Here is a 57,671-nt window from a genome sequence, read left to right as displayed (position 1 = left end):
TTGAATGCTTTTTAGATTGTTTTTTAACTTTTTTGACGTGCTTTTTATGATTAGTAGATTTGTGCTTAGAAGCCTGAACTGTATAATCATAATTTATGATGTTTCCTAAACTGGTTTGTGATAACGGCACTACCAATGCTGCTGATATGGCACTAGTTAAAATGATTTTTTTAATATTCAAATTATGTACAACTCCTCATCTTTTATACTGATAATCTATAATAAATAAAATGATATGTCAAGTTTGAATTATTTTGTAATAACTCAGATTGACATATCATTTTGATTATAGTAAGAAAGATAAGATTAAGAATGTACTTTTAGCTTATTTTTTCAATTAGACAAATTTAATCATCATCTAAACTAAAAAGCTTAGTGGTATAAGTGTATGATTGATTATTTGGTAATCCATTGATTGTAATGGTGTAGCTATGACCAGCTTTAATATAGTTGTTATCAGGTTTATAGGTAAAAACAGCATCACTGTTTCCAGAACCGCCATTTAAGGTAACTCCTGATACGGGAACATCCTTATTATCTGTATTATCATGAACCTTAACAGTGTTTGAATCCATATTTTGATCATAAGAATCAGATTCATTTGATGCATCTTTGTATAAAACATGGTAATGAGAAGCATAACTTGGAAAATCACTTAACTTTTCTGGAATGGAATAACTCCAGTAAGTATCTCTAACCAAATCAATTGGGCATAGATTGACACTTGGATATGCAATTGGATTAGGGCTAAAGTTCCAAATTGGAGAATTATTTTTTTCAGAATCATCAAAAACCTTGATTGCATTGTAGTCACCAGCTTGACCAATCCCAATTCTTGTTAGGTTTCCAAGCAACCATTGGCGGTGACCTGGATTAGCCAGCCCACTGTCATTTAAATATAGTGTAATGATGTCAGAAGGACGACTAACGCCTTCTGCTAGGTTACTAGAGTTAGTTGCATTTGCTCCACGTTGCCAATCATCTTGGCTAACAAAGCTAGGCTTATTGAACCCAACGAGTCCATGACTCAATCCCTGATTAGCAGCGGCAAGGGCAGTTGCTCCGTATTGAGCCTCCGTGTCCCAAGAACTATCATCATTAATAGTGTCTAATCCAAATAATTGGCGGTAGAAGTTTAACCAGTCAACAACATTTTTAGTGAACGCGGGGTTTAATTGACCAATGTTAAAGGCTTTTTCGTATGATGGATTGGTAGAATATGGATTGGAAACGTTGCCGATTGCCTTAGCTTGATCTTGATAGTTCTTTATTTTACTTAGTTCATCTGCAGTGAAATTATTACTATTATTACTTGATTTATCATCACTGGAATCATCATCATTAGATTGTGAACTGTTATTTTGACCTTTTAATATATCGCTTTGTTTATCGTAAACAGTATCTAGACTAACATATTTAGCAGTTGCGTTAGCTTTATTACCTAGGTTTCCAGAGTAAACCCACAGTTTTTCCTTGTCATTTTTACCAGTAACTTCGTCAATTTGGGTAAAAGAATAGCCCGCCACATTTGCTGTTTTAATAGTATGAACGAGGAATCCATTAAATCCACTAGTACTACCAAAGCTAACGTTGTCCTTTTGTTCAATTAACTGGTCAAACTGATCTTCTCCCATTAACTCAGCAGGGTGATTATTTGTGCCAATAATGTACTTGTGATTTGCATCTGCCCGCTCAGACTTTGGACTAACACCGTTTAATAAACCGCTGGGGTTACCATAGTCAATTACGTATCCCTTCAACTTCTTTATGTAATAGTATTTATTATTGCGGTAAGTGATTTTGCTGCTCTTTTTTAAATTACCAACGTATTTTTTCTTTGCGCTGCTAACTAACTTGTAACCCTTGGCAGTCTTTTTAAAACGGTAGACTTTAATTGATTTAGGTTTGGAACTAGCATTAGCAGTCTGAAATTGATTATTAACTTGGTACAAACCAATTGTTGATAGGAGTGCTGAAGCTAAGATTAATTTGGTTCTTTTCATAAATATCCATCTCAATTCTTTGTTTTTTAATTTAAATTATAAAGTCCCCCTTACTTGGAATGGTTTATCCAGTACATGGAGGACTTCTTTTAATTATTGTAAATCAGTTAATGCCTTTTGGGCCCTAGTTAACTGTTGAGTAACTTTTTGAATCTGTTTATTGCTAGCCCTATTCTTCTTTAACTGCTTTAATTGCTTACGATATTTTCTAACTAGGGATGCTTCTTTTTCAATTTTTTTATAGTTAGGATTGGACTTCAAGTCATCAACTGGTTGATTCTTACTAAGATCTAACTGGTTAACTGCGTATAGGGTTTGGCTTTTAGTTTCATTAGAATCATAGTTTTTGTACCAGTAGTTACCAGTTGAATCAACATTAAAACCAGTATTTTGACTAGGATTAGATTCATTTCGTGGTGCAGCATCATTCACTTGTTTAATAACTTGTGCAGGGGTGCCTAATTTAGTTTCGTTAAAATATATGTATCCGTATCCCTTTTCAGATGGATATGATGGCGTGGTCATTTGTGGGAAACCAGTCGTACCTGCTTGGGCAGTTGGTTTAACAGCAAATGTAGCACCAAAAATGACCAGTGTGATTAACATTGTTAAATATAAAGATATTTTTTTCATCATTAACAACTCCAATAAATAATTTATTATAATTTTAATTATTTACTGATGATATGTCAACGAGCTTAAATTGACGTTAGAATATAATAATGACTTTAAGGTTGGTGAAAGCATTTGGATAAGGTTATCAAGCATGTACTGATGAAACTAATGCTGATTGTGAATAATCAGTTTCCGTTAAGTTAAAAGAGAGAGGCTATTTACATATATACTAATTATGATTTTATTGAAAAACTTGTATGGCTCTTACTTTTTAATTCATTAAATTACTTAAATGTATGAAATAAATTAACGTTACTATTTAACCTGAAGATTTTTATATAAAATGTAGCAATGTTAAATATGAAGTTAACTTTTAATTATTACGAAAAGATAGTTTTTAAAAATTAATATCAGATTATTTTAGAATGTAGTAGTAATTATTTATTTTTGGTAATTTAGTATAAATTGATCTTATGATTAGCGTAATAAATTAATTTTAAATATATGTTTATAATGTTTCACAAGGCGTCTGTAATATAATGTATAATGATTTAAGGATATCTATGAGATATTATTTTATAATTTTAAAGAATGGATTGAAATAAATATGGAACCTAATAAGCAATATATTGGTAAGCTTTCTAAGAGTAAATATGATGAATATGGTACTAGTGGTACTATTGTTGACAATAGAAATGAAATGGTCGGATTTTTAGAAGTGATGAGTGCTAACGAGAATGATAATGTTTATAATAGTAACGTTTCCATTTTTCCTAATGTCTTACGAAAAGTTGGTTTTATAGATAATTATTCTCCGATAGATTCAGAAAGACAGATAAATCTTCACAACTTTTTAGACAATAAAATTTTTATTTTTAATGTTCGCGAAAAAATACTTGATGGCACGAATAAAATGAAATTTTCTGTATCAATAGATGATGTTTTATCTATTGATGTAGATGAATCAGTAATTGATAATTATAATAATTATGAAATGATTCCAATAATTCATGGCAAAAATAATAAAGAATTTGATAAAAAATTATTAGATGGTGATGCATTCAATAGTAATTCATTTGATCATATTAATATGGATGATAACATATCATTCGTGATTTACCATAATGATGATTATGATTTAGATGAAGATTTAGGTTATTTATACTCATATGTAGATATAAAAAATAAAAATTTGGAATTTCCTGATGCAATTCTTTTTCACGTTCCAACAGAAGATGATCCCATAACTGTAAGAAGTATAAGTGGCAATATGAACGATGGAATTTTTTTTAATAAGGATAAGACCATTGCTTTTATTCCTAATGAATTTTTAATGGAAAGAAATCAAAATAGTAGATATTCTATTGATGATTTTTCTACTTTTGAATATAATTTGGGATCTGATATTAATAAAGCTCATGATAAATCGAATAATAATTTAAATTCATCGAATAATGTTGATAAAAATAATACTTTAATCGAACAATTTAAAAAAGTAATAAAAACTAACGAATATAAATTAGCAATAGATGATAATGATTTAGTGAATATTCATACATCAATAAAAAGTAATTTACTGACTGTTCTTTCTGGTATGAGTGGGACTGGTAAGTCTAGGATTATAAGTGCCTATGCCGATGCTTTAGGTATAAATAATAGTGAACAATTTAAGTTTATTTCCGTTAGACCTTTTTGGCAGGATGACTCTGATTTACTTGGGTTTGTTGATAATACAACAAATAACTATTACCCAGGTGATACTGGATTGATAGAGATTATCCAAAAAGCTAATATGAATAAAGATAAATTGTATCTAATAACATTGGATGAAATGAACTTAGCAAGAGTAGAACACTATTTTTCTCAATTTTTATCAGTACTAGAACGGGATGAGAAGAGTAGATATATTAAACTGTATAATGGATATCTTGAAAAGCGGCTTTATAATAGTGAAAAGTATCCTAGTGAAATTTTAATTCCTGAAAATGTTAGGTTTGTTGGAACTATGAACGTGGATGATTCTACTTTTGAATTTTCAAATAAGCTTCTTGATCGTGCTAATATAATTAATTTAAAAATGCAAAAGTTTATTGATAGAAAAAGTTTTATAAGTAATGAAACGATGGTTAACTTAATTAATTCACCATCTTATACAGTTTTTGATTCAAAACTATATAGTTACCGAAATGAATTTGAATTTTCAGATGAATATTTACAAATGTTATGGGATTTAAACGTGGCTATTAATAATGCAAATCCTAACCAGGGGGTTAGTTGGAGGACTATAAATTCTATAGAATCATTTATAGGTAATTTACCTTCTGATTATCTCGATATTCCTTATATGTTTGACTTACAGCTATCTAGCAGAATATTTACGAAACTAAGAGGAACTAGCAGCATGCTTTCATCATTATTATCTAAAGATGAAAATGGATCTTTAAAGGGAGACATCGTTAAGATACTAGATGACTATTCTGATTTATCTGATTTTAGCATTAGTAGAAATAATCTTATTAATAAGACAAAGGAATTAGAAATAAATGGATTTGCAAGATAAAATTTATATTAATAGTAAAAAATATGGGAAAATGGATTTTGTTTTTTCCAATAAAGAATTAGATTCTGTACCTCTAGAACTTCCAGAAAATACTATTTCTGAACTTGTTTTTAAAAATTTAGAAAATTATAGAATATACTTAGATGGTTTAGATTTAATAAGTAATAACAGAAAAAATTCTTCTAGAATAAAAAAAGATGATAATAATAATTTGTATATAAATCCTAGTGATGTTCCATATGAACTATATGACAATAATAATAATGATTTTAAGTATTTACCTGGAATGTATTTGTTAAAGCTGGTTAATGAAGACACAATGGATGTATTTTATTCTGTGCTCAAAATTACTCCTAAACATTTAACTAGTGATGGTTTAGATAAGCTTAAGATAGATTTAGAGAAAACTGTTAGAGGCTTATCTAGATCATTTATATCTAATAATAATGGTATGAAGTCCAATTACTCATCAGAGTTGACGTATAATGACATTAAGGCAATTGAACTATTATGTGATCAACAAAATAACTTTTCAAATTTTTGCTTTGATTTGATTAATAGTCCTAGATTTGCAATATCTAATTATTATCAATGGACTAATAAATTGAACGGATTTATAGATAGAAAGTCAAAAAAGGAAATGTCTACCAGACAAAATAATAGATATAAATATTATGGAAAAGGTAGAAAAATAAACTATAATACTGTTGATAATATAAGTTTAAAAAGGGAGTTTAAGTATATATATACGGTTGTTGAAAGACTATTACAAATATCTGACTATAGCACAATTAATAATGACCAGATAAACGTAAAAAATGTGCTTAGCTCTTATATATCTATAATAAATTCCATTTATAATAAGGACTGGTTCAAAGATGTAGCTGATAAAAACACAAATATGTTTTCCTCAACTAGTAATAGTAATTTAGATAGTAGATATTCCTTTATCCATTCTATTTATTGGAAATTAGAACATTTATCATATTTTTCCGATAAATTCGAAAGACAATACAATTATTATTGGAAAAGAACTGATTTATTATATGAAATTTGGGGATACGTAAAGGTAATTGAAGCACTTGTTGATCTTGGGTTTAAACCTAAAAGTGGATGGATATTTGATGATGTTTCTGCTGATTATAAGGGATTGAATGAAGATACGGAAGTGATTATGGATGGTAAGACTAAAGACAATCATAATTTTTATTTGAAAGTCATATATGATCACAAAATATCTGCTAAACAATCTAAAGATGCTAATCCAATGTTTCATCGCGGTACTCATAATAGACCTGATGTTACTATTGAAATATATGATTCTGATAATGTCTTTTTTAATGCAATAATATTAGATACTAAATATAGGGATATAAAGTATGTTTGGAATGGAAAACATTCATCTGGGCCACAAATAATTGCATATAAGGATTCGATCTTTAGTCCATTTCCTTATTGTGATGAAAAATATAAAAAAATGTCAAAACTATTTCGTGATTTGAATGTAGATAAAAAGTCGGCAGTATTGGGTGTTGCCATTATTCATCCTGGAAAAATTGATGATTTAAAAGACAATGTTGAATTAAATGAGAAGTATACAGATGTATACAATATTAAAGCTAATCCAAGTAATAATGGATTTAATTCATTAAAATCATTTTTAAACAAATATATTGATTCAGCCGAAAGTACGATAAATCAATTTTATGGATATATATAATTGTTTAATTTTCCTATTAAGTAATCTTTTAATTACGTTAATTGCTCCTATGATTAAATTTATACTTTATTAAAAAGTTTTTCTGAAGTTTAATCGTATGAGCAGTTATTAATAATTAATTTAGAGGTGTTTAAAATAATAGTAAATGCTTGGTTTGAAAATTATGTAAATTCTAATATAAAAATTTCACAAGATACAATTATTGCGGCTAAAAATAGTTGTGATTGGCTAACTTCTGAAATAAAATCGTTTTCTAATAATTTAAATTCCTTTCCAGATTTATGGGGAAGTAATGATTTTTATTTGAAAATGGGTTCCTACGCTAGAAAAACACAGTTTAAACCATTAAACGATGTAGATATAATGATTATATTTTCAGCTCAAGGAAGTCTTTCTAATTTTAACAATAGTATTTGGAATGATATAGACATATTTCCTAATGAAAAATCAACACAGTTAACATCATTAATTGGTGAAAGTGGAACTTTGAGCTCTATAAGAATGATAAATTTAATAAGGAGCGAATTAAAAAAGATTAATCAATATAAAAAATCAGAAATAAAAAGGAACATGCAAGCACTAAGATTAGAATTATCAAGTTATGATTGGGGTTTTGATATAGTACCTTCTTTTAAAACTGTTGAGAATGAATTAGGACAATCATTTTATTTAATCCCAAATGGATATGGAAAATGGGAAAGAACTAATCCTATGCTAGATCGTAATGATATTGATGAACATCAAAAAGTTATTAATATTGATTTAAAAAGAGTAATAAGAATTTTAAAGTACTGGAACTACAGAAGTGGTATTTATAATTACATACCATCTTATGTTCTCGAAACTATGATACTAGATTTTATTGATAGTCCAATGTTTAATGTATCAGAGGAAAATAATTATAGAATTTTTATAAATAAATTTATGGATTATATGTTAACCTATTGTAGATATGAAGTTTACGATAGAAAAAGAATCCAAGGAGTAATAAATTATATAAATAATGATGATATTAATTATTTGCTTAAATCACTTAATAACTTTAAGAATATTTCAAATAAAGCTATTTGGCTTGAGTCAATTGATTCTAATGAGATGGCTATTAATCTTTGGAAGGACTTCTTCAATTAATGAGTTTAAATTTAAATATAGAAAAACAGAATTCAAAAGAAATGCTAGAATTACTGTCTGCTCAAAGAAATGTATATTCAAGGGCCAAAAAGTATTTTTACCTCTCTTTTTTTTCATCAATAATTCCAATAATAGTTAAAATGTTAGGATTTAAAGACTTAGAAAAATCAATGATGATAGGAATATTTTTTACTTTTTTAACAAATTTTTTACTGATTATTAACAATAAATTAGTTAATAAAGGAGCAAATATACAAGAGCAGTTCGATACCAAAATTTTTTCTATTAATTGGAACTGTGTATTGATAGATAAGATAGTATCAATAGAATTCATCAAAAAACATGTAGATAAATCAAATTTTAATGATCTTATGAATTGGTATAGCATTCCTAATACTGGTGATATAAAAAAAGATACGCTAGTTTGTCAATATAACAACGCTAACTGGACTTTAAAACAATCAAAGATATGCAAAAATTATTGTATTTTTATATACGCTATTTTAATTGTGCTTTGCTTTTTTATTTTTCCTATGTATTATGTAGCTATAATTTTGCCTATACTATCATTTTTAAGAAAAAATTTTGTGATGTTCAATAACACTATTAAATCAGAAAAGTCAATAGTTAAAAGTGTTAAGGAATCTATAGAAAACCCAAAAATTATATCAGATCAATATATTAGGCAAATTCAAGACAGCATTTATATTACTAGATGTAATACCGTGACAGTTCCGGATTTTGTATACTATTTATTTAGAAATAAAAATGAAAAGGCAATGAAGGAATCTACTGAAATAATTAAACGATTATATAAATAAGGAAGTAACATAAAACGAGGCTGCGACATAAGTCACAACAAACAAACAGGCAACGATAAGAAACTTTTTCTTATCGTTGCCTGTTTTTATGTATAATATATAGAAAAGAAAGCTGGTTCACACTCCAACTTTCTTCAAATCATTCTCCTAAAGGAACAACACAACATGAATAATTATAAAATAAATCAAATGAATTTGAGTATATCTACCGACTGTAAACCACAAAAAAAGTCCATCTATCTCAATCTATGCACGAAGAAAAATAGATGTCGAATCGTTTTTTGGACACTTGAAAGGTTATTTGAAGTTCACTCGATTTTCAGTTCGAGGAATTAATAAAGTCAAAAGAGAAACTGGAATCGTATTAACGGCAATGAACATCATAAAGATAGCTTCATTAGTAACTAATTTTCTTTTATTAAATGTAAAAATGGTTCTTGTCGGAAGAAATTATTATTTCTTCCGACAAGAACCATTTATTTTAAGGAGTTATGTCACAGCCCCGTTTTGTATGGATAAATATATTTTAGAGGAAAAATTAACAATGATAACTCAATACCTTTACGGTATTGGGGCAAGTACAATTGCTAAGGGATTTGGTTTAAAGGAAAGTGATACAATTCTATAAATGTATTTTCAAAATATATCTTTACTTATTAGCTTCTTCATCGACTTCAAACTTAGGTAATTGATTGATTAAATCAACAGTTTTAACAGATACATTAATAATGCTTAGTAACAAATTAAAAATATACTTAGGATCATCACTGTATTCATTTGGATTATCAGTAATTTGTGTTTTCTTATCAGTTTTAACTTGATATTGATCCATAATCCATTCAATTGCAGAACGTCCGTTAACAACGTAATCATATGCTTTTTCAGGGATATTAGAAACAGTAATGTCATCGTTGAAGATAATAGTAGATTTATCATTGATTAACTTCTTTGTTTCAGGATTCCGGTATTTTGCAAATCTCATCTTCTTAACAGTATAGTCACTATCGTCAGATCCTATAACTTTTACATCGCTATATGGGCTAACTTTTTCATAATTAAGATGTAAGCCCATTAAATTCTTTCCAATTTCAACGTATTTTTCTTTATTTTTTGCAATTGGAATGCGTGGTGTATCCTTAACAAGATCACTAGAATACTTATTTTGATAACTATTAGAATTCAGTAATCCATATATATAAGCTAACGCATCTTTATGTGTCATATTAAGTTGCTTAATAAATGCGTCTGATAAATTATATTGTTTATCTTCCCATTCATCATAAAAGGGAAATACTTGAGTTCCCGATATTACAACATGGTAATCAGATATACAATCTGTTACAAAAACATCGAAAGATTTGTGAGAACCCTTTCCACTTATTAATAAACTGATATTATTTTTACCCCAAATTTTTTCAAAAGCTCGTGGTCTGTCTATAACATTACTATTGTAGTACAAGTTCCGTTTTGTGAAAGGTCTATACATTATTGGGATAACTTTATGATTATCAGAAATGTATTGGTTAGATAAGTATCTATTTTTTAACGTGGCACTCCATTTTATTTTACTATCGTCTTTAGTAGCCTTTTCATAGTTAACTGAATTTTTTAATTCATAATCATAATTTTTTATTAGTTTATTACCAATATGTTCCGTGTATTCTTTATTAAAATTAATAAGCCATGAATCTCTATTAGTTGTTATACCTGAAGTTTTAACATTAAATACATGATTATTCTTACCAAACAATGGAAGATATTTTGTATAGTTAACATCTCTTTTATCTAGCCAATCATTATAATTATCAGGATTAATATTTTTCCAATCAACATGTGAAATATCAACTTTATCATTAATTATCTTTAGTTTTTCACTTTTAGATAAATAATCTCCTATATCATGATAATAGATTTCATGGTTATCAGAACCATCTTTAACTAAAATACTTATTGCAATTGGAGCACGACTTCCAGAACCAAAAATCTTTCCACCCTCTTTACGTGATTGCTCTCCAATAGTTCTTTGATTACCACGTAGGTTAAATACATAAAGATGATTAAAATCATTAAAAATTGAATATCTGAATCCATCTAAACTACCACTACTTAAGAAACTACCATTAGTTATAAAACCAATAACACCATTATAACCAATTCTATCAGAAGCCCACCTAAAGGCCTTTATATAGCTATCATAATTGCTTTTTACAACTGTAGAAGAACTATGTTCAACGTATGTTCTTTTTATTTGATTATCTAAATATGGATAATGTACATTTTCATTATCATCATTAGCACTTCTTTGACCGATTGAATAAGGTGGATTACTAATAATAGCTGTAATTGGCTGCTCTTGCTCACGTTTTAAACGTTCATTGTTTTCACCAAATAATTCATCATCTAAAGCGTTCTTATTTTCGGTACTAGCAAACGTATCAGTAAGCACAATTCCATCAAATGGCTTGTAATCTTTATCTGGATTAATATCCTCAAATGTTGCTTCAATATTGATAGCAGCAATGTAGTAACTTAGAAGCACAATTTCATTTGCATACATTTCATGCATGTACTTACGCAATATATCATCATAAGTAATCTCTTTATTATCTAATTGTTTCTTGAAATGTGTTAATGTACGTGTCATGAATGTTCCTGTTCCAGTGAATGGATCAAGAATATTGACATTCTTATCAACTAATCGCTTCCCAAAGTATTTTTGTAATGCATGATCAACTGAATTAACAATGAAGTCAACTACTTCAACAGGTGTAAATACAATTCCCAACTGTTCAGTCGTTTCTTTAAACCCTTTACTAAAGAACTTATCGTAAAGCGTTAAGATAAGCTTTTGCTTACCTTCAGCATTATCAATTCCACTAGCTCTTAATGTAATTGAATCATAGAATGGTTTTAAATCTTCTTGTTCCTTATTAAATCCAAAGACTTTAAATGCACTAAGCACATCATTCATAGTTTTAGACACAACATTATTGTTAACAAAACTATATTCACCAAACAAAGCGTTAAAAATAGGCTCGGTAATTAAATGTTGAGCTAACATTTCAATAGCTTGTTGGCCACTAATAGACTCATTGATGTTATACCGTAAACTCTTTACAAACTTATTAAAGGCTTCTTTAGCCCCCGAATTACTATCAATTAAGTCTTTAATTCTTTGAATATGGCGTTTGGCAATGTTAGCCACATCTTTAGACCAGTCTTCAAGATATCTTCGGTTACCAACTTTTTGAACAACTTTTCCATAGAAAGCGTTCTGCATTTCTTGCCAATCTAGAGGAAGTTCAATTTGTTGAGGTTTATTAACATCGCTCTTCCATGTACTTTCATCAATAGGGTCTTTAGGACTATTGCCCACAATATTAGTATCAACACGACCTGATTTCTTCTTGTTTAAATCAAGTTTATTAACTTCTGCTTCAAAGCTTTCATCAGTTGATCTAAGTGCATTCAATACCTGCCAAACAGCACGGTATCTTTCGTTGTTATCCAATGCCTCGCTTGGATCCACTCCTTCAGGAATGACAACTGGAATAATGATATACCCATATTCCTTATTAGGAGCTAATCGCATGATTCTTCCAACTGCTTGGACAATATCAACCTGCGACTTTTTAGGGTTAAAGAAGACGATTCCATCTAAGTTGGGAACATCAATTCCTTCAGTAAGGAATCTAACATTTGAAAGCATTCTAGCCTGATTTTCGTTTGAGTTATCACTAGCTAGCCAGTCAATCTCCTCATTTTTACGTAAGGCGTTCAAACCACCATCAACATGATGAACATCAACATTAAAACTTTCACGTGACTTTGCACCTAAATAGTCGTTAACAACACGGTTAAATTCATTTGAAAGTGTTTGGGAATGCTTAATGGTATCAGTAAAACCAATTACCCGTTTCATTGGAGCACCAGTGATTTCACCAGTAATTCCGTTTCGCTTCACCATTGCATTCCAAACCCCAATTATTTTTCCAATATCATCAACTTTTAAACCGTTATCGCTAGACATAATCTTTTGCATATCTTTATTGATGTACGATTCACTAACCGCTAACACTGATACCTTATAATCAGTTAACCATCCACCAGCAACAGCTGCTCCAAAACCGAGCCTGAAGAATTCCTTACCATAGATAACTTCATCATCCATTGATGAAACAACAATACTATTTTCAACGGCTTTCTTTTTAGCACTTTCATCATATATTTTAGGAGTAGCGGTTTGATAAAGGCGTAGCTTTCCCTTTACATTCGTGTTTGAATGCACTTTAGTAAACATACTATCTTCACCCAACTTTTTAGCGCCAGTCGTTCGATGAGCTTCATCAGCAATGATTAGATCAAATTCAGGATAACCTGATTCTTGGGCCTGATGAATAACATCAATTGATTGATACGTCGAAAATACAACGTTAATTGTTAATCGATTTTCATCATCAGTAAGCTTTAATTGTTTATAATCGCGCATTAATTCATCAACATCAGTAGTGGCAGGGAAGCCCATATCAGTTGAATTTAATTCATCGTTTCCATCGACTGCTTTTTTAGTTGCCTTTTGATCAGATACGACTGATAGGGATGTCATATGGATTCGATCATCAATATCATCATTCCAATTGAATAGCGTCTGAGAAAGTAATTGGATACTTGGCACTAAATAAAGCACATTAAAAGTGTGCTTAGCTTGATCCTTCATTAAGGCTTCGGTAATTTTCAAACTAGTAAAGGTTTTACCAGTTCCTGGTGCCATGATTAACTTTCCACGGTCATGATGTTCATAATTACTATGGTTAAAATACTGAACCGCTTTTTCAATAGCTTCTTTTTGATAACTTCTAAGCTGCTTATCCTTATGTGATGAAAGATCATTATCACTTGTAAATGAAAATTTTTGCCATTCGAAATTGGCACGGCGTAATTGTGATAATCCAATAATGGTAAATGGTTTTGAATTTCCCTTTAATGCATTTAGAGCATTTGCATTCCAGTCGTCAGTAGTGGATGCAATGATTCCATCAGCATAGTATTCTTTACCGGCCTCAGCTATAAACGAATTAATGGTATCCTTACCGACTTTACCTTTGTAAAACTTAGCTTGAACAGCCGTTAAGTTGTCATTCATATCACATGCAACAATGTCTACTCCCGTATCCTTTTTAGGAATGCCATATTTTTCTGGTACTTCATTTAGTGGCCAGACATGTTTAAATTTTTGCTTATAAATTGGTTCATTCTTTAAATATGAAACTACCATGTGCTCAAAAGCAGTTCCTCTATCACGTTGATTATTAATGTTACTATTATCAATTTGGTTAATTAGTTCATCAAAAGTAGCCATCTTGTTCTCCTTAAATATTAATATATTAATATTAACTACAATTATACATTCTGCATTAACTAATATGAAGGTTCCTATTAGTGGAGGAACCTTCATATTTTATTGCCTTCACTTCAATAATTACAGGTCATTTTTATTCCCGTGAGCTTCTATCTTGCCTTACACCTACCTCAACCCTTTATAGTGGACCCAACACTTAAATAAAGGAGTTTTTTACATGACTAATGTACCTAACGTTAAATTGAACAACGGTGTCGAAATGCCAGCAGAAGGCTTCGGAGTTTATCGGATTGAAGGCTTTGACAACTGTAAGCAAGCCGTTAAGGATGCCTTATCAGTTGGCTATCGGGCGATTGATACTGCCCAACAATACAATAATGAAGACGCGGTTGGCGCTGCCATCGAGGAAAGCGACGTTGACCGGAAGGATGTCTTCATCACCACTAAGGTCTGGATCACTGAATTTGGCTATGACAAGACCCGCGCTTCATTGGAAGCATCGATGAAGAACTTGCGGACCGACTACATTGATTTAGTGCTCTTGCACCAACCATTTGGGGATTCATACGATTCCTACCGGGCACTAGAATCACTGTACGACGAGGGCAAAATTCGGGCGATTGGGATTTCGAACTACAACAGTGACCGTTACATTGATATTCAACACTTTGCGCGCATCAAACCCGCAGTGGATCAAATGGAAACCCACGTTTTCTTCCAACAAAATGAGATGCAAGAGTATACTAAGAAGTACGGGACTAAGCTAGAATCATGGGGTCCATTTGCGAACGGGAAGCATGATATTTTCAATAATCCAGTTTTAAATGAAATTGGTGAAAAGCATGGTAAAACTGCTTCTCAAGTGGCCTTGCGCTTCCTGGTCCAAAAGGACATTATCATTATTCCGAAGTCGACTAGTATTGAACGGATGAGGGAAAACATTGATATTTGGGACTTCGAGCTTACTGCCGATGATATGAGGTCAATTGAAGCATTAGATACCAACGAAAGTTCATTCATGGACCTCCATGATCCGAAAATTGTTGAATGGATTGTGAACTCAGTCCCTGAAAAATAGTTCAAATTAAGTGGGGGGTTAACATTGTTAACGGTTAAAAAGGTTGCGCAACAACTACAGATTTCAGAGTATACGGTGCGTTATTATACTAATTTGGGGTTAGTCCCCAATGTGAAACGGAACGCGCAAAATGAACGCATCTTTGATGAGAGTTCTTTGGAGTGGCTGCGGGGCTGCAAAATGCTCCGGAGTACCGGAATGTCGATTAAGCAAATCAAGCGCTATGTTGATTTATGCAAGGTGGGCATTGAAAGCGTCGATGAGAGATATGCAATCATGAAAAATGAACAGCAACGAGCTATCCAAAGGCTCAAGGATGCTGAACAAAATCTGCAGTTCGTGAATGCCAAGGTCAACGTTTACGAACAGGCAATTCATAACCACGAGAATGTTGATCCATTGAATCCACAAAATAATGATTAACCATGAAGAGGAAGCTTCCCACAAGTAGGGGACTTCCTCTTTTATTCCCCTGACAATTGAAGCTGCGATTCTGAGGGAATATAATAAAGTTAAAACTGTATAGAGGAGCTATCATATGTTAAATATTAAAAAATCATTGTTGGTTTGGACTAGTGCAGCGTTGCTATTCACTAGCTTTTCAATTACTGTCAATGCAGCAACTTGGCAAAAGGGGATTCCCGAGGTAATTACGCATCAGGTTGATAGCCACCGGACCCCATTCATTAAATTACATAATTCTAAGTATGCGTACTATCGCAATGTGCTTACTGTTGAAGGGAGCACTGGTTCCAAGGGCGACCATGGTAACATTGTTTATAATCGGGTGCTTTATAATAAAAATAAGAAATATGTTAAACAAGATGCTGGTAAAAAATTAGAATCGCAGCGGACGGCCTATCCTGAGTATAAGCGCTTGGGTGGTGGTAAATACATTATTAAGCCATATAAGCCCGGCAATAGTAAGTTAAGATTCGAGGTCAAGAACTTAAGCGGCAGTGCCAATTCATTCGGAAAACTAGAACTCTGGTTTAATGGTCAGTACATGGGGAAAATGGATGATGTTCACTCGATTGATTACCTGGACTGATTGATACTATGGCATTTACAATTATGGTAAGATTACTTAATAAATGGCTATTAAATTAAGGGTAGGTGATTTATATTGTTAACAATCGAACAAGTTGAACAAGAGCTTCAAATGTCAGAACATGAGATCCGTTATTACACTAATTTAGGGTTTATTCCAAACGTAAAACGCAATGATCAGAATGAACGGGTATTTGACGAACAGTCTTTAGATTGGCTTCGGGTCTGTGATATGTTGCGCAATTCTGGAATGTCAATTAAGCAAATTAAGCAATACGTTGATTTATGTAAGGTCGGAATTGATAGCATGGATGAAAGACTCTCCATCATTAAGGGGGAACAAACCCGTGCGGTTCAACGACTAAAAGCGGCTGAAAAAAACCTGAAACTCTTAAATGAGAAAATTGAAGATTATGAACAGGCAATTGCAGAGCATAAAAACGTTGACCCGTTGAGTTCGCAGGATATTAATTAATGCCGAATTTACCAAACTGGATAACCATTAAAATAAGCCGTCTTCAATTTAACTGAGGACGACTTTTTTCGTATTTTATAAATCATTTGGTAAATCGGACTTCTTAATAAATCCAATCTTCTTTTCAAACGTTTCGAAGTAGTAATAGTAATGCTTTTGATGACTGGCGAGCGTCTTTGCCAAATCCTTTAGATCCATCAGCACCTCTTCGTTATAGGTTGGCATGTAAGCGCCAATCCCCGTGGTTCTTTCGGCCATAACGATTTTTTGGAACGTCTTGATGGCATGCTCTAATCTTTCCAGTAAATCATTGGAAATCTTTTGGAAGGTGTAGTTACTGTAATTATGTGGTTTTACATGGACCTTGTCCTCAATTGCCATTAAGATGTCGTCCTGGGCATGGGTTAGCTGTTGGACGTCAACGATGCTCGCGCGATTAGCAAATTGGATGCCAATATCAACCTTGGAAATGGTCATTTCATCATCCAGTTTTATGATGCGGTGATTCAGAACCGCTAAGTATTTTAAATCGAGATCAGCTACAAACTTTTTACCATCCTCTGAATTTAAATATTGTAGTGCGTCCGTGGCTTCCTTTAATATTTTGAGCATGTCCTTCATGCAAAATCCCCCCAGTGCCTAATTATGCTTTTATTATATATTAATTGAATCAAAGTTTTCAATAAGGTGGTGAATTACTTAGTAAACATTCTGAATCCAACTATTTTTAAGCGGCCCCTTTTTAATTCAAGTTTAGAAAGCGTATAATCAGCTAACAATAGGAAGTGGTTAATTTTGAATGCACAGTTAAGTGGAATCTGGAGTCTGATTAGTGATCAAATTAGTAGTAACCCCATTACTCGCAAAAAAATACTAGCCAATCATGAATCCATGCACTTTGATCGAACCCCTGGAGCTGCAATTTTAAATGGAAAGCGGATTGCATTTTTGGGTTCATCGGTAACCAAGGGATTTAAGTCACATCACGTTTCGTTTGTCGATATTTTAGCTAGCAACGATGGCATTTCACCAGTTAAAGAAGCCATTTCTGGCACAACACTAGCCGGTTCATCAAGAACTACATATTTAAATCGGTTGATTAATAATATTGACACCCAAATACCGTTAGATGCATTTGTTTTACAGTTATCAACGAATGACGGGAGTCAACATAAACCGTTAGGGCAGATTGCAGCGACTTATGATACTGTCGCATTTAACACTGCAACCACGCTAGGGGCAATGGAAGCCATTTTCCGGTATGTCCACGATCATTGGGATTGTCCAGTACTGGTCTATACCTGTGTTAATCCGCGTCATCCGGAGTACGCAAAGTTAGTCCAATCGGGATACGAACTACAAAAGAAGTGGAAATTTAGGATTTTGGATCTATATAACGATGAATCATTAAATAGTAAGATGACTGACTTACAGAATGGCTATTTAAATTCCGACTTACTCCACCCAACGATTAAGGGAAACCACCTGCTGGCGCCGTTGTTTGAAAAGCAATTAATTCAGATGCTCAAGTAGATTAGTTGAACGCTGCTTTCCGCTTATTCAACAAATTTTATGCTCGCTCCAAGTGGAATGATTTGTTCATTAATGAATGCTGTTAGATCACCATCCAGCAATCCCCGTTCGTCCATATAGTGATAGAACAACTGCTCATCTTTATCACCATCAATGAAGTCTTCAACATCGCTTTGAAAGTAGATTTCACAATCTTCAATCGTTTCGTCCATACTCACGTTTAACATGGTATAGAAATCATGACATTCATAGGTTGGACTCAACCAAATTAAATCTGGAATGATTTCACACGCAATGTAGTTAGCGTCGTCCACGTTATCGGCAGTGATGCTAACGATTTCACGATGCTGATTTTGCGGGGCGCTTTGAATATCAGCGAGGGGCGCGTCTAGTTTAGGGATTAATGTTTTAGGGATGTTTAACTGTAATTTCATTCTAGTCAGCTCCATTTTGATTTTGATACTTTAATCTAACCAATAAATTTGATGATCGTCAATTAAGGGCTTTGAAAATTTTGTATGCGGCATTAAGCGCGTTATAATAGCCATCAAGAGCGTTGCTTCCGAATACGGCTCTAAAAAAACAACAGGAGATGTTTAAAATGTTAAGAGCGATTGCAAGATCACGCGCCTTTGACTTAGTTGGGGTGCTTATTGTCGTTGCCAGTGCTTTTCTTTCTGGTTACTTATTTGAAACCCTAGACGAGGTGACCCACTGGGGTGGCATCAGTGCGTTAGTCCCGTTTGGCTTAATTAGTGCTGGATCATCGGTGCTATCCCTTTATTCAGACCGGCTTACTGCGCGGATGAATAATCTAGGGAACTGGATTGGGTTAGCCGGGGTCATTTTGAGCGGGACTATCGATTACCTTTTGGGAAATAAGGGTGCGATTTTTACATACCCAGTAACGTTTGTGATTCAGGCTTGGGCAATTAAAGTCTGGATGAGTTCTGATCGGTATAAGGCTCGGAAGCCACCACGGGGAATCAAGGGGCTACTTATAATATTCTGCTTGGTGATTGCAGAGTTTCTCTTTAGCTACTACACGAATGCAATTGCCTTTACACAGCATGATTGGTTATTCTATACAACCGTGTTGGTATTTGCACTTTCCTTAATTGCGAATGCTTTTAACGCCTTAAAATTAAGGGTTCAATGGCAATTTTGGAGTCTGTATAATGTTGTTCAACTGATGAAAGCCTTAATTCAAGGCAACTTTGCCAACGTTGGAAAGTATATTTACTACATTGTTAATTCAATTTCTGGATTGGCATTTTGGAAGGAATAATTTAAAAGGGGAGCCAGCCGACTTAGCGTTCGGTTGGCTTTTTGAGTTGTAGTTGTAAATAATGGAATGCTTTTATGAATCTTGCTATACTTTAGTAAGTAAATGAAAGGACTGATTTAAATGAGCTTACTTTTATCACCAGTAAAAATTGCGAACCTAGAACTTAATAATCGGGTCGTAATGTCACCAATGTGCATGTATGAAGTTCAAAAGAAGGACGGGGTTTTAGAACCGTTTCACTTTGCCCACTATGGGGCTAGAGCCCTTGCTAAGGTTGGGATGGTAGTAACTGAAGCCACTGCGGTACTACCCGATGGCCGGATTTCAGATTGGGACCTCGGTCTTTGGAACGATGAGCAGGCGGATAAGCTGACTGAATTAACTACGATGCTCCACTCCTTTGGCACTAAGGTCGGCGTTCAGTTGAACCATGCAGGGAGAAAGGCTGAGAATGCACAAATTGTTTCAGCCCCCAGTGCAATTCCATTTAGCAGTGATTACGCAACGCCCCATGAACTAAATGAATCTGAAATTCAAGCGGTTAAGGATGCCTTCGTAAGTGCTGCTAAACGGGCTAAGCGCGCTGGCGTGGACATGATTGAGATCCACGGGGCCCATGGGTACTTGCTAGACCAGTTTCTATCGGCGCTTACTAACCAACGGACTGATCAATATGGTGGTTCACTTGAAAACCGTTATCGCTTAGTTCATGAAGTGGTTACAAGTGTTCGGGCGGTTTTCGACGGTTCGCTCTGGATTCGGTTATCGCTAACCGACTATGATGATTCCGGGGTGCAGAATTCGCTGGACGATTGGAAACAAGTTGCAAAGTGGTTGGAGGCTGACGGAGTTGATTTAATTGACGTCTCAACCGGTGGATTAATTAACGCTGCTCCCAATTTCCCAGTTCACGATGGTTACCAAACCCCATTTGCTACTGAATTGAAGCAAGCCGTTTCAGTCCCAGTTTCTACGGTGGGCCTGTTGGACAATCCGGGGTTATGTGAGTACATTTTGCAAAACCATCAGGCTGATTTAATCTTGGAAGGCCGGGCGTTGCTTAGAAATACCAATTGGCTAAGTGATGCTGCTAAGCAACTGCATGATCATGATTTCAAGCCTTATAATGCTTCGTATGAACGCGGACAAAAATAAAAATATTACTGCATGCTGGTTAACCGGTATACATTGGCGGAGAACGGCCTCGATTAGGGAGCCGTTCTTTTTAGTGGTTAGATATAAGATATTAGATATAAGATATTAGATATAAGATATTAGATATAAGATATTAGATATAAGATATTAGATATAAGATATTAGATATAAGATATTAGATATTAGATATAATAAATAACAAATTATAACTAATTTGTTATTTATTATTTTAAAGCGTTTTAATTGCCATCGGCCTTGATACCATTAGAATAGTAACTAGACTATTTGAGCGAGGAGAAATGAAAATGAAAATTGCTGTATTAGGTGCAACAACGCTAACTGGAAATGCAATTATGCGCCAGGGGGTAATGACTGGCAACCAAATGACTGCCGTTGATGAAGATGCAGACAAAGCAATTTCGTTATTTGGTCAAACGACTCCGTTAATTGCGGGGAATCCGATGGAGCTAATTAAGGAACAACTCGATCAGTTCGACGTCATTGTTGATGCCTACCTCCCCAAGCCAGAGCAAGCTTACTTGCAGGTAGACTTGGCCACCAAGTTAGTTGCAATGTTTCGGGAAACGCATGCTCCCAAGTTAGTGTTTATGCTAGGGGCCAGTAGTTTATTAACTGGTTACGGGTTTGAACACTTAGTAATGCAAGACCTGCGGAAGGTGCCAATGGTGAAGCCATACCTTCCAATCTTTGAGGAACAGCTAAATGAATACCTCTTCTTACGTGACATTAAAAATGTAAATTGGTTAGGAATCTCGTCACCAATGGACGTTTACGAGGGCCCGGTCACTAAATATCAATTAGGGGATAACCATCTCCTTCGGAACCAAGCCGGAAAGTCGCAAATTTCCTATTCAACCTTGGCAAAGGTAGTCATTGATGAAATTGAAAAGCCAGCTCATCATACCACTAGGTTTACGACTGCGGAAGAATAGGGGGAACAGGAAATGTCAGAAATTTTAACGAATGATCATGATACTTTGAACTTAGGAGCTAGTAACGCGCCCCACCAATTAACGGTTGTGATGAACCTCAGTTGTCGTTATTGCAAAAAGTGGTGGAGTCGGAATTCAAAAATCATTGAAAACGCGCTTGCTGATGGACAACTAGGGTTGCACATTAAATTTTGGACTGTTGATAAAGCCGCCCTTCTAATCGGTGACATTGCACATCAATATGTTGATTTTAGCCAGCCCGAAGCAGCATTTAACTTTGTAAAAGAACTAGTTAGGAATCAGAATCAATTTAAACGCTGTTCTGAAGACCAAGTTCCTGATTATTTGACGAAAAATTATAACGTTACTCAGCATAATTCAAAGGCGGATATCGAACAGACCACCGCAGAGTTGCGGAAGGCCGGAGTACGTGGCATTCCAACATTGGTTTTAGATGGTGAATGGCATGATAGTTATGAATATCACCTACCAGAATTATAAATTAAAAATGAAGTTACTAATCGCAATCTAGTAACTTCATTTTTTTATTAATTTTAGATTTACTTTTTAATATGCTAAAATTAAAAAAGATTATCAAAAAGGGGTTTAAAATTAATGTCAATCTGGAGGAATGCATTTGCCTGGTTAAATGATGCCATTCATGTGAATCGGTTTAAGCAGGAAATTGCGAGTCTGAATAATAATATTGATGGTTTAAATGGCAAAATTGCTGATTTAACGAATCAAAAAGAAAAACTGGTGAGACAACTAGATGTTAAATTATCAATTCAACAAATGAGCGTTGCGGAATTAGCAAGTGAGGCAGAGAAGCTGAAAGAACAAATTGCTGATTTAGATTCTGATATTAATAAACGAAAATCAAATTTAAAATATTTAATTCGGAAAATTAAGGAAGAAAATCAACGGTTTGAAGACCTCCGGGCTGAAGTTGGGGACTTAAGTTCCCAGGTTGAAATCAGTGACTACGGACTATTTAATCCTAACTATGAATTTGAACACGCTTGGCAATATAAGGATCGCTTAGATGAAATCAGGGCGGACCAAAAGGCTTTGATTAAAAGTAAGGATGCCGTTAATTATAATCCTAACTGGACGGTTAATAATAAAAAATCGCTTGGTCGGAAGATGAATAATAATCAAATTAAAGCGATTTTACGGAGCTTTAACAATGAGTGTACTGAAGCAATTAAGAAGGCTAATTATTCTAATTACGATCGAATTAAAGCTAGAATTGGAAAATCTTTTGAGCAATTAAATAAAATGTATGCGGTTAACGAAATCAGCATTAAGGATAATTATTTAAACTTGAAGTACCAAGAATTAGAGATTGCTTTTAAATACGAATGTAAAAAGCAAGATGAAAAAGAAGAGCTTCAGGAACAACGGAGAATCGAACGTGAAAATGCAGCTGTCAAGCGTGAGGCTGAGAAGCAACAAAAACAGATTCAAAAAGATGTTGACCACTATAATAAGGCAATCCAAGAACTTCAACTGCGTCTTCAAAAAGAACAGGAAAATGAAGGGTTGAAGAATGAAATTGAAAGCTTAAAGCAACAAATTCAAGATAAGGATGTTGAAACTAAGAGCCTAAATGACCGGGTATATAATGCACGGGCAGGGTATGTCTACATTATTTCTAATATTGGTTCGTTCGGTGAAAACATTGTTAAGATTGGGGTTACCAGGAGACTGAAGCCGGAGGAACGGGTTAAGGAGCTTAGTAGCGCTTCCGTTCCATTCAAGTTTGATGTTCACGCGTTTATCTATAGTTCTGATGCTTTTGAATTAGAAAATAAATTACACCAACGCTTTAATGATCAACGGGTAAATCTAATTAATAACCATAAGGAGTTCTTCAAGATTACGCTGGCTGAAATTGAACAGGAATTGAAGCAATATGACAATGTTACCGTCGATTTTAATGAATATCCAGAAGCTGATGAGTATCGGGAGACGGTTAAAATTGAAAAGTCAAAGCAAGAACAAGCAGAAATGAAGGAACTGCTAAACGTTTAATATTTTAAAAGCGAATGTCTATTTAACTAGGCCTTCGCCTTTAATTTGTATCGATAATTCTAATTGCTAATAAATGTTCTAAAAGCATGTCTTTAATGTGGTTAATTTCAACTGGGTTTAATTCAAATAGATATCCCTGGTTGATCGTACCATTTTTATTAAAGGCATCGTTTTTATCCTTTCGGTTGTTAGGATCACCAAAAAAGGATCGTTCTGGTTCAAGCGGAATGTTAAGGGGTTTAATTTTTAAGTCAACTTGCCAACCACTGACGTCCCAAACTGCATCTTGAAATTCTGCCGGCTTGGGTTTGGTGTAAGCATCCCTACGGGCAACACTAATTCCCATAATGTGTTGATGGTGAACGTTTATAATTATGTCGCCAGCTTTAATGTTTTTCATGCATTCGTATGAGTAGGATTTACTACCGTTTTTATTCCGTTTGGGAGACCATAAAATGCGGTTATCAAACTCAAATTTATAACTTTGATTCTGTGAAGCTAAGTACCATCTAATCATTTGACCATTCCTATATTCATTAATCTTTTATTCATGTATATTTTAGTTGATCTAATGAATAAAAGATAGATCTACTGCATAAAAAGATCGGTTGAAACCTATTTTTAATCTAGTCAAATGGGTATACAATAATAAAAAACACCATAAAGGATTGAATGATGATCACTAATTTAAAAGTTATAGCCAAGTACTTATTCAATGGAATCATTTGTTTTTTCGGAAGCTTTTTAATTGTAAAAATTGCACGACTAGGGCTGCCAAGTAGTTTAACCCACGGAAACATTCCGGAAATTCCGCCGACTACGTTGTCTGATATAATTATATTGTTGGTGCTATCCGGTTTTATTTTTGGATTTAGCACTCTATTAGACAGCGTCTGGACCAATCCGCTATCTAATCACGGCATTAAATCTAAACTTTGGCGAATCTTGAACTGGGTCAGTGCTGCCTTCATTGTTTTTTCAGCCATTGGCATGAGCCTAGTCGTTAATGATGGCTCGTTTAGCGACTTAATGGGACTTTGCTTTACGGTTAGCCAGATTCTTGCAGTCCTCCTCATGTTAATTAACTTGGGTGGCGCACTTAAGCAGCAAAGGATTGGTTGGTATCGCTACGCCATGGGGTTTCAACTCCTAGCAATCGTTATTTTTTGGCTAGGGCTTTGGATATCACCAGCTTAACGAGATAATCGTAAAATTAATTGCCGATGGAGGATGATAATAATGGCAGCGATTTACGTTAGAAGGGGTATGATCCATGATATTCCGGAGATTATGAAGATTATTAACGCTGCGAAAAAAAGATTGAGGGCGGAGGGCAATCCCCAGTGGCAGGCGGGCTACCCTTCGAATCAATCCTTTGAAACTGATATTAACAACCGGGTGAATTACGTTTTGATTGTGGATGGCAAGGTTGCTGGAACGGCTTCACTGCTAACTGCGCCGGATGTTTACTACCAACACATTGATGGAAGTTGGCACGATGATCGACATCCGTATGCGACGCTGCATCGAATGGCAATTGATGGCCATTATGCAGGGATGCACCTGGGTTCGTACTTGATTTCGAATTTGATTACCATCGCTACGATGCAGGGAATTCACAACCTGCGTTTTGATACGCATCGAACCAATCAGCGAATGCAGTTGATTGGCAAGCGTTCCGGCTTTACTGAGCGGGGAATTATTAAGAACCATGATCCAAACGATGCTTATCGGGTCGCGTTTGAACTGAATTTGTGAAAAATAAAAAACAAGCGGTTGATGGGGAAATGCCCAGCTTACCGCTTGTTTTTGTATAAAATGAACTTACTGATAAAGGATTTTTTTGGAGGATAGTTTTTTAATTTCATTACCATGTGAAAGGTTACCATATTAAGTTAGTTGAGTTCACCATTGACATTCTGAAAGAGAATCTCACCATAATTGAAATATGATAATATGATAATATGATAATATGATAATATGATAATATGATAATATGATAATATGATAAATCTGTTTTTGAACTTATTCAAATTGAGCATTATACAATTGAGCGTAAGTTCCGTTAGCCGCCATTAATGAATCATGGTTGCCGCGCTCGACGACCTGCCCGTTCTCCATTACAATGATTTGATCGGCGTTGTGGATTGTGGATAACCGGTGAGCAATCACAATCGAAGTTTTAGATTTCAATAGATTGTCTAGTGCATGTTGGATGGCCTTTTCCGATTCGTTATCCAGACTTGCGGTGGCCTCATCTAAAATGATGATTGGCGCATCTTTCAATAGGGCGCGCGCAATTGAAATCCGTTGCTTTTGACCCCCGGAGAGTTTGACGCCTCGTTCCCCAACTTGGGTTGCTAGTTTATCAGGGAGTTGCTGGACAAACTGTGCCAGGTCAGCCAGTTGAAGGACTTGCCAAATTTCATTATCGGTTGCATCTTCACGGCCATACAAGATATTATCCCTAATGCTGCCGTCAATGATAAAGACATCTTGTGAAACAATCGCGATATTTTGGCGGAGTGACTTTAAGTCGATTTTCTTAATGGCAACGTTATCAAAGTAAATATTGCCACCGTCAAGGTCGTAAAAGCGGTCGATTAACCTAGTAATCGTTGTCTTACCAGATCCAGATGCCCCGACAATAGCAGTGGTTTTGCCATATGGGACGAAGATTGAAACGTTGTTGATGGTGGGCTTCAAATGTTTTTGAGTGCCATCCACCCGGTATGCAAATACAATATGGTCGATGGTAATGCCCTTAGTGAGGGTCGGAAACGACTGGGGATGATTCGTGTTTACCACTGCTGGTGATTCTTCCAAAATCGTTTTGATGCGTCCATACGAAACCAGCGCCTGTTGTAGTTGGTTCAACAACCTGGTAAACGATTGAATCGGACTTTGGACCATTGCAACGTAGCTGATGTATGCCACCAATGCCCCAATCGTCAATTCACCATTAATGATGAAGTACGAACCCAGTAGTAGGATGATGGCGACCCCCGCATAGTTGATTCCATCAATTAACGGGTTGAAAATGGCCTGGTTATGCCCCGCATCGATCAAGTCGCGCCTGTTATCCTGGGCTAGTTGATCGAAACGATGGGATTCAAGCCCCTCGTTAGTAAAACTCTTGATTAAGTCAATTTCAGTCAACGTCTGTTGCATTTGATTGGACATTGATGCTTGTGAATAGCGGGCGCGATGAAAAGCGTTGCGAATCCGTTTTCTAAAGACCCGGTAGACGATAAACATTAACGGGAACGTGAGGCTCACCGCCAATGCCATTTGCCAGTTAATGTAAAAAATCAACCCTAATACGCCCACTAACGTGAACAGGTTACCGACAATGCTTAGCATGTTAGCTGAAATTAAGCTCTGCAGGTTGTTAATGTCGCTAGTCAGCCTGGTCATGAGGTCCCCGGTTTTACTAGATTCAAAAAAGCGGGTGTCCATTTTTAACAGGTGCTGGTACAATTGGTTCCTTAAATCGGTAATTGCATTTTGGCTCATGATACTCATAAAGTAGGTGGAAACGTAGTTAAAGATTCCTAGGACAATTGCGGTTAAAATCAGCAGCCCGATTGCGGCTAGGAGTGATTGAAAGTTCTTATCCGGAATGACCTTGTCAATGATGAACTGTTCAATTTGGGGCATTACGAATTGTAACAGAGTGATGACGGTTAATGCTAAGACGTTCAGCACTAGTAGCCACGGTTTGTTTAGGACTTTGCCGAAAACAAATTTAAACATGGCGACTAGTGATGCATCTGGTTGCTCTTGATTCATTATTGGATTCGCCTCTAATATTGTAGAATTAATTAACATTACTATCATATGCTGTTGGAATTAAAAATGCTATTAGGAGGAATCTAGATTTGAATCCGTTTTAATTTAATAAATCTGGTCTGGTTACCATTAATTGGCCCTTTCAAGTATTAAATTGATATAGATTCATTAAATTAAATTTAGATTAGATTTTAATGTTGAAATGATGTGATGGTGTGCTATACTGAGTTCATTGTTAAAATTTAACCTAAGGAGTGGATACATATGACAAGAAAAGTGGGCGTTATTGGAATGGGTCACGTTGGAGCAGCCGTTGCTCATCACATGGTAGTAGATGGGGTTACCGATGAATTAGTGTTAATTGATACTAACGATGCCAAGGTAACTGCGGATGCTACTGATTTTCAAGATGCGATGTCTAATCTACCGGAACATACTAACATTACGGTGAATGATTATTCAGCATTAAAGGATGCTGATGTTGTAATTTCTGCGGTTGGAAAAATCTCACTTCAAAAGGATAATAAGGAACACGACCGGTTTATTGAATTACCGTTTACTAAAAATGCGGTCCGCGACGTCAGTGAAAAATTAAGGGATTCCGGTTTTCACGGGGTCTTAATTGACATTACCAACCCGTGCGATGTCATTACGATGATGTATCAAAAATACACTGGGTTTCCGAAGCACCGTGTGATTGGAACCGGAACGTTATTAGACTCTTCTCGAATGCGCCGGGCAGTTTCTAGCAAACTGAAGATTGATCCCCGTTCAGTGGGGGGCTATAATCTGGGAGAACATGGGAACTCACAGTTCACCGCTTGGTCGACCGTTAAGGTCTTAGGGCGCCCGGTTGCTGAAGTGGCTAAGGAACGTAACGTTGATTTAGCTGATTTGGATGAAGTGGCAAGAGCCGGTGGTTACACGGTTTATCACGGGAAACACTACACAAACTATGGGATTGCATCCGCAGCGGTAAGGTTAACCAAGGTTATTTTAAGCGATGCACGCGCAGAATTACCGGTCTCCAATTGGAATGAAGAATATCAAACCTACCTATCTTATCCAGCAATTGTTGGTCGCGACGGGGTGGTGGAACAAGATCACTTGAACTTAACTGATGATGAAAAGGAAAAGTTAAAGGCGTCTGCCAATTACATTAAGACCCGGTTTGATGATACCGTGGCTAGCATGGAATAATTTCATCCAGAATTCAAAAAAGCTTGGCAAATTAATGCCAAGCTTTTTTTGATGATTAATGATTATTCGGTAATGGTTTTGGTTTCCTTAGGGTTGTGGATGTATTTGATCTTAAATCCAGTCACAGCACTAATGATTGAGAACACTGGTGAGAAGAGGCTAAGGAACACAAATGGCAGGTATGCAATCGTTGGGACGCCTAAAGTGGCGGTTACGAAGCTTCCGGCAACCCCCCATGGAATTAGGTACGTAAGGGCGGTTCCACCATCTTCCAATGCCCGACTCAATGCGATTGGGGCCAGGTTGTTGTCCTTAAAGGCCTTGCTGAATGATTCACCAGGCAGGATCAAGGAGAGGAATTGTTCTCCAATGAAGAAGTTAACCCCAAAGCAGGTGATAATAACTGAGATGATGAGGGATGCAGTGGAGTGGAGGTGACTAGTTAGTGGCACCATGATGGCTTTAATGATGCCGAGGTTGATTAACAATCCCCCAATTGAGAGGGCTACGAAGATTAGTGCCACCGTGCCCATCATTCCGGCAATTCCCCCTCTGGTAAGGAGCATGTCCACGTGCTTATCGCCAGTGTGGGAGACAAAGCCATTTTGAATTACGTTGTTAATTTGAACTAGATTTAACCCGGGCATCCGAAGTAATCCCATGATGCCTGATACTAATAGGTTGATAAATAAAGTTGGAATGGTGGGAATTTTAACCCAAGCACAGATAAATAGTAAAAATACTGGGATTAGTGAAATTGGTGAGATTAAAAAGTGGTGCTGTAAAACGCTAATGGTCTGATCAACGTTTGCGAAGTTAGCATGGCCAGTGTGTTGGCCAAGAAAGGCGTACAGAATGAAGGCGACGATACTAGCTGGAATCGTGGACCACATTAAGTTTTTAATGTGATCGATTAAGTTTGCGTGAACGACGGATGCAGCAACGTTGGTGGAAACCGAAAGTGGGGAGGCCTTGTCACCAAAGACCGCACCGGATAGGATGGCTCCAGCAGTCATTGCGGGGTCAACGCCAAGCGTTAGGCCGATTCCCATAAATGCAATTCCGAGGGTGGAACAAACCGTAAAGGCACTTCCGATGACTGCCCCCATTGTTCCACAAATGATGAATACGGATGGTAAGAACCATTGGACGTTAATCAATTTAAATCCGTAGACCATTAATGTAGGAATAATGCCGGTTGCAATCCATAGTCCAATTAGTGAACCGATTAGCAAGAAGATAAATAGTGGGAGGATTCCGGATTTAATTCCGACGATAAAACTTTCATTGATGTGGTCCCAACTAAACCCACGCCACTTAGCCCAAAAAATGAGGACCATGATGCCGAATAGGATGGGAACTTCTGGTGAAATATGTAAGCCGATGATTCCAACTGCCATTAGGGCAAGAATTCCAATTAAAATAATGATACTTTCAGATAGTTTAAGTTCTGGTTTTTTGTTTTTCATGATTGAAGATCCTCTCTATTAGTTAACGTTTAATTTTGAAATAAACAGCTAACTTCTGATATCGAGCAACTCCACCACAGTTATTGATTATTAACATTCTCCATTTCTCCCTTCAAAATAAAAAGTCCCAATTACAAATAAATGTAATTGGGACGATGTGGACGACCGCGGTACCACCCAGCTTGGCATATTAATAATGCCATCTCACTAGATTATAATGGGTCTAGTTATTATCCATTTAGATCATTACTTAATGTATTTCGAATCACAACCCCTGATCGGTTCGCAGCAACCACCGACTTCCTGACTCTAAGAGCAGGATCTACTGAATTAAAATCTAACTTTTATTAAATTAATTATAATCATAGCACCAATTTATTGAAAAGCAAGCGAAAAATTAAATTTATATTAATTTTATTGTTGTAAATCAAGCTACTAAACAAGCACTTTTGATTCATTTAGAGCGTTGATTATAACCGTTTGAGAAAATGAAACGTTGATTTAAGGGGGATTGTATCATAATGATTAAAAATATTTCAATTGTTAGAAACCTTTATTAAGCTTTAATTGCGAAGGTTCAAATTAAAATTAGTATCCTGTAAAATGACAATTAGTATTATTTGTTTATGCAATTTGAACAGGAGGGTTCAATTTGAAAGCTAAGTGGGCAGTAATTGCTGTTGCTGGGTTGATGGGCTTGTTATCGCTGCCCTCACTTTCAGCTTCAGCTAAAATTCATGTTACTAAAACGGTTCCTAAATCTTATCATGGAACTTGGTACGGTTCGAACGTTAAGGATAGTCGGGATTTAATTTATATCTCTAATCGTTACGTAATCACCGGCACTTATTCTAAGTACAATTCTAAGACCAAATCGATTAAGTACAATTACAATATGGGCTACTTGCCAAAGGGGACTGGTTCCGCTAAGTTAGTGTTTAAGAAGGTATCTAAGGGTGATGGACAGTATGGCACAACTTATACATTTAACCAGGGTGATGATATGGATGATCAGTTACCTACCTTTTGGACTAGTAAGATGACCATTAACGGTAAGAAGCAGGTCGTCCTTAAGGCGTATGAAAATTTTGGCTCGGTGAAGGTTTATACTAGAAAACCAGTTAATAAGGATTATTCATATACGATCAAGAGTAAAAACATTGGATCTGAAATTGGAAAATAAAAAGCTAGCCAATCGGCTAGCTTTTTATTTTATTGATATGCGTTTTTTAGGACTTTACCGTCTTGAACTGAGTATAAAATCTTACTATGATCACTATAATCAGTCATGTTGAGCTTGAAGTCTTTATCCTTAGTTTGCTTTGATACATTAGCAGAGGTTTTCTTCAATCCAGCCACAAAACTAGTCCAAGCCTTAATTCCTTCAGAATTATTTTGATTACTTAGCTTAATAATTTCCTTAAGGTCCTTACTAATTGGAACTAGGGTAACTGTATCGCTTCCTTGATCGTATGAAACCTTAAATAGCTTCTTATAGTTATTTTTTAACGATCCAACAAAGTTGTTAATTGCAATTTGTTGTTTTTGAGCTTCTGATGAAGCTGAATTAGCAGATGAGAAATAGGTAGCTGGTAAGCTACTCTTTGCAGGTGCTTTTTCATGATTTTGACAAGCGGCTAATGTAAGCGATGAAGCTAAAACCATAATTAAACCCATAATTTTAGATTTACGCATTTTGATTTATTCATTCCTTTATATAACAAGTTATTTACTATCATATCATTAAAAACTTGCTACATAAACCAGGAAGGATTATTTTTAATTATTTTGTTGCGAAACCTTAAAAACTAGTTAAAATATTGCTACCAAGTGATGGGAAGATGTTAATTAGCCCTTGAATTTGTTCCCGACTAATGTGCCAAGAAATAACCATGTTTAAAATTTCGATTGCATCCGCGGCTTGATCACTAAGTTCACTTGCCCCAACTAGGTAGTCGTCCTTATCAAATACTAATGTTCTAGCGGCTACGGTTTGACCGGATTCCTTATAGTACATTTCGCCTGAGAGGGTGGAACGTTGAACCCGGTAATTATCATCACCGTCAACGGATTCGGGATTAACCCCCACTGTTGCTAGTCGTGGGGATGCAAATACGTTCGTGGGCATTGGTGGGAATTTAATTGGGTCGGTAGTGGCTCCGGTAAACTGCTTTGTTAAATACTTACTTTCAAAGGTTGCAACTGGGGATAATTCTGGTTTACCAAAGTCAATCACATCTCCATCAGCATAAATATTATCAACGCTGGTTTGTAGGTGGTCATTGACCTTAATTCCCTTATCATCAAAATCCACTCCGACAGCCTCCAGTCCAATGTTGTGGACAACTGGATTACGCCCACTAGCGTCTAAAACATAGTCTGTTTTTAGTTGGGTGTCTTGGTATTCAACAATTAATTCTGAATCACTTTGCTTAATTGCCTTAATTGCAGAATTGGCAATGAACTTCATTCCGCGTTCCTTTAAACTAGCTACTAGCTTATCAACCAAGAATGAATCAAAGCCCCGTAATACTCTATCGTGATGCATCAATACGGTCACTTCAGCACCTGCTTCATGGGCGAGGGTGGCTAATTCAATTGCCACGTAGCCGCTGCCAATAACAGTCATTCGTTTAGGAAGGTGGTCAATTGATAGGAAGTGGGTGCTGTCGTGAGTGAGTTCAGTTCCTGGAACATCAATGTGATTAGGAGTCAATCCAGTTGCAATCACGATTTTGTCGGTTGTTAATTGGTTGCCATTTACCTCGATTGTGTGATTATCAACAAGCTTTCCAAAGCCCTTAATTACATCTACACCGGCATTCTTTAGGCGCTTTTTCATGCCGCCAGCTGGATCAGCATCAATATTACGATGCTTTCTTTGCATGTCTTCATACCAATCAACTTTTAATTCGCTTCCACCATAAAGGGTCTTCATTTGACGGGCCTGATAAGCAAGTTCGGCAGGAACATCAAGTGTAAACTTAGGGGTACAACCAAAGTTAGGGCAGGTACCGCCAATGGCAGTAGATTCAATAATTGCAGCATGATAACCCTGGTTACCTAGTGGAACGGCCCCGTTTACAGCTCCAACGCCACCTCCTAAATAAATAACGTCATATTGATATTGATTCCTCATTTTATTTCCTCACTTTCAATTATAATACTACCTAAAAGTGTAGCAGAACTAACTAATAAGTAAATCAATTACCCTTTAAAATAAATTAGAAAAAATTTGACTATTCTAATTTTTTAGAATATACTTAATATTATCAAAATTAATCGGAGGGAATAATCATGACTGTCATTAAAATGAGCTTAATTCAAATTATGTGTTTAGAATTTAAAAGTGTTAAATCATGGTTATTCGGTTTGAAATAGCTAGTTTTGAAAAACCAACTACTTCATTTGGAAAAAGACCACTTTTAGCACTTTTTGTGTTAGGAGTGGTCTTTTGTTATTTTAGGGGGAATATATATGAAAATTGGAATAACTTCAGATGTTCATGAAAACGATGGCGACCCATTGAATGGGGTTCCAAAAACAATTGTTAAGTTATTAAGAGCGCATAATATTACACCAGTTGCGGTTCCAATTGGTAGTTCATCAAAAACTAAGGCCTTAATTGATGAAGTTGATGGATTAATCATTAAGGGTGGAATCGATGTTAATCCAAAACTCTATAATCAAATGGCGCTTTCTACGACTGATGTTCCTGATAATAACCGTGATGCTGCTGAGTTCACCGCTTTGAAGGAATCGACTTCTAATGGAAAGCCAGTGCTTGGCATTTGTCGAGGAATGCAGGCCATTAACGTATTCTTTGGGGGGACTTTATACCAAGATATCTATTCTCAAACCCCTAATTATGAAGAAATCATGAATCATACTGCTGATTGGGATAATGGGTACTTCCCAACTCATATGATTAACGTTGACCCAGATAGCTACCTTGCTGAGTCACTTGGAGCACGGACTAAGGTTAATTCTAGACATCATCAAGCAGTTAACAAAGTGGGCGATGGTCTACGAGTGGTTGCCCGTGCCGATGATGGAATTGTTGAATCCATTGAAGGAAAAGATGGTTTAATTCAAGGGGTTCAATGGCATCCAGAAGACTTATGGGAAAAGGATCCAAAGCAAGAAAAGTTTTTTGAAAAGTTTTTTGCTCATGCTAGAAATCGGGTTGCCTTAAGATAGTTATTACTTTTACACACAATGTAAATTAAACAGAGGATGTGGTTGAATTGAAAAAGGGTTCGATTTGGAAAATTGGAATTGTTACAGCATTATCAGCGTTGGTACTGTCAGCTTGTGGATCAAGCTCTTCTAAAAATTCTAGTTCAAGCGCAGGCAATAAGAAGAATTTAAACTGGATGAGTAGTGCTAGTATTACCACTCTGGATCCTTCAAAAGCAGTTGATAGTGTTAGTGATCAAATTGTCTACAATGCCTATCGGGGACTACTGACCATTAATGGTGGCAATAAAGTTGCTCCTGGAGTAGCAAAGAGTTACAAGGTTTCAAACGATGGGAAAACCTATACGTTCTACCTACGCCATTCGAAGTGGAGTAATGGCACCCCAGTGACTGCAAAGGACTTTGTTTACGGGGTTCAACGAAGCGCTGATCCTAAGACTGCTTCACAGGCTGCATACTATTTAGACCACATCCAAAACTACGACGCAGTTCAGAAAAAGACCAAACCCGTGAGTTCCTTAGGGGTTAAGGCTGATGGCGATTATAAGTTAGTAATCCAATTGAGTAAGCCAGAAAGTTACTTTAAGAACCTGGTTACCCTACCAGTCTTCTACCCACAAAACGAAGCTGCGGTTAAGAAGTATGGTTCTGCTTACGGAACTGAAAGCCAAAAGACAGTTTATAACGGACCGTTTAAGGTTACCGGTTGGTCAGGCAGTAATGATGGTTGGACTCTTACCAAAAATAATTACTACTGGAATGAAAGTAAGACTAAGGTTAATAACATTAAATATACCGTTATTAAGGATCCTGGCACTGGTTTGAACCAATACGAAGCTGGTAAGTTAGATGAATTACAATTGAATGGGAAGCAACAAGTGGAACACTACAAGGGGAACTCACAACTACACTTGAGAAATACTGACAGTGTCTACTACTTGGCATTCAACCAAACTAAGGTTAAGGCATTGAAGAATATCAATATTCGAAAGGCAATTTCCCTAGCAGTTGATAGAAATCAACTCACTAAGGATGTGCTTGGTGATGGCTCTTATCCAGCGAAAGGATTAGTAGCAAAGGGCCTTGCTTCATACAATGGGAAGGACTTTACAGATGATTCCTATAATAAAGCTGCTACGACTGGGAACTTAGCAGAAGCTAAGCAGTACTGGAAGAAGGGGCTCGCTGAAATTAACGCTAAGAAGGTTAACCTTCAATTGCTAAATGATGATACTCCTACTGGAAAATCAGTTAATGAATTCCTCCAAAGTGAACTGGAAAAACTACCTGGCTTGAAGGTATCTAGCTTGACCTTACCACATCCAACTAAGGTTAGTCGTTCCCTTAATAATCAATTCCAAGTTGTCGTTGCCCTTTGGTCACCATCAGTGACTGACCCAACATCACCACTGAACACTAAGGTCAGCAACAACTCCTTGAACTTCGGTAAATGGTCAAATGCTGAGTACGATTCACTAATGAATCGTGCCACAGGGGCTGACGCTAATAATGAAGCAAAGCGTTGGTCTGACATGGTTAAGGCTAATGATATTATGCTTTCGCAACAAGCAATTGCACCACTTTATCAACAAGTTCAACCAGAAGTGATCAAGTCTAACATCCATGGTGTTAAGTACTATCCAAATGGACCAACTTGGGACCTCTCTGAAGTATATGTAAAGTAATAGCTTAAAAGTGAATAAACGCACCTAGGGATTGAATTAAATCTCTAAGGTGCGTTTGTTTTTGTGATTACTAAAATCCATTTCATTATGGCTATCAAAAAGACAACCACAATTCAAAATTGTGATTGCCCTTTTGATTTATTCAGATGTAAAATTACTTACTATTTTGGAGCTTGGAATGTCTAACCCCATACACAAAGTAGAAGATAAACCCAAGGACCAACCAGATACTAACTGAAATCTTAGTGATATCAGGAAGGACCAGGATGAAGAAAATACTGAACAGTCCAGCAATGATTGGTAGAACTGGGTACCATGGCATCTTGAATCCATCGTTTTGGATGTCCGTTCGTTTCCGAAGCTTAATGACTCCAAATGAGATAAAGGTAAAGGCAATCAAGGTACCGGCATTGATTAATGATGCCAACTGTGCAAGTGGAACTAACCCAGCGAAAATTGCTTGCACAATGGTTGCAATAATGATGGCGTTAGAAGGAACCGAATGTTTTTCTGAAACCTTTCCCATCATCTTTGGCAGTAACCCGTCCCGCCCGAGAGCATACACTAATCTGGAACCACCGATAAACATGGTAATCATCGCGGTGAAAATTCCAAAGAGTGCTCCAATGGTAATTAACTTATTCCAAGCGGTAAGGTGAACCACTTCCAGTGCGAATGCTGCCGGGTCATCAATGTTTAGCTGCTTATAGTTAACGATTCCTGTTAACACTAGTGAGAATGATACGTAAAGGATTACTGCAATGATAACAGTTCCCATAATTCCCTTAATTACGTTCTTTCCGGGATCGATGGTTTCAGCAGAGTTCGCTGCGAGGGCATCAAATCCAATAAAAGCAAAGAAGACGGTTGCAGCGGCGGTTGAAATACCACCTAATCCAAAGAGGCTAGAATGGAATTCCTTTGGATAGAATGGGACGTAGTTGCTAGACTTAACATAAAAGACCCCGATAACGATGAATAAAATGATGATGACCACTTTAATGATCACCGCGAAGTTTTCCACCTTGGTGGAAAGTGCGGTTCCCTTCATTAGGATGGCGGAAATCACTAAAATCACGATTACGGCGGTAATGTTAATTACGCCTCCCTCCATTGGTCCAGCTTGAAGGGCCTTCGGGATGTTAATCCCGACTGCTGACAATATGTTATTATTAAAGTAAGCAGCAAATCCAGTTGCTTCAGCTGAGACTGCTAAGAAGTACTCTAGAATTAATGACCATCCTAAAATCCAACCCACGATTTCGCCATAAACGACGGATCCAAATGAATACGCAGAACCTGCGATTGGCATTGCTGAAGAGAATTCAGCATACGCCATGCCGACCAAACCGGAAACGATTGCGGCCATTAAAAAGGCAATGGCAACTGCTGGTCCAGCATGGGAAGCTGCTTCATGGCCAGGTAAAATAAAAATCCCGGTTCCAATCACGGCTCCAATCCCAAGTGATACCAGATCACGTGCGGTTAGCGTCTTAGATAATCGTGAATCAGCCTTTAAGTAGTTACTAACTGATTCCTTTTTGAATATTTGCATAATAAATATCTTCCCCTTTTAATTAGTGTCCTTAACAACTATATATTGAAAGGTGAGATAAGTAAAATTAATAATTAAAATACTTATATTAGAAATGGTGATATAAAATGAACAGACTATTAGTAATTGAGGCAATTTTAAAAACCAATAGTTTTACTAAAGCAGCGGAATTATTAGGGTATACCCAATCATCAGTAAGTCAGATGGTTGCTAGTTTAGAAAAAGAATTTAATATCCAAATTTTGAAGCGGTCTCGGCATGGAGTTCAACTGACTCCTGAAGGAAGAGAATTATACCCATACATCGTTCAAACGATTCGCCAATACCAGGCCCTTAAGGAAACCGCAAGTTCAATTCGAGGACTGAAAACTGGGACCGTTAGAATTGGTGCAATTACCAGTGTTAGTTGTTATTGGTTGCCAGAGTTATTTAAGGAATTTAGACGTGAGTATCCAGACATTGAGTTTGTGCTCCAACAGGGTGACTATGGAATGATTTTGAATTGGCTTAAAAACGGTGTAATCGATTTTGGGTTGATGACCGCTGACTATGGGGATGGTTTCAACAAGCAAATTATTCACACGACCCAAATGAATGCGTTTCTTCCAGTTGATCATCCCCTCGCTAAACTAGACGAAGTACCAATTGAGAAGCTATGCGATGACCCATTCATTTTAGTTGAAGGAGGGGGGTATAGCGAACCACTCGAAGCATTTAACAAAGCGAATGTTAAGCCGAATGTACGCTACCGAATCCAGGATGATTATACAATTATGGCAATGGTAGAAGCCGGGTTAGGAATCAGTATTTTATCTGAACTTGTGTTCAAAAGGACTAATTTTAACGTGGTTAGTAAACCAGTATCACCAGCTGTTAAACGTCCCGTAGCGGTTGTTTATCGTGACAAGGAAACGTTGCCAATTGCTAGTCAGTATTTCATTGAATTTTTGGTTGCTAATCGCGAAAAATTAATCTAGTTATTTTTAAACGGGGGTGATCATTAATGGTCCAAATTAGTTTAACGTTAGGGGATATTACTAAGTTTAATGGTGATGCAATTGTTAATGCAGCTAACCATAGTTTAATGGGTGGCGGCGGTGTTGACGGAGCGATTCACCACGCTGCGGGTCCAGAACTTAACAATGCGTGTGTACACTTAAATGGCTGTCAAACTGGGGAAGCAAAAATCACTCCCGGCTATTGGCTGCCTGCAAAATACATTATTCATACTGTCGGTCCCGTTTGGCACGGGGAAGCCGCTGACGCCGATCAACTGCAAAATTGCTACCGTAACTCACTTAAGGTGGCAGTAAAGAACCATTGTCATACCGTGGCATTTCCGTCAATTAGCACGGGTGCCTATGGCTATCCGGTGTCAGCCGCAGCAAAGGTTGCGATTACAACGTTAAGAAGCATCAACGCTGATGTTGACGTAACAATCGTGTGTTTTGATAAAACGACCCTGGCTGCGTATCAATCAGCACTAGCTAATTAACTAGTTTACTGAGATTCATCAGGGGTACGATGACTGTGATTTTCTTGATGATGGTTATCATTGTTTTTGGAATTCGGGACGTTAAAGTATTGTTGTGGAACGGATTCATTAATTTTAAATCCTGCTTGATGTTTAGTTGCAAAATTATAATCAGCGATAAATGCATTCATTTCACGATGCGATAATTTAGGTTGATTGTTATTAGCATGGGCAAAAAAGGAGCCAAATAAAAATAGGCAACCAACAGCAAGTGCTGCTAGTCCAATATATAGACCCACTAGGTAACTACGGTTTGACATGTTAATAGCCTTCTTTCGATTTCTAGTTAATATTGAAAGTCTTAATACTTTCTTTAATATATTATAAAACAAATTTAAAGATTTGTAAGCGATTTTGTGATAACTTTATATTACAAATTATGTTAAAAATTGTTACAGAGGATTCAAATACTAGTTTCTAGTTAATATTATTGACATATTACTAATTAATTGTTAGTCTTAATTTAACAATTAACGAATGGAGGATTTGCTTTATGACTAGTATGAAAATGATGTGTTGTACATTAATCAATTGTTGTACCTTGTCTAATGCACTAGTTATGAGCTTTTCTCGAAACTATCATCCTTAATGGGCATCCTGTTTGTTATAATTGATTGTACACAAACTAAATTAAGAGTGATAGATTAAAAGGGCATCAAATTAGTGTAATTTACATTAATTTGATGCCCTTTTTGGGTTAATTGAAGTCAGAAGGGAGGAATGTTATGAGTACCTGGGAAATTGTTAAGAGTTCGTTGCCTGAACTAATTCAAGCAGCATTAATCTACACGATTCCAATTGCAATTGTTTCATTTATCATCGGACTAGCGTTAGGGCTGCTAACTGCATTGGTCCGGCTTTCCAAGCAGGGCGGTTGGTTCTTAATTATTAAGGGCATTTTTAGATTTTACGTCTGGCTATTCAGAAGTACACCGCTACTAGTTCAGTTATTTATTGTATTCTTTGGGTTGCCCTACTTAAGAATTGCTGGTGTTTTACCAGAGGGAATTAAATTAACACCGGTTGTTGCGGGAATTTTGACGTTCTCATTAAACACTGGTGCATATGCTTCTGAGACGATTAGAGGAGCAATTCAATCGATTCCATCTGGACAGTGGGAGGCTGCCTATTCGTTAGGGATGACCAAGCGAAAGGTCTTATGGAGAATTATTTTACCGCAGGCCAGTCGGGTTTCACTTCCTCCACTATCAAATGAATTTATTGGTTTGGTGAAGGATACGTCCCTTGCTGCATCAATTACCATTGTTGAAGTTTTTGAAGTGAGTCAGCAGATTGCGGCCCAGAATTATCAACCATTGGTAATGTACATTTTGGCGGCGTTAATTTATGCGGTCATCTGTAGCGTCCTTACCATATTACAGGGTTACCTTGAAAAACGGGTTTCTAAGTATTCCATTAAAGAATAGGAGGTGCGTTAAGAATGTTAAAACTAACCGATGTATCTAAAACGTTCGATCAACAAAAGGCGTTAGACGATGTATCAATTCAATTTCCAAAGGATAAGACAACTGTAATCGTAGGGCCTTCTGGTTCGGGAAAATCAACCCTATTAAGATCATTGAACTTACTAGAAATTCCAGAAGCCGGTGAGTATGATTTTAACGATTTGAAGATTGATTTTACTAAAACAATTAGCTCTAAAACGATTTTAAACGTTAGAAGACACACTAGTATGGTGTTCCAAAATTTTAACCTCTTTCCGCACCTAACGGTCATTAAGAACGTAATGGAAGGACCAGTTCAAGTCTTGGGTAAGGACAAAGCAGCGGCTAAGCAAGAGGCGGAACAGCTCTTAGCAAAGGTGGGGATGGTTGATAAAGCTAATGCCTACCCAGCACAGCTATCCGGCGGGCAGGCACAAAGAGTGGCGATTGCTCGTTCGCTCGCAATGCATCCAGAGTACATTTTACTGGATGAACCAACTAGTGCCCTCGATCCAGAAATCGAGTTAGAGGTTTTGAAGGTCTTATTAGAACTTGCAAAGGAGCAGCAGTCATTGATTATTGTTACCCATAATTTAACGTTTGCCCAACGGGTTGCTGATCAAATTGTATTTATTGAAAATGGGCACGTTGGGTTTGAGGGTCAAACAGTTGATTTCTTTAATTCTAATAATCAACGGATTAAAGATTTCTTGTCAGCAATGTCACTAAAAAATAATTAGGGAGTTTGAATAGTAATGAAATTTAATAAGTTAATTAAGCGTTTATCCATTTTTACCGTATTAATCGGAACCGGAGCACTATTAGCCGCTTGTGGTAATTCTAACAACTCAAGCAAGAGTAGTGATTCATACCAATCAGAATTGACTAAAAAGGGAACTTTTACGGTTGGACTAGAAGGAACTTATGCTCCTTATTCCTACCGTCAAGATGGCAAGCTACAGGGATTTGAAGTTGATTTAGCTAAGGATGTTGCTAAGAAGTTGGACCTAAAGGTGAACTTTGTTCAGACCAAGTGGGATAGTTTAATTGCTGGTTTAGGTAGTAACAAGTACGATGCCGTAATTAATAACATGACGGTTACCCCTGAAAGAGAAAAGCTCTACTCATTCTCAACCCCATACACTTATTCATACTACACTTTGATCACTAAGAGTAATTCTAGCATCAAGAGTATTGATGACATTAAGAACAAGAACATTGTTGATGGTGCTGGAACTGATAATGCCGTAGTTGCTAAGAAGTTTGGTGCTAAGGTATCATCCACTCCTGAAAGTGCTACTGGATACCAATTAATTCAACAAGGTCGTGCTGATGGAACGATTAATTCCGTTCCCGCATGGAAATACTATGCTAAGCATAACTCTACGAAGGGCTTGAAGGAAATTGACGTTCCATCAAGTAAGCAAAAACCTGCTAAGACTTCCATCATGTTTAACAAGAATTCAAAGCAATTAACCAAGAAGGTAAACAAGGCCATCGAAGAACTACGGGCTGATGGCACCCTTAAGAAGCTTTCGATTAAGTACTTTGGTTCTGATATTACAACTAAATAGTTAACCAAATTAAAAAGCTGACGATTAATCATCAGCTTTTTTTATTCCACTAGGTCCATGGTAATTAACTTGTATTTAATTTTAGTAGGCTTAGCCTTAATTTTCTTAGCATGGCTAGCTGTACCAACCTTTCCGTGCATTGAGAAATAGGTTGTAACCTTTTGAATCTTAGAAATCACTAGCTGCGCATTTGGTTGCAATAAGAACTCCTTTTCAGGGCTATTGATTGAAATTGGTGCGATGTAGGCACCGTGATAACCAGCTGGAACGTTTATTTTTAATAGGATGGAGCTCTGAAAACCAGTCGCAATTTTGTGTGAGATACTAGATGATGAAAACGCAGCATCTTGATAGATCCGTCCCACCTTAAGTGGCCGGTTATTGATGCTGGCCTTTAACCCAGCTTCGTTAATTCCCCGGTAGATAGTCATTTTGAATGGGGTTTTAAATTTCATGATTGCTGAATTCACTAATTCGGTTTGTTTTTTAACACTGTTGCTGACTGCCTTTTCAGGGTAGCGCAAATGTTGGTTAATGCTAGTATACCCATTATTAGTATAGTTACCAATTGCCTTTACCTGTTGTTTACTAAGCGTTTTTTTCCATTTTTTCTCAATTTTTAATAACTGTTGGTATTTACTTTTATTAACGTTAGAGGAGTGAAATGAATAGGTAAAACGTTTAAAATCTTGAACATAGAGCGGTTGGTTTTGATTAGCGAATAATACTAGATAACCATTTAAGTATCGTTTGACGATGCTACCAGTCATGAACTGGGGAAGGGTCACTCCATTACGGTAGTCAGGGAGCTTACCTGCACCCAAAGGATAACCTTGAACAGATTGACTTAATGCCCATGTATTACTGGATAGATCGGTAACGTATGAGCTAGTGTTATTATATTCAACTAGTGATTGATTGAAGTTATCGCTTGCGTGGGCTTGGCTAGTGGAAAATCCAAGCCCGGATAAGATAATTCCAATGATAATGGCGGATTTAGTAATATTCATAAAAATTAACTCCTAAGTATTAATCATTAGTGATTAGATTTTATTCGGGAAATATATATCCAAGACGCGGTCTAACGGGACAACAACTGATTTTACGGTATCATCTAAATCGGCGTCGATGTTATCCTTATACCAGTTACCAGCATAAACAACGCCACCGGCAATTTCAGCGGAAAGTAGTTCTGAATTACCATTGAAAATTACACCATGCATTTCACAGTAACTATCAATTATTTTTTGGATGTGGCTTTGGAAAGTATCGAAGAAAACGTTTGAGAGGTTAAATCCCGATTCAGATTGTAATGATTGTCGATTATCATTAATGAATGTAAACATGGGTCTAACGATTTTATTAAGTAATTCTAGTCTTTTAGGAATAAAGTAATCTAGATTTTCAAATGCAGTTTTTAAGTATTTATCAACCCATTGTTCTGAAGCAAATTTAATAAAGTCTTCTTTGTTTTTAAAATGCCGGTAAAAGGTAGCTCGGCCAATGTTAGACCGCTTACATAGATCGTTAATTGATATATCATTAAATGACTGTTTTTTTTGTAGATCTAAAAAAGCATCTATCAAGGCCTTATAGGTCTTTTGAATTCGAATATCCTGCTTATTCATTTACTCACCCTCTTGAATTTATAAACGCAATATATGTTAAAATATATTATTGATACTAACATAGGTCTTACACTAAATAATAGTATCTTCAGATTAAAATCTATTTTGAGATGGTAATACGCTACTAATGAAATGATTAGGGGGCTTTAAATTGTTAAAATATGATAATCAATCAGAATGGTCAAATGATTTTGGAAGTCGGCAATCACCAGTTTTAATTAACACTCAAAATGAACTTTTCACAGATTCGGGATTCAATTATACTGTGAATTCTCAGTATTTATTGACTACATCCATTAATGATCAGACGACAATTAGACTAACTGGAAACGGTCATGCTACGATTTTTAATCGGGAGTTTAGTTTTCAGCAAGTGCACTTTCACGCACCAGCTGAGCATGTAATTGACGGGCAACAGGTTCCGTTTGAAATTCATTTAGTACATCAAAATCAGATTGGTCAGACCCTGGTTACGGCATTAATGGTTAAAGTTGGTGCCGATAACGACCAATTAGAGCAAATTATTGATACATTTGACCCAAATCAAGATAAAAAGGTTCAAATTGACGTTACTGACTGGATTAATTTTGATAATAAACACGGTTTTCACTATTTGGGATCGTTAACCACTCCCCCATTAACAGAGGGAGTCGAGTGGTTAATCATTAATAACGCTCCAATTACAATTGGTAAAGAACAGCTAGTCCGTTATCAGCAATTATTTAGTCCGAATAATCGTGACTTACAACCATTGAATGATCGTCGAATATGTCGATTTTAAAAAAAGAGCAATTAATTGCTCTTTTTATTTTGATTAATTGATGGGTTAACCAATTAATGAAGTGGACCATCAACAAATTGCGCTTTACCGTATCCAAAACTCCAGTCGGCATCACCATTTGTTTGTAAGCTTACTAATAAGTCCTTGGAATCTAATCCCAGTTTAGCGTTTAATTCCTTGGCTAACTGATCATAAAAGGCCCGTTTTTGGGTAACGTTTCTGGAACGGGTAGTAATGTGGAAGACCACAACGTCTTGGCTTCTTTCAATGCCCAGTCCGGAATCTAAAATATTCATTTCAAATGGTTCATGTTGGGTTAAGACTTGATAGCGGTCACCATTAGGAACGCCAAAGGTATTTAACATTACTTGATATGATACTTCTAGTAATTCCTTTAGGTATTTTTCATCATGACCCTTAATAACATCAATTCTCATAAGTGGCAAAATAATCACGTCCTTAACTATTATTATTTCCATTATATAATAATGACTAGTTATTGTGAATTTTAAATTATTAATATTTATTGGTGTACAATATAAATATCAATATATCGTTTACGACTAATTGTTTTATTGTTATAATATTTGTAAATTACAATGATTAATACAATCTATGTTCAAATTACAATTATTAATGGATGCTAATACTTGTAATTCAAAATGATTTTGATATAATTGGATTAATTAATAATTATTATAATTTAAAAACGATTATTACTTTAGTTTTCGAAAGGCGGGTTATGAATTATGAAAGTTGTTGTTGTAGGATCATCACACGGTGGATATGAAGCAGTTCGTCAGGTATTATTGGACGCCCCAGATGCCGAAATCCAATGGTATGAAAAGGGTGACTTTATCTCATTCTTATCATGTGGGATGCAATTATACCTTGAAGGGGTAGTAAAGCACGTTAATGATGTTAGCTATGCGAAACCCGATGAAGTTCGTAAAGAAGGGGTCGATGTTTTTGTTAAACAAGAAGTTGCAGCAATCGATCCAGATAAGCACACGGTTCACGTTGTTAATCATAATGACGGTTCAGAACGGGATGAAAGTTACGATAAGTTAATCATGAGTCCTGGTGCCGTTCCTGCTAACCTGCACGTTAATGGTGAAGACTTAGAAAACGTATACAAAATGCGTGGCCGTGATTGGGCAATTAAATTAAAGGAAAAAACGGTTGACCCATCAGTTAAGAACGTAGTTGTAATCGGTTCTGGTTACATTGGAATTGAAGCCGCTGAAGTATTTGCTAAAGCTGGAATGAAGGTTTCAATCGTTGAACATAACGAACGGCTATTAGGGGTTTACTTGGATAAGGAATTCACAGATACATTAACTAACGTTATGAAGGATCATAACGTTGACTTTTATGGAAGCCAAGGGGTTTCCGAATATAAGGGTGAAAATGGTAAGGTTACCGCTGCCGTTACTGAAAAGGGAGTTGAAATTCCAGCTGACTTAGTAGTTGAAGCTGCTGGAATTCACGCAAACACTGAATGGTTAAACGGGGTCGTTGAATTAGATGACCATGGTTTGATCAAGGTGGACGAACATAACCAAACTAGCAACCCTGATATCTATGCAGTTGGTGATGCTACGCTAGTTCCATTTGCACCTACTGGGACTCAAGCTAGAATCGCACTTGCTACTACTGCTAGACGCCAAGGTCGCAACGCAGCCCTAAACGCCCTCGGCAAGCAGCACTCAATGGTACCAGTTTCTGGTTCCAGTGCGCTTTCAGTATTTGACTACAAGTTTGCTTCAACTGGGATTAAGGAAGGGACTGAAGCTCGTTTTGGAGTTAAAACCCAATCCACAGTTGTTAGGGATACTTTTAGACCACCATTCGTTCCAGATGCCGCTGGTAATGCTGAAGTGATCTTTAAGTTAACATACGATCCAAGCAGCCACGTAGTATTAGGAGCTCAAGTAATGTCTACCCAAGATTCAACTCAAAACATTAATGCAATTTCATTGGCAATTCAAGCTAAGATGACCGTTGAAGATTTAGCATATGCTGATTTCTTCTTCCAACCTGGTTTTGATCGTCCTTGGAACATCATTAATGTTGCAGCACAACAAGCAATCGAAGATTTAAAATAATTCTAATTTGAAATAAAGCATTTCCGTGATTTTGATGGCGGGAATGCTTTATTTGTTTTGCATGAATTATTAATTCATAAATTAATATTAATTCGTGAACAACCTACTTGTTATTGTCTTCACAATGGATTATGATAAAGCCATAAATTATATTAATAGACATTATTACCTGAGTTGTTCAGGTTAAAGGAGATTTAATTATGAAGGTTATTGTTATAGGTTGTACGCATGCAGGGACGTTTGCTGTTAAACAAATTTTAAAGGAACATCCAGACGCACAGGTAACGGTGTACGAAAGAAATGACAATATTTCATTCCTTTCTTGTGGGATTGCGCTTTTCTTAGATGGAAAGGTTGCTGATCCACAAGGACTATTCTACTCAAATCCTAAGGAATTAAAGGATCTTGGTGCAGACGTTGAAATGTTACACGACGTTAAGTCTGTAGATGTTGACGCCAAGACCGTAGAAGTTGAAGATTTAGAAAACAAAGCCGTTACTACTGAAAGTTATGACAAGTTAGTTATGACGACTGGTTCACGTCCTGTTTTACCACCAATTGATGGGGTTGATAACAAGAACGTTTACCTTTGTAAGAACTGGCATGATGCCCAAGTCCTATTTGAAAAAGCTAAGGACAACAAGCGCATTACCATCGTCGGTGGTGGGTACATCGGAGCTGAGTTAGCAGAAGCTTACTCTAACCATGGTCACGATGTAACTCTAGTTGATACTAACGATCGAGTAATGTCCAAATACTTTGATAAAAAGTTCACTGACAAAATTGAAGCTAGTTACAAGGAACACGGGGTCAACTTACTATTAGACCAACGGGTTTCTAAGTTTGCTGGGGATGATGAATTAACCATCACTACTGACAAGGGCGAAATCAAGACTGATATGGCCATCCTTTGTGTTGGTTTCAGACCAAACACAGAACTATTAAAGGGTAAGGTTGACATGTTACCAAACGGTGCCATTAAGACTAACGACTACATGCAAACTTCAAACCCTGACATTTTCGGGGCGGGAGATAGTGTAGCTGTTCACTATAACCCAACTGGTAAGGATGCTTACATTCCATTGGCTACAAATGCTGTTCGTCAAGGAATCTTAGTTGGTAAGAACCTTGTAGAGCCGACTGTTAAGTACATGGGGACTCAATCCTCATCAGGACTTGAACTATACGGAAACGCAATCGTTTCTACCGGTTTAACAATGGCTAACGCTGAACAACAAGGGGTTAAAGCTCGCGAAGTTGTGATTGAAGATAACTATCGTCCAGAATTCATGCCTACTACTACGCCAGTATTGATGTCATTAGTTTATGATCCAGATACGCGTCGGATTCTTGGTGGTGCTTTGATGAGTAAGTATGATATCTCACAATCTGCTAATACCCTTTCAGTATGTATTCAAAACAACAATACAATTGATGATTTAGCAATGGTTGATATGTTATTCCAACCAAACTTTGACCGTCCATTTAACTACTTGAACATCTTAGGTCAAGCTGCTCAAGCACAAGCTGATAATCAGTAATTAAGATAGTCAATTAGAAAGTCCTCTTTTCAGAGGGCTTTTTATTTTTGTTTAAAGTTTGAGACAATTGAATAGCATAAAGAATATTAATGTGTGATAATTATATTCATAAATAAATATGGAGGGGTGTTATTTGATGAGTTCAATTTATGATTTTACCGAAACTGAAATGAGTGGCCAATCACTCCCACTCAGCGAATATAAGGATAAAGTAGTCATAGTGGTTAATACCGCAAGTAAATGTGGATTGGCTGGTCAATTAGAAGATTTGGAGTCGCTATATAAGAAATACCACCAAGATGGACTAGAAATTTTGGGATTACCATCTAACCAGTTCAAACAAGAACTATCAGGTGATAAGGAAATTAGTGAGTACTGTCAAATGCACTATGGAGTGACATTCCCAATGACAAAACCCGTAAAGGTAAATGGGGATGACACAAATCCACTGTTTGCATACCTAAAGGAAGAATCCGGACATGGACGGATCAAGTGGAACTACACTAAATTTTTAATTGGTCGTGATGGTCAATTAATTAAGCGATATGCACCAATTACAAAACCAGAAAAGATGGAGCCGGAAATAGTGGAGGCCCTCTATTCTGAAGACTAGGAAGAGATGAAAAAGCGATGGCACTTCGTAGAACGCATATCGCCGCTTCAGAGGCATTGGTTTTGGGAGGATTATTTGTTACGAATCAACCCATTGCTGTTGAAATGATTAGTGTCTTGGGGGTCTGGATTGGCGCTCAAATGCCAGATATAGATGTAAAAAACACTAGAATTAATAGATTCTTTGGGGTGTTCGGATTCATTTTTGCAATCCAAAAGCACCGGACCTGGACCCACAGTATTTGGTCGGTGCTACTAATGGGGGCTGCGGCCAAATCCCTGCCTGTTTTTAAGCTAATGGAAGCCAATTTTGCTAACATTAACTTTCAGCGGGTCTTTTATTGGGCAGTGTTTGCTGGATACCTCCTGCACTTAATTGAAGATAGTTTTTCTAAGCAGGGGGTGCGGTGGTTTTATCCAATCACAGTGAATGACGATTCCAAAAAATACCGCCGAACGGGGAGCCGCCGTAGCAAATGGTACTTTTACCAGACTGGTGGTCCAGCTGAAGAATTGTTCTATTTATTTTCCGTCTTAGCAATTGTTTACTTATCCATCATGATTTTTAACAATAATTATCTAATTAAATAGGGAATTGACATTTTTGGTCAATTCCCTATTTTTAGTTATTATTCAATTGAGATAAGGTTCACGTTACTGGTTCCATCAATGTTCCTAATACTGACTAGTAGTTCATCAATCGTGTGCTCCATATGGGTTAAATCCAACGAAATAACAACACTGGCGACGTTATGAATCGGAATGTTTTGGTTAATTGTTAAAATGTTGGCATTGCTATCTGAAATGGTTGCAAGAACTCGGGATAGTAAGCCATTTTTATTATCCAACATGAATGAAATCAGTGCCTTACGATCCCACGAGGCATTATTAGCCTCATATACTAGGTCTTTATACTTATAATAGCTACCGCGGCTAATTCCAACGGCCTTAACCGCATCGCTAATTTTTTTGAATTGCCCAGTATCAAGCATGTGCCGGGCTTGGATGACCTTACTAAACGTTTCCGGAAGCAGCGACTGGTCAACAATATAGTATTTATCGATTTTAAAGCACCTCGCTTTTAAACCCATCATTATCAACTTTAACGGCCTTTACAGTCCATTCTGGGAATTCATCTTCCAATGTCAAACGAAGCTGCTGTTGCTTATCAGGAGCGTTAGTAATTGCCATCATGGTAGATCCACTTCCGCTAACGTATAGGACCGCGGCTAGTTGATTACAAATTGCCTTTACCCGGTCAAAATGATTAATTAATTTTTGCCGGAAGGGTTCGTGCATTCGATCGTCCATCGCTTCACCCAGCTGGCTAATGTTACCAGTGCTGATTGCGTGGGTCATTAACATACTATGGCTAACCTGGTGGGTAACATCAGCATAGCTCATTTCAGCGGGGAGGACCCGTCGGGCATCGGCAGTGCTGATTTTGAAATTGGGAATGATTGCAGTAAATTGATACTCATCATTGACTGGATATTTAACTACTTGCACCTGCGAATTAGAATCTACGAACGCCATGCATAGGCCACCATAAATTGCTGGGGCGACGTTATCTGGATGCCCCTCCATCTTAGTCGCAATTGCTAGTAACTGCTCATTGCTTAACTGGTTATCAAACCACTGGTTAGCGCCGGCAAGCCCGCCGACAATGCAGACGGCCGAGCTACCCAACCCTCTAGATACGGGAACGTCACTTTGAATATTAATTTTTACGGCTGGAACGGGAACGGCTAAAAAATCACAAACGGCCTTAAAACCCTTGTATACTAGGTTATCCGCGTTTTGAAAGTCCACTGGGCAGCCACTAATTGATAACTGCTGATCTGGATTTTTGCTAAACGTGAACGTGGAATGCATTGTAACGGCAATTCCAATACAATCAAACCCGACTGATAAGTTAGCACTAGTGGCTGGAACGGTTACCTTAATCATGATTCTTAAACACCTCCATTGAACGTTCATAAACGAATTCCGCCATCTGATCGGGTTCGATCACTGGAGCCTGATCTTCTGGTAATGACCATACTTTGGCTAAGTTTTCTGGAACGGCGACCCTAGTAAAATCAAATAGCGCCTTGGTAGTATCAATTGCATTTGCTTCGTGGTGTCCCATAACAGCGTCTGCAACTGCATCCACAAATTTATATGGACTTGCAGTACTTAAAAGCACCATTGGGGTTTCCGGATGCTTAGCTTGGGCGGCCCGCATAACTGAATAACCGGAGGCGGTGTGGGGATCCATCAAGTAGTGGTCTCTTTCAAAGACTTCCTTTATTGATGCTTCGATTTGAGCGTCATCACTGTAGCCACATTCAAAATCAGCTTGAATTGAAGCTAGTAATTCGGGACTGACCTGGTACTTACCGCTAGTTTCTAGTTGATCCATTAGGGCCTTAATTGCTGATGAATCTTCCCCGCTCTTGTAGAACAAGAGCCGTTCAAAATTACTGGAAATTTGGATGTCCATGCTTGGAGCTACGGTCTTAAAGAATGGCCGGTTTCGATCATAAACACCATTTTCAAAGAAATCAGCTAGCACCTTGTTGGAATTGCATGCCACCACGAGCTTTTCAACCGGTAATCCCAGCATTTTAGCGTAGTAACCAGCTAAAACATCCCCAAAATTTCCGGTTGGGACCGTGAAGCTAACGGGTTGCCCCAATTCGACTTGTTGATTTGCTACTAGTTGTTTATACGCATTAAAGTAGTAGACAATTTGTGGAATCAAGCGGCCGATGTTGATTGAATTAGCACTGGATAGGCTGATGTTAGAGCCTAACTTAGCCTTTAAGTCCGCATCGTTAAAAATCTGCTTAACGTTAGTCTGGGCATCATCAAAATTACCATCAATTGCGGCCACATTGGTGTTAGCGCCCTTAGTGGTTAACATCTGTTGTTTTTGAATGGGGCTAACTCCGCCGTCAGGGAAGAATACGCTGATTCCCATTTGGTCGGTATCTTTAAAACCAGCAAGTGCAGCGGTACCAGTATCACCACTAGTAGCGGCTAAAATCATTACGCGTTGTTCAGGAGTTAATGCAGTCCGCATTAGTTCTGGAAGTAGTTGGAGGCCAACGTCCTTAAATGCACTAGTGGGACCATGAAATAGCTCTAAAACGTGGAAATTATCGACATCTTTAATGGGGGTAATTCTATCATCGCTGAATGAATGGTCGTATGCATTATGAAGACATTGATCAATTTCTTCATTAGAGAAGTCGGGAAGGAGAATTCTTAAAACCTCGGCCGCCATTCCCTGGTAATCCTTCTTAATTAAGGTCGGTAAATCAACCTTATTTTCTGAAAGATGGGGTAGAACGAATAATCCTTTGTCGTCTGAGAAGCCCTTAATAATCGCCTGCTTAGCGTTAATTTTAATATTAGCATCCCGGGTACTTATGTAGTATTTATTCATAATTTATTCCTCCATAAACTTGCATTTGATTTATAACCATGATAGTATGTTTTTAAATAAAAAACAAGTGTTTATTAAAAATATACAAATTACATAAATTTAGGAGGCTGTGTTTTATGAATATTGCGATTTTAGGATTGGGAACCGTAGGAACAGGAATTGTTAAGATAATTGAAGGTGCCAATCCGATGTCAATGACAGCAGATCTCCATATTTCCCATATCTTTGTTCGTCCTGAAAAGGTTGCTCAGGATGATAGTGATAAGTTAACTTCTGATTACGATGCCATCTTAAATGATGATAGTGTAGAAACGGTCGTGGAAGTTTTAGGGGGAATTGAACCTGCGCATACGATGATTAAGCAGGCCTTGCAAAACCATAAAAATGTCGTTACCGCTAATAAAGCGGTTGTAGCTAGGTATATGGAAGAATTCAAGCAGGTTGCTAAGGAAAATAACGTTCAATTCCGGTTTGAAGCTAGTGTGGGTGGCGGCATTCCTTGGATTGTTAATCTCGAACGGGGACTTAGAATTGACGCCGTTGATTCTGTTCATGGAATCTTCAATGGAACTAGCAACTTCATTTTAGATCAAATGACAAAGACGGGGGCATCTTTTGAATCAGTACTGAAGGAAGCTCAAGACCTAGGGTATGCTGAAGCTGATCCAAGTGCCGATATTGATGGCTATGATATTGAAAATAAACTTTGTATCAGTGTTGATGTAGCATACGATACGTTGGTTCACCCCGGTGAAAACCTCCCTAAGTTTGGCATTCGGACAATTGAAGCTCAAGATATTGCCCACTTTAAAGACCTAGGGCTAGTTGCTAAGTTAATCGGACGGAGCGAATTATCCGGAGACCACTTCAGTTACGTGATCGAACCAGTTCTATATCAACAAGGCGTAATTGAAGCTAGTATTAATGATAACTTTAATTATGCTAGTTTTCATGGAGAATCTATCGGGGATCTCGGCTTTATTGGACAGGGTGCTGGAATGATGCCAACTGGTCATGCAGTGGTTCAAGATATTTTGGACATTAATGGCCAGGTAAAGCACCTAATTCGGACGCTAGAAAAACAATTTACAATTGATAATCAATTTGATAAAGGGGACTATATTGTTAGAACCACTTCTGATCAATTTGATTCATTAACTAGTAACTGGAACGTTACAACTGATGGTAAGTACAAAACGGTTTCGGATATTGACGCTGCATCGATGCACTCAATAATGAAACGGGTATTGGCTTCAGATGATACTGCATTTATGGCGCGGGTTTCAGGGGGTGCTGAGTAATGATTGTTACTAAATTTGGTGGAAGTTCAATGGCTGATGCTAGTCAGCTAAAAAAGGTCAAAGGGATTTTAAGTCAAAATCCCCAACGTAAAATTGCAGTGGTTAGTGCAGCCGGAAAGGGAACTAACAATCCCGTTAAGCTAACCGATCAGTTAATTGAAATTTACAACCTAGTTCATGCTAATAAGGATTACCTGGGTGCCCTTGATGCTGTTTGGGACCGCATTTATTCAATGGTAGAGGAGTTAAATCTAAAGCTACCAGTTCGTGAAGAATTTGATGCCATTGCGAACCAAATTAACCAATTAACGTATGCTGAACTGGTTTCTCGTGGAGAATACCTAACTGCTAAGCTCCTGTCAGCTTATTTAGGTTGGCCAATGGTCGATTCTGCTGACTTCTTAGTCCTAAATAATGGTAAGGTGGACTACGCTCAATCTAAGCAGCGCCTATTAATGCTAGGCAAGAACATCGAACACTGTGTAATTCCCGGATTCTATGGAGTTGACCCAGACGGTGAAATTGCCCTCCTTCCCCGTGGTGGTGGTGACACCTCAGGAGCAGTAGTGGCTAACCTAGTAAACGCGCAATGTTACGAAAATTGGACTGATACGAACGGGATTTTAGCGGTGGATCCACGAATCGTTAAGAATCCAGCTAAGGTGGATGTTCTATCCTATGATGAGTTACAAGAATTATCATACTTGGGGGTTAAAGTTTTTAATGAAGAGGCAATTCAACCAGTTCGAATTAAGCAGATCCCAATTAGAATTATGAATACGAATCAACCCGATTTAGGGGGGACGTTTGTTGTTACAAGTAAGCAGGACTTTGATTATGATTCAGACATTGCAGGGGTTGCCGGAAAGCAAAATCAGGCGATTCTATCAGTAAAGAAGTACCAGTTATCCAATGATGTAAACGCAATTATTGACTTAATCAAGTTGGTGAATGCAAATCACCTAAAGTCAACTTACTCTCTTTCTGGTGATTCCATTACGTTCGTCCTATCTGGAAACGTGGATAGTGAGATGCTTGATCACCTGGTGGCTAGAATTAATGCGGTTGTGAAACCAGATAACGTCTCAGTGAAAACGGGAATGGCTAAGATTGCAGTCGTTTCTGAAGCATTCTATGGTCGGCCAAAGTTAGTTGGAAAGATGATTGACTTACTAGAGGATAATCAAATTAAGGTCCAACAAGTGATTCAAACCAATTCAGACATTAAAGTGGTGTTTGGAATTGCTAATAAAGATTACCAGCGGGCGATTGAATGTTTGTACAAACAATTTTTTCGTTTTGAAAAACAAAGTTCAAGACTGATTGTTAATTATTAAATTATAACCATCAATCGTTTTAGGTTAACCGAATATTATTCTTGACGAACTGGTAGAATGGCTTTTATAATGGTGATGGATAGTTATCGATGACTAGATTATTTTGAGTTTTAAAATAACCATTTAAAATTCCATTCTTCCTAATATTAGACACAGATTATAATTAGTATTCCTTTCTTCTTAAAATGACTGATAACTTTATCCTATACGGAGCCCAGCATTCAACTCAGCGGTTGTTTGTTGGGCTCTGTTTATTTTTTTACTGAGCGTTATTAAATTGAACGGGGATGGTGATTAACGAATGAGTATCAGTTCCAATATTAATCTAACGTTAGAGCTTCAGGTTAGTTCTGATGAAAACGAGAACCAGCGTAACTTTGATTTTCTTCAAAAAATTCAACCGCTTGCGGTGTACGTCCCATTTGGTGCGGGAGGCAACCAACAACAGGGGGATTGGCTAGGGTTTGTGGACCATATTCAAAACCAATTACAGATTCCGGTGGTTCCCCATTTGACTGGCTACTATCAGACTCAAGCGGCCATTTTAGATCAAGTTGAAAAGCTTCGTTTGCTAAACATTAACCAGCTGTTAGTGCTTCGTGGGGATGCGATTAACGGTCAACAATCTTCGAATGAATTTCCACACGCGAGTGACTTAATCCAGTTGATTAAATCAATTGCACCGGAGTTCAAAATTAACGGGGCTTGCTATCCCGAGGGACACTATGAGGCGCCTAGCCTAGCTGTCGATATTCAAAACCTAAAGCACAAGGTTTCCGCTGGGTGTGATGAATTGGTCACCCAGGTGGAGTTTGATAACACAACCATCATTGAATTTTTTAAACGGGTTAGGGCAACTGGAATTAGAGTACCAATTAGGGTGGGCATTTTACCGGTTTTGGATCGAACACGGGTGCAAAAATTAATCCAGTTGACCCACGTTAAAGTGCCCCAACGGCTGGCTGATATTATGGAAGTGGAAGATCCAGAGCGGTTTACGACGTTGGGCTGCCAATTTACCAATGACCAGTTAGCTGATTTAACCAGCCATGGGATCGATAATATCCACTTGTACTCACTGAATAATCCAGTAGTATTTCAATCGTTAATTGATTAGTACAAGATGTAAAGGTGGCATAGTTTTTTACAAAAATGTATAATTAAAATATAATAATAAAAAAATGAAACTAAAATAATAAAATGATTTAAAGGGGTACCTGTTAATGACTGAATTTAAGAGACTTTATCCGGTTTTACAACCGGATCATTATGATTTATTGATCAATGTTGATCGTGGTAAAAAATTAATTACTGGGAAAACGACCGTTACTGCTAATGCTAAGCAAACTTCAGTTGCGGTTCATCAAAAGGGCCTTTCGGTATCAGCAGTAAGTGTTGATGGTGACGCGGTTGACTTTAGCGTGGATAACGATGCTGAATTAATTAACTTTGCACTCCCAGCAACTGGGAAAACGACTTTTACGATTGAGTATACCGCTCCACTAACTGATACCATGATGGGCATTTACCCATCCTACTACGAAGTTGATGGGGTTAAGAAGCAGTTAGTGGGTACTCAATTTGAAACTAACTTTGCCCGGCAAGCATTTCCATGTGTTGACGAACCGGAAGCAAAGGCTACTTTTAGCCTAGCGATTAAGTATGATGAACAACCTGGTGAAACTGTCATTAGTAACATGCCAGAAGTCAAAGAAGAAGACGGCGTTCACTACTTCCAAGAAACGGTTAAGATGTCTACCTACTTAGTTGCATTTGGATTTGGTGATTTACAAAGCAAGGAAACTAAAACTGAAAGTGGCGTTAAAGTAGGGGTATTTGCTACGAAGGCTCATGAACCAAAAGAACTTGACTTTGCATTGGACATTGCTAAACGCTCAATCGAGTTTTATGAAGATTTCTACCAAACTCCATACCCACTTCCTCATTCATGGCAATTAGCACTTCCTGACTTTTCAGCTGGGGCAATGGAAAACTGGGGGTTAGTAACCTATCGGGAAGCTTACCTACTATTAGATCCTGATAACACCGCCCTCTCTAATAAGCAACTAGTAGCGACCGTCATTGCCCATGAACTAGCTCATCAATGGTTTGGTGATTTAGTAACCATGCAGTGGTGGGATGACCTCTGGTTAAACGAAAGTTTTGCTAACATGATGGAATATGTGGCAATTGATGCAATCGAACCAAAGTGGAATATCTGGGAAAGTTTCCAAACTGCGGATGTTCCGGCAGCATTGCAACGGGATGCTACCGATGGAGTTCAATCAGTTCACGTGGAGGTTAACCATCCTGCTGAAATTGATGCCCTCTTTGATGCAGCAATCGTTTATGCTAAGGGAGCCCGGATGTTAGTAATGGTGCGGGCGCTTATTGGTGACGAAGCACTAAGAGCGGGACTAAAGGCTTATTTTGCTGCCCATAAGTATGGAAATGCTAAGGGTGATGATCTTTGGAACGCCCTTGGGAAAGCATCTGGAATTGACTTAGCTAAAATTATGAAGACCTGGCTAGAACAACCTGGTTACCCAGTGGTCACCGCTGCGGTTGTTAATGGCGAACTGACCCTAACTCAAAAGCAGTTCTTTATAGGGGAAGGGAAGGACGTTGGCCGGCTCTGGCAAATTCCATTGAATAGTAACTATGATGCTGCCCCAGCAATCTTTGCTGATCAAAAGGT

53 protein-coding genes and 1 pseudogene (1 of these 54 running past the window's edge) are annotated in these 57,671 nt (G+C 37.0%); 35 read left to right on the top strand and 19 right to left on the bottom strand.

Annotated elements, in window-relative coordinates; translation table 11 throughout:
- The 3 genes from HZL42_RS06955 to HZL42_RS06945 all read right to left on the bottom strand — a co-directional run.
- A protein-coding gene (locus HZL42_RS06955; protein ID WP_219282931.1) for a hypothetical protein crosses the window boundary here: on the bottom strand, positions 1-181 show its 5' end (the start). The gene continues 1,046 nt to the left of window position 1, outside the view; only the first 181 of its 1,227 coding nucleotides appear in the window; the start codon lies at positions 179-181; the stop codon falls past the left edge of the window.
- A gap of 166 nt (positions 182-347) precedes the next feature.
- Positions 348-2,003: a hypothetical protein gene (locus HZL42_RS06950; RefSeq protein WP_219282930.1), complete on the bottom strand. Its 1,656-nt coding sequence runs from the start codon at positions 2,001-2,003 to the stop codon at positions 348-350.
- A gap of 93 nt (positions 2,004-2,096) precedes the next feature.
- Positions 2,097-2,636, bottom strand: coding sequence for a hypothetical protein (locus tag HZL42_RS06945; protein ID WP_219282929.1), 540 nt, complete (start codon positions 2,634-2,636; stop codon positions 2,097-2,099).
- Between the two features lie 589 nt (positions 2,637-3,225).
- Between HZL42_RS06945 and HZL42_RS06940 the strand changes: the two genes are divergently transcribed.
- The 5 genes and pseudogenes from HZL42_RS06940 to HZL42_RS09080 all read left to right on the top strand — a co-directional run.
- Positions 3,226-5,178: an McrB family protein gene (locus HZL42_RS06940; RefSeq protein ID WP_219282928.1), complete on the top strand. Its 1,953-nt coding sequence runs from the start codon at positions 3,226-3,228 to the stop codon at positions 5,176-5,178.
- Positions 5,162-6,898: a nuclease domain-containing protein gene (locus tag HZL42_RS06935; RefSeq protein WP_219282927.1), complete on the top strand. Its 1,737-nt coding sequence runs from the start codon at positions 5,162-5,164 to the stop codon at positions 6,896-6,898. Before HZL42_RS06940 ends, HZL42_RS06935 begins: the two co-directional genes overlap by 17 nt.
- A 126-nt stretch (positions 6,899-7,024) precedes the next feature.
- Positions 7,025-8,029, top strand: coding sequence for a hypothetical protein (locus HZL42_RS06930; protein WP_219282926.1), 1,005 nt, complete (start codon positions 7,025-7,027; stop codon positions 8,027-8,029).
- Entirely contained in the window at positions 8,029-8,850 is an 822-nt protein-coding gene (locus tag HZL42_RS06925) for an S-4TM family putative pore-forming effector (protein WP_219282925.1), read from the top strand. The genes HZL42_RS06930 and HZL42_RS06925 overlap by 1 nt, the downstream gene beginning before the upstream one ends.
- Before the next feature lie 244 nt (positions 8,851-9,094).
- Positions 9,095-9,242: pseudogene (locus HZL42_RS09080) on the top strand (transposase); the annotation flags it as partial.
- Between the two features lie 257 nt (positions 9,243-9,499).
- On the opposite strand, the gene HZL42_RS06915 reads toward HZL42_RS09080, so the two are convergent.
- A complete protein-coding gene (locus HZL42_RS06915) occupies positions 9,500-14,209 on the bottom strand; it encodes a type ISP restriction/modification enzyme (RefSeq protein WP_219282924.1) in 4,710 nt (1,569 codons plus the stop codon).
- A 217-nt stretch (positions 14,210-14,426) separates the two neighbouring features.
- Here HZL42_RS06915 and HZL42_RS06910 point away from each other — a divergent pair, with 217 nt between their 5' ends.
- The 4 genes from HZL42_RS06910 to HZL42_RS06895 all read left to right on the top strand — a co-directional run bounded on the left by HZL42_RS06910 (position 14,427) and on the right by HZL42_RS06895 (position 16,812).
- Complete coding sequence (locus HZL42_RS06910; protein ID WP_219282923.1) at positions 14,427-15,287, top strand: aldo/keto reductase; 861 nt, start codon at positions 14,427-14,429, stop codon at positions 15,285-15,287.
- Between the two features lie 24 nt (positions 15,288-15,311).
- Entirely contained in the window at positions 15,312-15,710 is a 399-nt protein-coding gene (locus HZL42_RS06905; protein WP_219282922.1) for a MerR family transcriptional regulator, read from the top strand.
- Positions 15,711-15,825: 115 nt separating this feature from the next.
- Complete coding sequence (locus HZL42_RS06900; protein WP_219282921.1) at positions 15,826-16,338, top strand: hypothetical protein; 513 nt, start codon at positions 15,826-15,828, stop codon at positions 16,336-16,338.
- Between the two features lie 75 nt (positions 16,339-16,413).
- Positions 16,414-16,812: a MerR family transcriptional regulator gene (locus HZL42_RS06895; protein WP_219282920.1), complete on the top strand. Its 399-nt coding sequence runs from the start codon at positions 16,414-16,416 to the stop codon at positions 16,810-16,812.
- A gap of 75 nt (positions 16,813-16,887) precedes the next feature.
- Here HZL42_RS06895 and HZL42_RS06890 read toward each other — a convergent pair whose 3' ends face one another.
- A complete protein-coding gene (locus HZL42_RS06890) occupies positions 16,888-17,433 on the bottom strand; it encodes a hypothetical protein (protein ID WP_219282919.1) in 546 nt (181 codons plus the stop codon).
- A gap of 174 nt (positions 17,434-17,607) precedes the next feature.
- On the opposite strand from HZL42_RS06890, the gene HZL42_RS06885 reads away from it, so the two are divergent.
- Positions 17,608-18,345: an SGNH/GDSL hydrolase family protein gene (locus tag HZL42_RS06885; RefSeq protein ID WP_219282918.1), complete on the top strand. Its 738-nt coding sequence runs from the start codon at positions 17,608-17,610 to the stop codon at positions 18,343-18,345.
- Between the two features lie 23 nt (positions 18,346-18,368).
- On the opposite strand, the gene HZL42_RS06880 is transcribed toward HZL42_RS06885, so the two are convergent.
- Positions 18,369-18,779, bottom strand: a complete 411-nt coding sequence (locus HZL42_RS06880; protein ID WP_219282917.1) for a hypothetical protein — start codon at positions 18,777-18,779, stop codon at positions 18,369-18,371.
- 158 nt (positions 18,780-18,937) lie between these two features.
- Between HZL42_RS06880 and HZL42_RS06875 the strand changes: the two genes are divergently transcribed.
- From HZL42_RS06875 to HZL42_RS06855, 5 genes are all read left to right on the top strand, one after another.
- Positions 18,938-19,633 (top strand): nicotinamide mononucleotide transporter, encoded by a 696-nt coding sequence (locus tag HZL42_RS06875; protein ID WP_219282916.1) that lies wholly within the window; start codon positions 18,938-18,940, stop codon positions 19,631-19,633.
- Between the two features lie 120 nt (positions 19,634-19,753).
- Positions 19,754-20,788 (top strand): NADH:flavin oxidoreductase/NADH oxidase, encoded by a 1,035-nt coding sequence (locus HZL42_RS06870; protein ID WP_219282915.1) that lies wholly within the window; start codon positions 19,754-19,756, stop codon positions 20,786-20,788.
- Positions 20,789-21,093: 305 nt separating this feature from the next.
- Complete coding sequence (locus HZL42_RS06865; protein ID WP_219282914.1) at positions 21,094-21,741, top strand: NAD(P)-dependent oxidoreductase; 648 nt, start codon at positions 21,094-21,096, stop codon at positions 21,739-21,741.
- 12 nt (positions 21,742-21,753) lie between these two features.
- A complete protein-coding gene (locus HZL42_RS06860; protein ID WP_219282913.1) occupies positions 21,754-22,242 on the top strand; it encodes a thioredoxin domain-containing protein in 489 nt (162 codons plus the stop codon).
- 114 nt (positions 22,243-22,356) lie between these two features.
- Positions 22,357-23,778: a DUF4041 domain-containing protein gene (locus HZL42_RS06855; RefSeq protein ID WP_219282912.1), complete on the top strand. Its 1,422-nt coding sequence runs from the start codon at positions 22,357-22,359 to the stop codon at positions 23,776-23,778.
- A gap of 40 nt (positions 23,779-23,818) precedes the next feature.
- Here HZL42_RS06855 and HZL42_RS06850 read toward each other — a convergent pair whose 3' ends face one another.
- Positions 23,819-24,178: a hypothetical protein gene (locus HZL42_RS06850; protein WP_219282911.1), complete on the bottom strand. Its 360-nt coding sequence runs from the start codon at positions 24,176-24,178 to the stop codon at positions 23,819-23,821.
- Positions 24,179-24,453: 275 nt separating this feature from the next.
- Between HZL42_RS06850 and HZL42_RS06845 the strand changes: the two genes are divergently transcribed.
- Positions 24,454-24,975, top strand: a complete 522-nt coding sequence (locus tag HZL42_RS06845; protein WP_219282910.1) for a hypothetical protein — start codon at positions 24,454-24,456, stop codon at positions 24,973-24,975.
- A gap of 42 nt (positions 24,976-25,017) precedes the next feature.
- Complete coding sequence (locus HZL42_RS06840; protein ID WP_219282909.1) at positions 25,018-25,536, top strand: GNAT family N-acetyltransferase; 519 nt, start codon at positions 25,018-25,020, stop codon at positions 25,534-25,536.
- Positions 25,537-25,803: 267 nt separating this feature from the next.
- On the opposite strand, the gene HZL42_RS06835 is transcribed toward HZL42_RS06840, so the two are convergent.
- Entirely contained in the window at positions 25,804-27,570 is a 1,767-nt protein-coding gene (locus HZL42_RS06835; RefSeq protein WP_219282908.1) for an ABC transporter ATP-binding protein, read from the bottom strand.
- A gap of 264 nt (positions 27,571-27,834) precedes the next feature.
- Between HZL42_RS06835 and HZL42_RS06830 the strand changes: the two genes are divergently transcribed.
- Positions 27,835-28,770, top strand: a complete 936-nt coding sequence (locus tag HZL42_RS06830) for an L-lactate dehydrogenase (protein ID WP_219282907.1) — start codon at positions 27,835-27,837, stop codon at positions 28,768-28,770.
- Between the two features lie 62 nt (positions 28,771-28,832).
- Here the strand turns inward: HZL42_RS06830 and nhaC are convergent, their stop codons facing one another.
- The gene (nhaC, locus tag HZL42_RS06825; RefSeq protein ID WP_219282906.1) at positions 28,833-30,239 is read right to left on the bottom strand and encodes a Na+/H+ antiporter NhaC; all 1,407 of its coding nucleotides are present in this window, start codon (positions 30,237-30,239) and stop codon (positions 28,833-28,835) included.
- Positions 30,240-30,891: 652 nt separating this feature from the next.
- Between nhaC and HZL42_RS06820 the strand changes: the two genes are divergently transcribed.
- Complete coding sequence (locus tag HZL42_RS06820; RefSeq protein WP_219282905.1) at positions 30,892-31,422, top strand: hypothetical protein; 531 nt, start codon at positions 30,892-30,894, stop codon at positions 31,420-31,422.
- A 29-nt stretch (positions 31,423-31,451) separates the two neighbouring features.
- Here the strand turns inward: HZL42_RS06820 and HZL42_RS06815 are convergent, their stop codons facing one another.
- Positions 31,452-31,916: a hypothetical protein gene (locus HZL42_RS06815; RefSeq protein ID WP_219282904.1), complete on the bottom strand. Its 465-nt coding sequence runs from the start codon at positions 31,914-31,916 to the stop codon at positions 31,452-31,454.
- A 124-nt stretch (positions 31,917-32,040) separates the two neighbouring features.
- A complete protein-coding gene (locus HZL42_RS06810; RefSeq protein WP_219282903.1) occupies positions 32,041-33,378 on the bottom strand; it encodes an NAD(P)/FAD-dependent oxidoreductase in 1,338 nt (445 codons plus the stop codon).
- Positions 33,379-33,716: 338 nt separating this feature from the next.
- Between HZL42_RS06810 and HZL42_RS06805 the strand changes: the two genes are divergently transcribed.
- The gene (locus tag HZL42_RS06805) at positions 33,717-34,439 is read left to right on the top strand and encodes a gamma-glutamyl-gamma-aminobutyrate hydrolase family protein (protein WP_219282902.1); all 723 of its coding nucleotides are present in this window, start codon (positions 33,717-33,719) and stop codon (positions 34,437-34,439) included.
- A 47-nt stretch (positions 34,440-34,486) separates the two neighbouring features.
- Positions 34,487-36,124: a peptide ABC transporter substrate-binding protein gene (locus tag HZL42_RS06800; protein ID WP_219282901.1), complete on the top strand. Its 1,638-nt coding sequence runs from the start codon at positions 34,487-34,489 to the stop codon at positions 36,122-36,124.
- Between the two features lie 154 nt (positions 36,125-36,278).
- On the opposite strand, the gene HZL42_RS06795 is transcribed toward HZL42_RS06800, so the two are convergent.
- Positions 36,279-37,682 (bottom strand): amino acid permease, encoded by a 1,404-nt coding sequence (locus tag HZL42_RS06795; protein WP_219283303.1) that lies wholly within the window; start codon positions 37,680-37,682, stop codon positions 36,279-36,281.
- Between the two features lie 104 nt (positions 37,683-37,786).
- Here HZL42_RS06795 and HZL42_RS06790 point away from each other — a divergent pair, with 104 nt between their 5' ends.
- Both HZL42_RS06790 and HZL42_RS06785 read left to right on the top strand, forming a co-directional pair.
- The gene (locus HZL42_RS06790; protein ID WP_219282900.1) at positions 37,787-38,656 is read left to right on the top strand and encodes a LysR family transcriptional regulator; all 870 of its coding nucleotides are present in this window, start codon (positions 37,787-37,789) and stop codon (positions 38,654-38,656) included.
- A 26-nt stretch (positions 38,657-38,682) separates the two neighbouring features.
- Complete coding sequence (locus tag HZL42_RS06785) at positions 38,683-39,174, top strand: O-acetyl-ADP-ribose deacetylase (RefSeq protein WP_219282899.1); 492 nt, start codon at positions 38,683-38,685, stop codon at positions 39,172-39,174.
- Between the two features lie 5 nt (positions 39,175-39,179).
- Here the strand turns inward: HZL42_RS06785 and HZL42_RS06780 are convergent, their stop codons facing one another.
- Positions 39,180-39,473 (bottom strand): hypothetical protein, encoded by a 294-nt coding sequence (locus HZL42_RS06780; RefSeq protein WP_219282898.1) that lies wholly within the window; start codon positions 39,471-39,473, stop codon positions 39,180-39,182.
- Between the two features lie 465 nt (positions 39,474-39,938).
- Here HZL42_RS06780 and HZL42_RS06775 point away from each other — a divergent pair, with 465 nt between their 5' ends.
- Genes HZL42_RS06775 through HZL42_RS06765 form a run of 3 tightly spaced genes read left to right on the top strand, consistent with a single transcriptional unit; the run spans position 39,939 to position 42,232 of the window.
- Complete coding sequence (locus tag HZL42_RS06775; protein WP_219282897.1) at positions 39,939-40,640, top strand: amino acid ABC transporter permease; 702 nt, start codon at positions 39,939-39,941, stop codon at positions 40,638-40,640.
- Positions 40,641-40,654: 14 nt separating this feature from the next.
- Positions 40,655-41,398, top strand: a complete 744-nt coding sequence (locus tag HZL42_RS06770; RefSeq protein ID WP_219282896.1) for an amino acid ABC transporter ATP-binding protein — start codon at positions 40,655-40,657, stop codon at positions 41,396-41,398.
- Positions 41,399-41,413: 15 nt separating this feature from the next.
- Positions 41,414-42,232: a transporter substrate-binding domain-containing protein gene (locus HZL42_RS06765; protein ID WP_219282895.1), complete on the top strand. Its 819-nt coding sequence runs from the start codon at positions 41,414-41,416 to the stop codon at positions 42,230-42,232.
- 41 nt (positions 42,233-42,273) lie between these two features.
- Here HZL42_RS06765 and HZL42_RS06760 read toward each other — a convergent pair whose 3' ends face one another.
- Both HZL42_RS06760 and HZL42_RS06755 read right to left on the bottom strand, forming a co-directional pair.
- The gene (locus tag HZL42_RS06760) at positions 42,274-43,242 is read right to left on the bottom strand and encodes an ADP-ribosyltransferase (protein ID WP_219282894.1); all 969 of its coding nucleotides are present in this window, start codon (positions 43,240-43,242) and stop codon (positions 42,274-42,276) included.
- A 33-nt stretch (positions 43,243-43,275) separates the two neighbouring features.
- Positions 43,276-43,860 (bottom strand): TetR/AcrR family transcriptional regulator, encoded by a 585-nt coding sequence (locus HZL42_RS06755; protein ID WP_219282893.1) that lies wholly within the window; start codon positions 43,858-43,860, stop codon positions 43,276-43,278.
- Between the two features lie 151 nt (positions 43,861-44,011).
- On the opposite strand from HZL42_RS06755, the gene HZL42_RS06750 reads away from it, so the two are divergent.
- Complete coding sequence (locus HZL42_RS06750) at positions 44,012-44,641, top strand: carbonic anhydrase family protein (RefSeq protein WP_219282892.1); 630 nt, start codon at positions 44,012-44,014, stop codon at positions 44,639-44,641.
- 53 nt (positions 44,642-44,694) lie between these two features.
- On the opposite strand, the gene HZL42_RS06745 is transcribed toward HZL42_RS06750, so the two are convergent.
- Entirely contained in the window at positions 44,695-45,087 is a 393-nt protein-coding gene (locus tag HZL42_RS06745; RefSeq protein ID WP_219282891.1) for a tautomerase family protein, read from the bottom strand.
- Positions 45,088-45,390: 303 nt separating this feature from the next.
- On the opposite strand from HZL42_RS06745, the gene HZL42_RS06740 reads away from it, so the two are divergent.
- From HZL42_RS06740 to HZL42_RS06725, 4 genes are all read left to right on the top strand, one after another.
- On the top strand, positions 45,391-46,749 hold the full coding sequence (locus HZL42_RS06740) for an FAD-dependent oxidoreductase (protein ID WP_219282890.1): 1,359 nt from the start codon (positions 45,391-45,393) through the stop codon (positions 46,747-46,749).
- A 200-nt stretch (positions 46,750-46,949) separates the two neighbouring features.
- Positions 46,950-48,290, top strand: coding sequence for an FAD-dependent oxidoreductase (locus tag HZL42_RS06735; protein ID WP_219282889.1), 1,341 nt, complete (start codon positions 46,950-46,952; stop codon positions 48,288-48,290).
- A 136-nt stretch (positions 48,291-48,426) separates the two neighbouring features.
- On the top strand, positions 48,427-48,903 hold the full coding sequence (locus HZL42_RS06730) for a glutathione peroxidase (protein WP_219282888.1): 477 nt from the start codon (positions 48,427-48,429) through the stop codon (positions 48,901-48,903).
- Positions 48,904-48,920: 17 nt separating this feature from the next.
- On the top strand, positions 48,921-49,493 hold the full coding sequence (locus HZL42_RS06725) for a metal-dependent hydrolase (RefSeq protein ID WP_219282887.1): 573 nt from the start codon (positions 48,921-48,923) through the stop codon (positions 49,491-49,493).
- 38 nt (positions 49,494-49,531) lie between these two features.
- Here HZL42_RS06725 and HZL42_RS06720 read toward each other — a convergent pair whose 3' ends face one another.
- Genes HZL42_RS06720 through thrC form a run of 3 tightly spaced genes read right to left on the bottom strand, consistent with a single transcriptional unit; the run spans position 49,532 to position 52,335 of the window.
- Complete coding sequence (locus tag HZL42_RS06720) at positions 49,532-49,966, bottom strand: ACT domain-containing protein (RefSeq protein WP_219283302.1); 435 nt, start codon at positions 49,964-49,966, stop codon at positions 49,532-49,534.
- 1 nt (position 49,967) lies between these two features.
- Positions 49,968-50,852 carry a homoserine kinase gene (gene thrB / locus HZL42_RS06715; RefSeq protein ID WP_219282886.1) on the bottom strand — a complete coding sequence of 295 codons (885 nt, stop codon included), beginning with the start codon at positions 50,850-50,852 and terminating at the stop codon, positions 49,968-49,970.
- Positions 50,845-52,335 carry a threonine synthase gene (gene thrC, locus HZL42_RS06710; RefSeq protein ID WP_219282885.1) on the bottom strand — a complete coding sequence of 497 codons (1,491 nt, stop codon included), beginning with the start codon at positions 52,333-52,335 and terminating at the stop codon, positions 50,845-50,847. The genes thrB and thrC overlap by 8 nt, the downstream gene beginning before the upstream one ends.
- 116 nt (positions 52,336-52,451) lie before the next feature.
- Here thrC and HZL42_RS06705 point away from each other — a divergent pair, with 116 nt between their 5' ends.
- From HZL42_RS06705 to HZL42_RS06690, 4 genes are all read left to right on the top strand, one after another.
- Positions 52,452-53,636, top strand: a complete 1,185-nt coding sequence (locus HZL42_RS06705; protein ID WP_219282884.1) for a homoserine dehydrogenase — start codon at positions 52,452-52,454, stop codon at positions 53,634-53,636.
- Positions 53,636-54,973, top strand: a complete 1,338-nt coding sequence (locus HZL42_RS06700; RefSeq protein ID WP_219282883.1) for an aspartate kinase — start codon at positions 53,636-53,638, stop codon at positions 54,971-54,973. The genes HZL42_RS06705 and HZL42_RS06700 overlap by 1 nt, the downstream gene beginning before the upstream one ends.
- Positions 54,974-55,274: 301 nt before the next feature.
- On the top strand, positions 55,275-56,090 hold the full coding sequence (locus tag HZL42_RS06695; protein WP_219282882.1) for a methylenetetrahydrofolate reductase: 816 nt from the start codon (positions 55,275-55,277) through the stop codon (positions 56,088-56,090).
- 106 nt (positions 56,091-56,196) lie between these two features.
- A partial coding sequence (locus tag HZL42_RS06690) for a M1 family metallopeptidase (protein ID WP_219282881.1) occupies positions 56,197-57,671 on the top strand: 1,475 nt, incomplete at its 3' end.

The organism is Lactobacillus sp. Sy-1 (assembly GCF_019303535.1).
Lineage (GTDB): Bacteria > Bacillota > Bacilli > Lactobacillales > Lactobacillaceae > Nicoliella.
This window is presented reverse-complemented; position numbering and strand designations above follow the sequence as displayed.

What these genes read in the sequence shown, in the direction of transcription:
- HZL42_RS06765 (WP_219282895.1), top strand. Translation starts at nt 41,414, where the DNA reads ATGAAATTTAATAAGTTAATTAAGCGTTTATCCATTTTTACCGTATTA.
- HZL42_RS06700 (WP_219282883.1), top strand. Translation starts at nt 53,636, where the DNA reads ATGATTGTTACTAAATTTGGTGGAAGTTCAATGGCTGATGCTAGTCAG.
- HZL42_RS06785 (WP_219282899.1), top strand. Translation starts at nt 38,683, where the DNA reads ATGGTCCAAATTAGTTTAACGTTAGGGGATATTACTAAGTTTAATGGT.
- HZL42_RS06845 (WP_219282910.1), top strand. Translation starts at nt 24,454, where the DNA reads ATGATCACTAATTTAAAAGTTATAGCCAAGTACTTATTCAATGGAATC.
- HZL42_RS06835 (WP_219282908.1), bottom strand. Translation starts at nt 27,570, where the DNA reads ATGAATCAAGAGCAACCAGATGCATCACTAGTCGCCATGTTTAAATTT.
- HZL42_RS06950 (WP_219282930.1), bottom strand. Translation starts at nt 2,003, where the DNA reads ATGAAAAGAACCAAATTAATCTTAGCTTCAGCACTCCTATCAACAATT.
- HZL42_RS06945 (WP_219282929.1), bottom strand. Translation starts at nt 2,636, where the DNA reads ATGAAAAAAATATCTTTATATTTAACAATGTTAATCACACTGGTCATT.
- HZL42_RS06705 (WP_219282884.1), top strand. Translation starts at nt 52,452, where the DNA reads ATGAATATTGCGATTTTAGGATTGGGAACCGTAGGAACAGGAATTGTT.
- HZL42_RS06940 (WP_219282928.1), top strand. Translation starts at nt 3,226, where the DNA reads ATGGAACCTAATAAGCAATATATTGGTAAGCTTTCTAAGAGTAAATAT.
- HZL42_RS06850 (WP_219282911.1), bottom strand. Translation starts at nt 24,178, where the DNA reads ATGAAAAACATTAAAGCTGGCGACATAATTATAAACGTTCACCATCAA.
- HZL42_RS06890 (WP_219282919.1), bottom strand. Translation starts at nt 17,433, where the DNA reads ATGAAGGACATGCTCAAAATATTAAAGGAAGCCACGGACGCACTACAA.
- HZL42_RS06725 (WP_219282887.1), top strand. Translation starts at nt 48,921, where the DNA reads ATGGCACTTCGTAGAACGCATATCGCCGCTTCAGAGGCATTGGTTTTG.
- HZL42_RS06810 (WP_219282903.1), bottom strand. Translation starts at nt 33,378, where the DNA reads ATGAGGAATCAATATCAATATGACGTTATTTATTTAGGAGGTGGCGTT.
- HZL42_RS06760 (WP_219282894.1), bottom strand. Translation starts at nt 43,242, where the DNA reads ATGAATATTACTAAATCCGCCATTATCATTGGAATTATCTTATCCGGG.
- HZL42_RS06860 (WP_219282913.1), top strand. Translation starts at nt 21,754, where the DNA reads ATGTCAGAAATTTTAACGAATGATCATGATACTTTGAACTTAGGAGCT.
- HZL42_RS06910 (WP_219282923.1), top strand. Translation starts at nt 14,427, where the DNA reads ATGACTAATGTACCTAACGTTAAATTGAACAACGGTGTCGAAATGCCA.
- HZL42_RS06775 (WP_219282897.1), top strand. Translation starts at nt 39,939, where the DNA reads ATGAGTACCTGGGAAATTGTTAAGAGTTCGTTGCCTGAACTAATTCAA.
- HZL42_RS06805 (WP_219282902.1), top strand. Translation starts at nt 33,717, where the DNA reads ATGAAAATTGGAATAACTTCAGATGTTCATGAAAACGATGGCGACCCA.
- thrB (WP_219282886.1), bottom strand. Translation starts at nt 50,852, where the DNA reads ATGATTAAGGTAACCGTTCCAGCCACTAGTGCTAACTTATCAGTCGGG.
- HZL42_RS06740 (WP_219282890.1), top strand. Translation starts at nt 45,391, where the DNA reads ATGAAAGTTGTTGTTGTAGGATCATCACACGGTGGATATGAAGCAGTT.
- HZL42_RS06880 (WP_219282917.1), bottom strand. Translation starts at nt 18,779, where the DNA reads ATGAAATTACAGTTAAACATCCCTAAAACATTAATCCCTAAACTAGAC.
- HZL42_RS06830 (WP_219282907.1), top strand. Translation starts at nt 27,835, where the DNA reads ATGACAAGAAAAGTGGGCGTTATTGGAATGGGTCACGTTGGAGCAGCC.
- nhaC (WP_219282906.1), bottom strand. Translation starts at nt 30,239, where the DNA reads ATGAAAAACAAAAAACCAGAACTTAAACTATCTGAAAGTATCATTATT.
- HZL42_RS06935 (WP_219282927.1), top strand. Translation starts at nt 5,162, where the DNA reads ATGGATTTGCAAGATAAAATTTATATTAATAGTAAAAAATATGGGAAA.
- HZL42_RS06865 (WP_219282914.1), top strand. Translation starts at nt 21,094, where the DNA reads ATGAAAATTGCTGTATTAGGTGCAACAACGCTAACTGGAAATGCAATT.
- HZL42_RS06770 (WP_219282896.1), top strand. Translation starts at nt 40,655, where the DNA reads ATGTTAAAACTAACCGATGTATCTAAAACGTTCGATCAACAAAAGGCG.
- HZL42_RS06840 (WP_219282909.1), top strand. Translation starts at nt 25,018, where the DNA reads ATGGCAGCGATTTACGTTAGAAGGGGTATGATCCATGATATTCCGGAG.
- HZL42_RS06730 (WP_219282888.1), top strand. Translation starts at nt 48,427, where the DNA reads ATGAGTTCAATTTATGATTTTACCGAAACTGAAATGAGTGGCCAATCA.
- HZL42_RS06695 (WP_219282882.1), top strand. Translation starts at nt 55,275, where the DNA reads ATGAGTATCAGTTCCAATATTAATCTAACGTTAGAGCTTCAGGTTAGT.
- HZL42_RS06915 (WP_219282924.1), bottom strand. Translation starts at nt 14,209, where the DNA reads ATGGCTACTTTTGATGAACTAATTAACCAAATTGATAATAGTAACATT.
- HZL42_RS06815 (WP_219282904.1), bottom strand. Translation starts at nt 31,916, where the DNA reads ATGGGTTTAATTATGGTTTTAGCTTCATCGCTTACATTAGCCGCTTGT.
- HZL42_RS06755 (WP_219282893.1), bottom strand. Translation starts at nt 43,860, where the DNA reads ATGAATAAGCAGGATATTCGAATTCAAAAGACCTATAAGGCCTTGATA.
- thrC (WP_219282885.1), bottom strand. Translation starts at nt 52,335, where the DNA reads ATGAATAAATACTACATAAGTACCCGGGATGCTAATATTAAAATTAAC.
- HZL42_RS06900 (WP_219282921.1), top strand. Translation starts at nt 15,826, where the DNA reads ATGTTAAATATTAAAAAATCATTGTTGGTTTGGACTAGTGCAGCGTTG.
- HZL42_RS06790 (WP_219282900.1), top strand. Translation starts at nt 37,787, where the DNA reads ATGAACAGACTATTAGTAATTGAGGCAATTTTAAAAACCAATAGTTTT.
- HZL42_RS06735 (WP_219282889.1), top strand. Translation starts at nt 46,950, where the DNA reads ATGAAGGTTATTGTTATAGGTTGTACGCATGCAGGGACGTTTGCTGTT.
- HZL42_RS06870 (WP_219282915.1), top strand. Translation starts at nt 19,754, where the DNA reads ATGAGCTTACTTTTATCACCAGTAAAAATTGCGAACCTAGAACTTAAT.
- HZL42_RS06780 (WP_219282898.1), bottom strand. Translation starts at nt 39,473, where the DNA reads ATGTCAAACCGTAGTTACCTAGTGGGTCTATATATTGGACTAGCAGCA.
- HZL42_RS06925 (WP_219282925.1), top strand. Translation starts at nt 8,029, where the DNA reads ATGAGTTTAAATTTAAATATAGAAAAACAGAATTCAAAAGAAATGCTA.
- HZL42_RS06875 (WP_219282916.1), top strand. Translation starts at nt 18,938, where the DNA reads ATGTTTAAAATGTTAAGAGCGATTGCAAGATCACGCGCCTTTGACTTA.
- HZL42_RS06855 (WP_219282912.1), top strand. Translation starts at nt 22,357, where the DNA reads ATGTCAATCTGGAGGAATGCATTTGCCTGGTTAAATGATGCCATTCAT.